33 protein-coding genes and 1 rRNA gene are annotated in these 45,635 nt (G+C 41.3%); 2 read left to right on the top strand and 32 right to left on the bottom strand.

Annotated elements, in window-relative coordinates:
* From GRP75_RS05345 to GRP75_RS05465, 26 genes are all read right to left on the bottom strand, one after another.
* Positions 1-82 (bottom strand): 16S ribosomal RNA (locus GRP75_RS05345); the annotation flags it as partial.
* A 378-nt stretch (positions 83-460) separates the two neighbouring features.
* Entirely contained in the window at positions 461-2,476 is a 2,016-nt protein-coding gene (gene ligA, locus GRP75_RS05350) for an NAD-dependent DNA ligase LigA (protein ID WP_160788774.1), read from the bottom strand.
* Positions 2,477-2,565: 89 nt separating this feature from the next.
* Entirely contained in the window at positions 2,566-4,890 is a 2,325-nt protein-coding gene (gene pcrA, locus GRP75_RS05355) for a DNA helicase PcrA (protein WP_023990577.1), read from the bottom strand.
* Positions 4,891-4,931: 41 nt separating this feature from the next.
* Positions 4,932-5,624 carry a heptaprenylglyceryl phosphate synthase gene (gene pcrB, locus GRP75_RS05360; protein ID WP_481856216.1) on the bottom strand — a complete coding sequence of 231 codons (693 nt, stop codon included), beginning with the start codon at positions 5,622-5,624 and terminating at the stop codon, positions 4,932-4,934.
* A 144-nt stretch (positions 5,625-5,768) separates the two neighbouring features.
* Entirely contained in the window at positions 5,769-6,641 is an 873-nt protein-coding gene (locus GRP75_RS05365) for a phosphatidylinositol-specific phospholipase C/glycerophosphodiester phosphodiesterase family protein (RefSeq protein ID WP_160788775.1), read from the bottom strand.
* 106 nt (positions 6,642-6,747) lie between these two features.
* A complete protein-coding gene (locus GRP75_RS05370) occupies positions 6,748-8,148 on the bottom strand; it encodes an undecaprenyl-phosphate glucose phosphotransferase (protein WP_075154819.1) in 1,401 nt (466 codons plus the stop codon).
* A complete protein-coding gene (locus tag GRP75_RS05375) occupies positions 8,145-9,053 on the bottom strand; it encodes a glycosyltransferase family 2 protein (protein ID WP_160788776.1) in 909 nt (302 codons plus the stop codon). The genes GRP75_RS05370 and GRP75_RS05375 overlap by 4 nt, the downstream gene beginning before the upstream one ends.
* Before the next feature lie 371 nt (positions 9,054-9,424).
* Complete coding sequence (locus GRP75_RS30625; RefSeq protein WP_219727884.1) at positions 9,425-9,517, bottom strand: putative holin-like toxin; 93 nt, start codon at positions 9,515-9,517, stop codon at positions 9,425-9,427.
* 184 nt (positions 9,518-9,701) lie between these two features.
* Positions 9,702-10,613 carry a glycosyltransferase family 2 protein gene (locus tag GRP75_RS05380; RefSeq protein ID WP_160788777.1) on the bottom strand — a complete coding sequence of 304 codons (912 nt, stop codon included), beginning with the start codon at positions 10,611-10,613 and terminating at the stop codon, positions 9,702-9,704.
* A gap of 191 nt (positions 10,614-10,804) precedes the next feature.
* Positions 10,805-11,677, bottom strand: a complete 873-nt coding sequence (gene rfbD / locus GRP75_RS05385) for a dTDP-4-dehydrorhamnose reductase (RefSeq protein WP_160788778.1) — start codon at positions 11,675-11,677, stop codon at positions 10,805-10,807.
* 1 nt (position 11,678) lies between these two features.
* Positions 11,679-12,698: a dTDP-glucose 4,6-dehydratase gene (gene rfbB, locus GRP75_RS05390; protein WP_028542095.1), complete on the bottom strand. Its 1,020-nt coding sequence runs from the start codon at positions 12,696-12,698 to the stop codon at positions 11,679-11,681.
* 27 nt (positions 12,699-12,725) lie between these two features.
* Positions 12,726-13,274, bottom strand: a complete 549-nt coding sequence (gene rfbC, locus GRP75_RS05395) for a dTDP-4-dehydrorhamnose 3,5-epimerase (protein WP_160788779.1) — start codon at positions 13,272-13,274, stop codon at positions 12,726-12,728.
* A 23-nt stretch (positions 13,275-13,297) separates the two neighbouring features.
* The gene (locus GRP75_RS05400; protein ID WP_160788780.1) at positions 13,298-14,041 is read right to left on the bottom strand and encodes a sugar phosphate nucleotidyltransferase; all 744 of its coding nucleotides are present in this window, start codon (positions 14,039-14,041) and stop codon (positions 13,298-13,300) included.
* On the bottom strand, positions 14,038-14,859 hold the full coding sequence (locus tag GRP75_RS05405; RefSeq protein ID WP_025723449.1) for a glycosyltransferase family 2 protein: 822 nt from the start codon (positions 14,857-14,859) through the stop codon (positions 14,038-14,040). Before GRP75_RS05405 ends, GRP75_RS05400 begins: the two co-directional genes overlap by 4 nt.
* A gap of 20 nt (positions 14,860-14,879) precedes the next feature.
* A complete protein-coding gene (locus GRP75_RS05410; RefSeq protein ID WP_160788781.1) occupies positions 14,880-15,695 on the bottom strand; it encodes a sugar phosphate isomerase/epimerase family protein in 816 nt (271 codons plus the stop codon).
* Entirely contained in the window at positions 15,695-16,474 is a 780-nt protein-coding gene (locus tag GRP75_RS05415; protein ID WP_160788782.1) for an NAD-dependent epimerase/dehydratase family protein, read from the bottom strand. The genes GRP75_RS05410 and GRP75_RS05415 overlap by 1 nt, the downstream gene beginning before the upstream one ends.
* A gap of 16 nt (positions 16,475-16,490) precedes the next feature.
* A complete protein-coding gene (locus tag GRP75_RS05420) occupies positions 16,491-17,465 on the bottom strand; it encodes a glycosyltransferase (protein WP_160788783.1) in 975 nt (324 codons plus the stop codon).
* Positions 17,462-18,574, bottom strand: a complete 1,113-nt coding sequence (locus tag GRP75_RS05425; RefSeq protein WP_160788784.1) for an FAD-dependent oxidoreductase — start codon at positions 18,572-18,574, stop codon at positions 17,462-17,464. The genes GRP75_RS05420 and GRP75_RS05425 overlap by 4 nt, the downstream gene beginning before the upstream one ends.
* Before the next feature lie 47 nt (positions 18,575-18,621).
* Positions 18,622-18,972, bottom strand: coding sequence for a DMT family transporter (locus GRP75_RS05430; protein WP_053326203.1), 351 nt, complete (start codon positions 18,970-18,972; stop codon positions 18,622-18,624).
* A gap of 835 nt (positions 18,973-19,807) precedes the next feature.
* Entirely contained in the window at positions 19,808-22,825 is a 3,018-nt protein-coding gene (locus GRP75_RS05435) for a hypothetical protein (protein ID WP_160788785.1), read from the bottom strand.
* Positions 22,797-23,909 carry an acyltransferase family protein gene (locus GRP75_RS05440; protein ID WP_068938847.1) on the bottom strand — a complete coding sequence of 371 codons (1,113 nt, stop codon included), beginning with the start codon at positions 23,907-23,909 and terminating at the stop codon, positions 22,797-22,799. Before GRP75_RS05440 ends, GRP75_RS05435 begins: the two co-directional genes overlap by 29 nt.
* Positions 23,910-24,060: 151 nt before the next feature.
* Positions 24,061-26,400: a glycosyltransferase gene (locus GRP75_RS05445; RefSeq protein WP_068938849.1), complete on the bottom strand. Its 2,340-nt coding sequence runs from the start codon at positions 26,398-26,400 to the stop codon at positions 24,061-24,063.
* 9 nt (positions 26,401-26,409) lie between these two features.
* Positions 26,410-27,906, bottom strand: a complete 1,497-nt coding sequence (locus GRP75_RS05450; RefSeq protein WP_160788786.1) for a hypothetical protein — start codon at positions 27,904-27,906, stop codon at positions 26,410-26,412.
* Entirely contained in the window at positions 27,906-28,895 is a 990-nt protein-coding gene (locus GRP75_RS05455; protein WP_069080808.1) for a class I SAM-dependent methyltransferase, read from the bottom strand. The genes GRP75_RS05450 and GRP75_RS05455 overlap by 1 nt, the downstream gene beginning before the upstream one ends.
* Positions 28,896-28,899: 4 nt before the next feature.
* Positions 28,900-30,204: an ABC transporter ATP-binding protein gene (locus GRP75_RS05460; protein WP_081376926.1), complete on the bottom strand. Its 1,305-nt coding sequence runs from the start codon at positions 30,202-30,204 to the stop codon at positions 28,900-28,902.
* Positions 30,201-31,004, bottom strand: a complete 804-nt coding sequence (locus tag GRP75_RS05465; protein WP_025723433.1) for an ABC transporter permease — start codon at positions 31,002-31,004, stop codon at positions 30,201-30,203. The genes GRP75_RS05460 and GRP75_RS05465 overlap by 4 nt, the downstream gene beginning before the upstream one ends.
* Before the next feature lie 135 nt (positions 31,005-31,139).
* Between GRP75_RS05465 and GRP75_RS05470 the strand changes: the two genes are divergently transcribed.
* Positions 31,140-33,596 carry an O-antigen ligase family protein gene (locus GRP75_RS05470; protein WP_160788787.1) on the top strand — a complete coding sequence of 819 codons (2,457 nt, stop codon included), beginning with the start codon at positions 31,140-31,142 and terminating at the stop codon, positions 33,594-33,596.
* Between the two features lie 83 nt (positions 33,597-33,679).
* Here GRP75_RS05470 and galU read toward each other — a convergent pair whose 3' ends face one another.
* The 4 genes from galU to GRP75_RS05490 all read right to left on the bottom strand — a co-directional run bounded on the left by galU (position 33,680) and on the right by GRP75_RS05490 (position 41,238).
* Positions 33,680-34,561, bottom strand: a complete 882-nt coding sequence (galU, locus tag GRP75_RS05475) for a UTP--glucose-1-phosphate uridylyltransferase GalU (protein ID WP_028542106.1) — start codon at positions 34,559-34,561, stop codon at positions 33,680-33,682.
* A gap of 197 nt (positions 34,562-34,758) precedes the next feature.
* Entirely contained in the window at positions 34,759-37,269 is a 2,511-nt protein-coding gene (locus GRP75_RS05480) for a U32 family peptidase (protein WP_160788788.1), read from the bottom strand.
* A gap of 762 nt (positions 37,270-38,031) precedes the next feature.
* The gene (locus GRP75_RS05485; protein WP_160788789.1) at positions 38,032-39,945 is read right to left on the bottom strand and encodes a stalk domain-containing protein; all 1,914 of its coding nucleotides are present in this window, start codon (positions 39,943-39,945) and stop codon (positions 38,032-38,034) included.
* 48 nt (positions 39,946-39,993) lie between these two features.
* Positions 39,994-41,238 (bottom strand): S1C family serine protease, encoded by a 1,245-nt coding sequence (locus GRP75_RS05490; RefSeq protein WP_023990600.1) that lies wholly within the window; start codon positions 41,236-41,238, stop codon positions 39,994-39,996.
* Positions 41,239-41,597: 359 nt separating this feature from the next.
* On the opposite strand from GRP75_RS05490, the gene GRP75_RS05495 reads away from it, so the two are divergent.
* Positions 41,598-43,223, top strand: coding sequence for a nitrite/sulfite reductase (locus GRP75_RS05495; protein WP_053326214.1), 1,626 nt, complete (start codon positions 41,598-41,600; stop codon positions 43,221-43,223).
* Positions 43,224-43,335: 112 nt separating this feature from the next.
* Here the strand turns inward: GRP75_RS05495 and GRP75_RS05500 are convergent, their stop codons facing one another.
* Both GRP75_RS05500 and GRP75_RS05505 read right to left on the bottom strand, forming a co-directional pair.
* Complete coding sequence (locus tag GRP75_RS05500) at positions 43,336-44,547, bottom strand: hypothetical protein (protein ID WP_160788790.1); 1,212 nt, start codon at positions 44,545-44,547, stop codon at positions 43,336-43,338.
* A gap of 412 nt (positions 44,548-44,959) precedes the next feature.
* The coding region (locus tag GRP75_RS05505) for an ATP-binding cassette domain-containing protein (protein ID WP_337194209.1) at positions 44,960-45,635 on the bottom strand (676 nt) is incomplete at its 5' end.

A 45,635-nucleotide genomic window follows, 5' to 3' on the forward strand; every position in this document is an offset into this window, starting at 1 on the left:
CTTCTAAACAACCCCGCTCGACTTGCATGTATTAGGCACGCCGCCAGCGTTCGTCCTGAGCCAGGATCAAACTCTCCATTAAAGACCAACCGAAGCTGGTTTATAGAAAGAGCGATAAGCTCATTTTTAATGCTAGCGATTCTTCTTATAAAAGAAGAAATCTTTATTTCATCATCCATTTGTTCAGTTTTCAAAGAACTTGTCTGTTCTCGTTCATTCAACGAGCCAGGAGTTAGATCATACCATGTTAGTTGCTTTCTTGTCAAATCTTTTTTTTGATTATCTTTTCAGCAACCTCGCTTCAAGAAATGTTATTCTCAAAGCAACGTCTAATAATATATCATGCCTAAAGTTATTTAGCAAGCATTTATTTATATCTATTTTATTTCCTACTATACAACAGATAATAAGGCAGCCACCCCGCCCCAGAGCGGAATGACTGCACTCATTGCAAAACTATTTATTCTTGTTCCAGCAGTCTGATAAATTCATCCTCATCTTCTATGGTGTCAATTCCGAGCTGTTGGGCCTTAGCTAGCTTACTCCCAGCCTTTTCACCAGCTATGACTAGATCCGTCTTTTTCGATACAGACCCCGCAACTTTGGCTCCCAGCGCCTCCAGCTTGGATACAGCTTCGTCACGCGTAAGCTGATGCAAGGTACCTGTAAGCACGACCGTTTTGCCACTGAAAAAGCTGTCTGTCTTCTTCTCCTGTGGAGCTTCAGGGGCCTGAGCCTTCACCCCTAGAGACAGCATTCTTTCAATTCCTGCCTGAGTAAATGGATCGGCAAAGAAAGCAACAATGCTTTCGGCTACAATTCCGCCTATATCCGGTAGTTCTATCAGTTCTTCCACCGTAGCGGACATCGTCTTGTGCAAATCACGGTAATGTTCAGCCAACATGCGTGTTGTCGCTTTACCGGTATTCGGTATACCCAGAGCATAAAGGAAAGAAGCCAAATCTCTCTCTTTACTCTTTTCTAGTGCCGCTAAGAGGTTACTGGCCTTTTTCTCACCAAACCGCTCTAGCTTCACAAGATCATCATATTCGAGTGTATACAGATCCGCAGGCTCGCGCACTTCCAGTTCGTCATGTAGCTGTATGGCCGTTTTGTCACTGAATGTCTCAATATCCATAGCATCACGTGAAGCAAAATGGGAAATACGAGCCACAATTTGTGGTTTACACCCCAGCTTATTGTCGCAAAACAAATGGGCACCTCGCTGCTGCAATGGAAACCCGCAGGCTGGACAATGATCTGGTACGACAATTTCCTCACCGTCGTTCTCAGACGTTACCTTTCCTAATATCTCCGGAATGACATCGTTTGAGCGACGGATAAACACACGTGCCCCCAAAGCAAACTTCAGGTTTTTGCGCTCAATGTCACCAGCATTGTTCAGTGTACAATTTTGTACAGTGACTCCCGCCAGCTCTACCGGCTCTACCCTTGCAAGTGGGGTGATTTTACCGGTTCGTCCTACATTCCACTCAACCGAGTTAAGCACCGTTGTCGTTTCCTCAGCTTCGAACTTATATGCCACCGCCCAGCGTGGGAATTTATCGGTATACCCGAGAGCCTCACGTGTGCGCATATCTGTAATTTTCAATACTGCCCCATCAATGAGGTAATCCAATCCGGCACGAGATTCTTCAATCTCAATCAGTTGCTCCATTACATCTTCAAAATTATCAAAGTAAGTCAGGTAAGGGTTTACCTTAAAATGATTTTCACGCAGGAAAGTCATCATTTCCTGGTGGCTGTTAAACTGGATACGGTCTGCATATCCCACATTGTAGAAAAATGCATTCAATCGCCGTTCTGCTGTCACTTTGGGATTCAAGTTACGCAAAGCGCCAGCTGCGGCGTTGCGTGCATTTTTAAGAGGGTCCACGGCAGTCTCATTATATTTGGACAGTACAGAGAGATTCATTATCCCTTCTCCCTGTACTTCAATTGTTCCATTTCGAAAAGGAATTGTAAGTGGCACGGATTTAATGGTCTTCACCTGTGCCAATATTCCCTCACCCACCACGCCATTACCGCGGGTAGAAGCCTGTACCAGCTGTCCATCAGTATATGTCAGGTTCAGCGTCAGGCCATCGAATTTAAGTTCTATAGCATAGCCTGGAGATGGCAAAGGTTGCTCCGGGTTCTTGGTATTGTAATCATTGACCAGTTTAACAACACGCGCGTTCCATGCACGCAGCTGTTCCATATTCTGAGCTTTATCAAGGCTCCATAATGGGGCAAGGTGGCGATGCGGTGTGAAACCTTTGAGTAACTCCCCACCCACACGCTGTGTCGGCGAATCCGGCAGCACAAGACCGCTCGTCTGTTCAAGCGCTACCAGCTCGTCATAAAGCACATCATATTCTTTGTCGCTGATCTTGGGTTCATCCAGTGTGTAGTAATGATAGTTATATGTGTTCAGTTCAGCAACAAGCTGCTCCATCCTGTGCATTGGGTTCATGCAGGCGTATCCCTCCGGGAACTTCATCAGGGCAGAGGCCTAAGCCAAGCTGCCACTCATGAGGTTCGAGATTTAATGATGTTTGAGATTTATTCTACTTTTGTAATTGGTGCAAAGCCAGCCAGCAGTCGTTTAACCCCTACTGGAGCCGGGAAAGCAATTTGAAGCTCCATATCATTACCCGTCCCTTTTACAGCGACAATGGTTCCAATCCCCCATTTGCCATGCTGTACCTTGTCTCCAGCCGCAAAAATGGAGGGGCCTCCTGCCGAAGCAGCCGGAGTTGCTTTCGCAGATGAAGATGTCGTTACTGTTACGCGGGGTGACGCGGAAGCGGACGAACCACTGCGGCTCATCGTATCAAACGAGCGTTCTCCACCAAAGTTGCTGCCACTACCTTTATTCAGTCCGCGCCCACCATAAGATCCGCCTACATTGCCTGAACGGCGGTAGCGGTCACGTTTAATGATCGTATCCTCTTTTAACTCGTCCGGAATCTCTTCGAGAAAGCGGGAAGGCGGGTTAGCTGTGGTGCGGCCAAACAGAGTGCGCATCTGTGCGCATGTAAGGAACAGTTGCTCCTCTGCACGGGTAATCCCGACATACGCCAATCTGCGCTCCTCCTCCAGCTCTTCGTTATCCAAAAAGGCACGACTATGAGGGAATACTCCCTCCTCCATACCGACAATAAATACGATAGGAAACTCCAGTCCTTTGGCGCTATGCATGGTCATCAATACAACCGCATCGCTTTGTTCTTCTTCATCGTCATTCATGGAATCAATATCGGCAATCAGAGCAAGGTCGGTCAGGAAGGAGACGAGTGACTTGTCTTCCGCTCCTTTTTCAAATTCCATGGTTACCGACAGGAACTCATCAATATTCTCCAAGCGCGAGCGTGACTCAAGTGTATTCTCGTTTTGCAGCTCCAATCGATATTGGGTGGTTTCCAACATTTTTTCTGTTAACTCGGTAACCGACAGGTAGTCTACCATCCGACTTAAACCTTCGATCATATCGTAAAACTCTACCAACGCATTGCGCGTACGTCCTGCAAAGCCCAAATCGTCTACAACTTGAAGGACACGGAAAATCGAAACTCCACGTTCCGCTGCAGCTGCCTGCAATTTACCGACGGTCGTGTCTCCGATGCTTCGTTTTGGCACATTAATGATTCGGATCAAGCTGATGTCGTCGTCAGGATTGGAGAGTAGGCGAAGATACGCCAGCAAATCCTTAATTTCTTTACGATCATAGAACTTGATACCGCCCACGATCTGGTAAGGAATATCCGATTTAATCAAAATTTCCTCGACAACCCGAGACTGAGCATTCGTACGGTACAAAATGGCATGATGGCTATAGGTTTTGCCCGCATTAATATTCTTATGAATTTCTGAGGCGATAAAGTAGCCCTCATCATGCTCGGAGTCAGCACGGTAAACTTTAATCTTGGCTCCGCCTTCTTTGTCAGTCCATAGTTTCTTCGGCTTGCGGCCTGTATTTTGACCAATAACTTCGTTGGCAGCATTGAGAATATTTGAGGTGGACCGGTAGTTCTGCTCCAGCAAAATGGTGCGCGCTTCCGGGTAGTCCTCTTCAAAATTCAAAATGTTGCTAATATCCGCCCCCCGCCACCGATAGATGGATTGGTCACTGTCACCTACTACGCAAATCCGGTGATGCTTGTCGGCCAGCATTTTGCACAGCATGTACTGCGCACGGTTCGTATCCTGATATTCATCAACATGAATGTATTGAAATTTCTTCTGGTAGAAATCCAGTACCTCAGGTACTTCTTTAAATAGCTGAATCGTTGCCATGATCAAATCATCAAAATCAAGAGAGTTGTTGTTTTTGAGCCGTTGTTGGTACTTGGTATATACCTTCGCCACAATCCCCTCAAAATAGTCGCCAATCTTGCGCTCATACATTTCGGGAGTGACCAGTTCATTTTTAGCCGTACTCATCATAGACTGAACCGCTTTGGGTTCAAACTTTTTGGTGTCTATATTCAGGTCCTTCATGCAGCTCCGAATGACAGACAATTGATCCGTAGAATCCAAAATGCTGAAATTGGAGGTGAAGCCAATCCGCTCGATATCCCGACGCAAAATACGCACACACATCGAGTGGAAGGTGGATACCCACACATCTCTCCCCTGCGGGCCAATCAGCTTGGATACGCGATCTTGCATTTCACGCGCAGCCTTGTTCGTAAAGGTAATCGCCAAAATGCCCCATGGAGCCGTCTTGCGGGTCGCGATGAGGTAAGCTATTCGGTGCGTGAGCACCCGTGTTTTACCACTGCCTGCGCCAGCCATAATCAGCAGCGGACCATCTACCGCCTCCACAGCCTGACGCTGAGGCGGATTAAGGCGAGCTACCGCCTCGTGTATATCTATTGATTGCATGCGTGCATGCTCCTTTCCCTGAGCTTCCATAAATTCACGTTCTATACTTCCAATTTCACAGCTATCGTCTCCAGCGCCTTCGCCAAATCACGATAAATGATGTTACCTACTACAATGGTGTCACAAACAGCAGCCGCTTGTAACGCGGTAGATTTATCCACGATTCCTCCCCCGTATAGGACACGAGAGCGCTCAGTACTGCGATGTATTTTTTGCACCAGCTCCATATCTCCAAAAGCACCGCTATATTCCACATATACAATCGGCAGATGCATGAGCTTGTCAGCAATCTGTGCATATGAGGCGGCAGATGAAGCATCCAGCGAAGCATCTGCTCCGGTAAGCTTAGCGACCGTAGAATCACCGTTCAAAACAATATATCCTTCCGCCACAAGCAAATCCCACGGGATCATATAACCAAACTGTTCAATCGCACGTTGGTGCTGCCCTAGAATCCAATTACTGTCAGTGGTATTCAGTACCATGGGAATCATATATAGATCAAACCCTGGCACTACAGCCTCCAGATCGGACACCTCAAGCACACACGGCACCTCATAACGCCGAACCCGTGACAGCAAATCCACCGTATTTTCATAGGTTACGCCCGATGAACCTCCTACCATAATGGCGTCCGTACCAGACATACACACGGCGTCAAGTGCCTCGTCATCCAGTTCCTTGTCAGGATCAAGCTTAAACACATGCTTCCATGATTGAATTGAATCTGCCAACACACATTCCTCCAGCATCCATTGCTTTTGTTATGATCCAGTCGAGCCGAATTCCAATATCCAAAAGCGTTCTATGCTAAGTCTATGACAGTGCTTAAAAGGTGTCAATGTTCGTATCAAATGGGAACACCCCGTTCAGACAGCTCATGGTCGTAGCGCATACAACCAACTGCGTTTACTAAGTTCTTTTTCCGTTAAAATATCTGTATAGAAACCTCGCACACCCATCTGTTCATACTCAGCCGCATCCTTCAACTCATTAATGGTATTTACGTAGCACACTGCTCCTGCCTGGCGCAAACTTTCCACTAAAGCACCACTCACCCGATTCTCTGGTAAAGTTACTGCCGTTATATCATTTTGCTGTACAAATCGAATGATCTGGTCATCTTTATCCTCTGTGGCGTAGAGCGTATAAATAACGGATGGATAGGGATAAATACTCCGCAACGTTTGCAGCATTTCTTCATTGTAAATTTGAGGAACAATACGGGACAAAAGCTCGGGGTTTTTCTCCTGTGCCTGACGGGTCAGTTGTGCAAACAACTGTTTGATTTGGGCAGGGTCCTGTTCTTTCGTATCGGTCACAATATAAGCATCCGGGTATGTTTCCAATAGATCCAATACATCCTTCCAATCTACTGGAGTATAGGAACCGTGTATGGGTGTGTTTTTAAATTGATGATAGCTCCAAGGTTTTCCGCCCTGTTCTGTAGCAACTGCGTGTTCCTGTTGCATTTGCTCTGTAAAAGATTCTGTCCATTCATGGCGCGCCACCAAATGTCCGTCCGAAGTAAACATCAGGTCGACCTCGAATACGCGGCTGCCTTTTTTATAATTTTCCACAAACGCTTCACGCGCATTAGTATAGGCCAAACCATCAACGGCTCCCATGGCATGCGAAATCACACGGTGCGTGGTAAAGCCAGTATGTTCTTCTGTAGATTGCCCTTTGTAAGCCAGTAAAAATGTGCCGATTAACATTAAAAGAATGACCGTAGCAATCAATCGTTTCATAGGGTGTCACATCCTTTTCGTACAGGTCAATACCCCACATACGCATACTCAAAACAACTGCCAGACGCAAAAACACCCTCCGGCTAAACCGAAGGGTGACTCTGGATTAATACGCGTTCTTGAAACCATTGCGAATCGTACGGAAAATAATTTTAATATCGAATAAGAGCGACCAGTTCTCAATATAGAAAATGTCATGCTTAATCCGTTCCTCAATAGATGTATCTCCACGCAACCCGTTGCTCTGTGCCCAGCCTGTGATTCCAGGACGAACATGATGCTTCACCATGTATTTTGGAATTTCCTCACGGAACTGATCCACATAATAGGGTCGTTCTGGGCGTGGACCAACGACACTCATATCACCCAGCAGGACGTTGAAAAATTGCGGCAACTCGTCGAGACTCGTTTTACGAATAAAAGTACCAAAACGTGTGCGTCTTGGGTCATTAGCAGTCGTCCAGCCCGTATCTTCAGTTCCAGGGGGCAGCACCTTCATCGAACGAAATTTGTACATTCGGAAGGTGCGACGGTTCAAGCCTACCCGCTCCTGCTTAAAAATGATTGGCCCTCTGGATGTAATCATCACACCAATCGCCACCCCTAGCATGATCGGAGAGGTCAGGAGAATCGCGAATAAAGAGAATAAAATATCGAACAGACGCTTAAACAATCGATTCCCCGCCACATCCAGTGGAATATCCCGTACATTGATCATCGGCATACCTGCAAAGTTGTCAAAGTACGGGCGAGCCGGCAAATAATCGAAAAAGTCGGGGATTATAAGCGTGCGCACTCCAGCTTTTTCACACATGTTGATAATCTTGGGGTACTTATCATGAGCATCCAGCGGCAGCGCCAGAATGACCTCGTCAATCATCAGACGCGACAGCGTAGCCTCCAATTGATCTAAGCCTCCAAGAATCGGGCGAAAATGCGCCTCTTCCTCTTCACTCCAATGCCGCTTATCATCCAGAAAACCCACTACCTCGTATCCCAGATCAGGATACTGTCCAAGGTTATGATAAAATCGTTGGCCTAGAGTACCCGCCCCGAGAATAAGCATGAATTGCTTGTTGTACCCTTTTTGACGGAGAGCTTTAAGAACTTGCTTCAAAAAAAATCGGTAAAACAAAATAAGCAGCACGTTTCCAACCATATAGATTGCCAAATAGGACCGCGAAATGTCGATTTGCTTCACGAAGAACATCACACTCAATAGCACGAACAGGCCAACGATATGAATCTGGGTGACGCGGAATACGTCGTCTGCAAACCGTTTTTTGCGTTTGGGCGAATAGAGCGAAAATAACATCCCCAACACTACAGCAATCAGGCCGTAGATTAAGCTCCAGCCTCCATATACTTGAATAGGAAGCGGTTCTTTATAGGTGATCCATTCACTTTCAAATTTGAAAAACCAAGCGATCAGAAAGGACAACTGAATGACCGCGAAATCCGCCACAATATATAATTGGGTTAGAAAACGCTGATTTCTGCGTATCATGCTTTCACCTCAGTACGAGATTGTTCCCCGCCGTCTGGCTTGACCGGTGCGGACAACTTATTTTTTAGAAAGGCCATTCCAAATTTCACGGTAATTCCCGCATATACAGCCATATTGGTGATCCAACTGTATTGCTGTTTATAATGCTTACGATGAAATACCCACATTGCTCTATGAAACTCATAAATAATTTTCAAAGGACGACGGCGCGCGCTGCCCCCTTTGATATGAATAATATATGTGCGCGGGTAGTAGTAAATGCCCCACCCAGCTTGCTTAATCCGGTAACACCAGTCAATATCCTCACCATACATAAAAAAGGTTTCGTCCAAACCCCCGACCTGGTCAATCGTCTCCCGGCGCACCAGCATAAAAGCACCTACCAGTACATCTACAGGATACTCATCGTCCGGGCTTAGATGCCCAAGTTGATATTGATTGTACTTCGGGTTATCCGGGTAACGCTTCGACCAGCCGAAAGCGTAGTAAAAAGAAGCTGACGGCGTTGGAAATCCTCGCTTACAAGCCTTGTCTAATGATCCATCCGGCAAGATGACCTTGCAACCCGATGCCCCCATCTCCGGATGCGTATCCATAAACTGAATCATTGTATCCAGCGTGTCCGGTTGCACCAACGTATCGGAGTTCAATAACAATACATAACGCCCGCTGGCTACTTCCATCCCCTGGTTGTTCGCCTTGGAAAAACCTGTATTATTCTTATTGGCTATCAACGTAATCTCCGGGTATGCAGCACGAATAGCCTCAACAGATCCGTCACTGGAGTGATTATCAATAACAATCACTTCATATCGGTACTGCGACTTTGACGCATACACCGATTGCAAACAATCCAGCGTCAATTGACACGTATTATAGTTGACGACCAGTATGCTTACATCCATATTTAAAACGCTCCTGACAAATTCAGTAATCTATTCTACTATCGCCTATTATAGCATACCGCGCAGACCACGGGGCGCAAAAAAGCACATAACTTGTAACCTTACATAGTTAGTAGAATTTCACAAAATTCGATTCCTGTCGCTCCAAAGTGCAAATATAGACAAACGAAACCATTTCGATCTATATATTGTTCATTGGGAGTCGTTTATTAGATTTTTGTAAAATCCTCGGTTGAGGTCTAAAATTCATCGTGGTAAGATATACATGGAAAAAGGGCTGGTGCCAGCCAGCCCCTGCGCAACCAACGCTCCAAGAGCGGACGGTTTTGGAACAATCAGGCCGAAAATAGACCCTTCCTTGCGGGGGCGGTCTATTTTCGTTTGTTAAACTCTAACAGTGTGACGATTAACGCCCCGAACGTCAGCATTAAACTGAGCGCCTCAAACACTGTCACAGGCTTCACCCCCCTCCTCGGGAGAGTTAGCCGACCGCCCTTGCCAGCTCTATCGGTTGCACGTTTCAATTATACTATATTTTTCCATAAAGGAACACGCATTCGATGGTATTTTATCTAGTATTCATTTGCACCTTTGACTATTTGACGCTCATATATGGAAAAAAGTTTCAATATTTTTCTTTCCATACCTCTATAACTTCCTCATTATGAAAACCAACTTATAAATCCAGTTGTCCAACCGTGACTGCCTATAAAATGGAGACTGCCAAATATATTTCATACGAGAAAATACGCCCTTTTGGTAGCTTTCCAGGAACTGATCCATATCTTTATACATTTGAGGAGACATGTGTTGTCCATAAAGTTGAATAAATTGCTGGGCTTGTTTGCTTAAAATATAGCGATTTTTTCCTTTTATAAATCTAATTAGTCTTTTCCTCCACTTGCTAACCCAGCCATCAGTAGAACCTCCCAACACATTGTTTTGATGCTGCCGATACAAAATGGACGGCTCGGGGTCAAAAACAACCTCACCAAAAGAGGAGGTGCATAAGTAAATCCACCAGTCATGCATAATAATGTTATCCAAAGAAGTCGGAATTCTCTTTTTCACGAGCTCGAGTGTTTCTTTATTGATCACCATGGTACAACCTACACACACATTCTCAATGAGAGCATTATAGAAGGATACAGGTCGTGGGATGTCAGCTGGCCATACTTTGAGTGGTTCCAATGATTGAGAGACCATTTGTGTAGCAGAACAGTACATCAGCGGCCGACTTCCATCCTGATCCCTGAGATGAGACACAGCCTGAGCGAGTTTATTCGGCATCCACACATCATCCTGATCACAAAAAGCGTAATAGTCGAATGTCTCAGACGATCTTTGAATCAAATCAAAAAAGCTTTTAATAACCCCTACATTGCTCTCGAGGCATAAAATAATCTGTTGAGGATAACGTTGCTTCAGCACTCTCAACTTGGCAACCGTATCATCTGTCGAGCCATCATCACGAATTAGAATCTGAACTTCTACGTCTTTTTGATTGATGAGACTTTCTATTTGCTCATCTAAATAAGCTGCTCCATTATATGTAGACAATAAAATTTGTATGTTAGGTCTGTTCAGAGTAATGACCTCCTTCTTTTAGAATGTGTAATAGAGGGACAATAGGTTCCATCTGCTTATACATTATAATGCTCAGCGTCCTTAATCAACATAGGCTTTAATATAATAAAATCTCCCAATCATGAACTGATGGGAGATTGTTGATATTTATAATAAGGTTTTAATTACTCGGATTTACTAAGACATTCCTGCAAAAAATCACGCAATCCCTCACGCCAGTCGCGCAAATCATTTAACCCGTTGGTTCGGATCGCTATATGCTCCATAACAGAGTTGCGTGGCCGCGCTGCCGGTCTGGGGAATTGCTCTGTGCTGCACGGCTCCAATTTCGCTGTGATCTTGGCATCTAATATTTCCGCCGCATCCTGTAAAATAGCTTGCGTAAATTCATACCAGGTACAGGAGCCACTATTGGATGCATGGTATACGCCATACTTCTCCGTTTGAATCAATTCCGCCAAAAAACGTGCCAAATCCACTGTATAGGTAGGTGAACCCTTCTGATCATTCACCACCTGCAGGAGCGGCTTCTCCTGACCAAGCTTCAGCATCGTTTTGACAAAATTGTTCCCGTGCAATCCATAAACCCAAGATGTACGAACAATAAAATACCTAGAGGAAAGTGTTTGGGTCAATACCTCTCCCGCCCGTTTGGACTTTCCGTAGATACTCTGCGGATTGGTATTATCGTACTCATGATATGGCTGCTTTGCCGTTCCATCGAACACATAATCTGTACTGATATAAACCAGCTTGGCTCCAACCTTTTCCGCAGCCAGCGCCATATTACGTGTACCTGCCGCGTTGACTTGATAAGCCCCGTCTACATCGGTCTCCGCTGCATCCACAGCCGTATACGCTGCACAGTGGATTACGGCGTCAGGTTGATATTGTCCTACAATCTTCACCGTCTGCTGCAAATCCGTAATATCTAATTGTTCGCGATCGTAACCCAGGACATCATGTCCTTGCTCCTGAAAAACCTTTACTACGTCTTTACCAAGTTGACCGGATGCTCCAGTAACCAATACCTTCATTCTACTCATCCCCCAAGCGGGAACCGTACTGCTTTGCATAGTATTGTTGATATTCGCCAGATTGAATGCGAGTCCACCATTCTTCATTGTCCAGATACCAGCGAATCGTTTCTTTAATGCCGGTTTCAAAAGAGTGCTTTGGCTTCCAGCCCAACTCATTCATCGTCTTCGTTGGATCAATGCCATAACGGCGGTCATGACCTGGACGATCCTGCACATACGAAATCAGAGATTCTGGCTTGCCCAGCTCCTCCAATACCGTTTTGACGATATGCACATTTGTCCGCTCGTTATTTCCCCCGATATTGTATACTTCACCCAGTTTACCCTGATGAATGACCAGATCAATTGCACTGCAATGATCCTCTACATACAACCAGTCGCGAATGTTCAAGCCATCCCCGTATACAGGTAGCTGTTGATCGCTCAGTGCACGTGAGATCATTAGCGGGATCAATTTTTCAGGAAACTGGTATGGACCATAGTTGTTAGAACAACGCGTGATATTCACTGGTAAACCGAAGGTTTCATGATATGCACGAACTAGCAGATCGCCACCTGCCTTGGATGCAGAATAAGGACTATTAGGCTGCAACGGAGTTTCCTCCGTAAACAATCCTGTTTCTCCCAGAGAACCGTACACCTCATCTGTTGATACCTGTACAAACTTGGTCACGTTATATTTCTTAGCTGCGTCCAGTAGCACTTGCGTACCCAATACGTTTGTTTTCACAAATACTTCCGGTTCCAAAATACTCCGATCCACATGTGACTCCGCTGCAAAATTAACTACCACATCGATTCCCTGCTGCATCAACTGATCAATCGCTTGTGCATCGGTAATATCTATTTTGATGAAGCTATGTTTGGGGTTATTTTCAATGGATTTCAAATTTTCCAGGTTACCTGCATAGGTAAGTGCATCTATATTTACAATTTCGTAATCTGGATGGTGTTTTAACATATACAATACAAAGTTACTGCCTATAAATCCGGCCCCGCCGGTGACAAGAAGTTTCATACAGACCTCCTAAACCTTATTATTCGTCTAATCAAAATTAATGTCTGCGTCAGCCAGTGCTGGATGCTTCTGATCCTTCTCCGAAAGAATAGCATGAGAAGTTGGCCAATCAATCCCTAGTGCAGGATCATTCCACAGAATTCCACGATCATTTTCAGGTGAATAATACTCGTCTACCTTATACAGCACTTGAGTGTTAGGAACAAGCGTACAGAACCCATGAGCAAAACCCTTAGGCACCAGTAGCTGACGTCTATTATGCTCGCTTAAGATGACTCCGACCCATTGACCGAACGTCGGAGAACTTTTACGAATATCCAAAATCACATCGTAGATAGCTCCAGAAAGCACACGAATGAGTTTGGTCTGTGCTTTAGGATTAAGCTGGTAATGCAAGCCACGAATCACACCGGCTTCTGCAGACAAGGATTGGTTATCCTGAATAAAAGCATGGTCTATTCCGTTTTCTTTCATGATCTGTTCATTGTAACTTTCCATAAAAAAACCACGGTGATCACCATGAACCACGGGTTCAATGATTTTTGCATCTTCTAGTTTCAAAGGGATTACCTTCATTTCGTTCTCATCCTCCCTTTATTTTAAATCTTTAGCTTTCCAAACTCTTCACCAAACACGATATCCTTAGCCAATTCATTAGCTCGCGCAAGAGATGGGTGAGTTCCTGCATCTGTCCACCAGCCTTGAAGAACATCGTACGTCAATGTTCCATTAGCAATATATGCATTGTTAACATCAGTGATCTCAAGTTCTCCTCGAGCTGAAGGTTCGAGCGTTTTTACAATTTCAAACACACTATGATCGAACATATAAATGCCTGTTACAGCATAATCACTTTTTGGTTCTTTAGGTTTTTCTTCAATTGACACAATACGCTCCCCTTGAAGCTCGGCCACTCCAAAACGATGTGGATCCTGTACCTGTTGAAGAAGAATTTTTGCACCCGTGGTTTGATTACGAAAATTATCCACGAAAGGTGCAATATCATCTTCAAACACATTATCGCCTAAAATAACAACCATTTGATCATCACCTACAAATTGCTCAGCCAGATCAAGAGCTTGTGCGATCCCGCCTGCCTCATCCTGAACTTTATAGGTGAATGTTACTCCCATTTCACGCCCGCTACCAAGAAGGTTAACGACATCTCCCATATGCTCTTTACCTGTAACGATAAGAATATCTTGTATGTCAGCTTGCTTGAGCTTGGATACGGAGTGGAAAATCATTGGATATTTACCCACAGGCAGCAGATGTTTATTTGTTACTTTGGTTAAGGGGTAGAGGCGAGAGCCTGTACCTCCTGCAAGAATTATACCTTTCATTGCTCCTCCTTAATTACTTTCAGATTATTTTTGGTATCATATTTGCGCAAATATAAGTTTAGCAATATTTTAATAAGTAGTAGATTTCCTCGAAGTGGGCTAATCTTAGTAGGTACTTTCCCCTTTGGATATGAACGTTCAACAGGAATTTCCGTAACTTTATAGCCTAATTTGGGCGCTTTAACTGACAAATAGCCCAACAGCTCATAAGTCTCGAAAACATCTCTAAAGGGATGTAATTCAGGATCTTTTAAAAATCGAGCAGAATGGGCTCTAAATCCATTGGTAGTGTCTGTATAATGATATCCTGCAACTAATGATATAAACGGGGCATGAATAAGTTTAATAGCAAGTTTTCTTGATACAGGAGTATTTATTTCCTTACCTCCTGGTACATATCTTGAACCTTGCACAAAATCATAGCCTTCATCAAGTTTCTTAATGAATTCAGGAATTGATTCAACACTATCTTTATTATTCCCATCCACAGTAATGATGCCCTCATATTGCTCTTGTAATGCGTAAGCGAACCCTATCCGTAATTGTGCACTCAACTTACCCTTATCTTTTTTCACTAGGATAGCTCTTACACGATTATCTAAAAGAAATGATTCATCCAAAGAACCATCGGTGCTCCCACCATCTAAAATGATAATATCAACAGTTTCTGCAAGTGATTTTAACTTGCTAAGCTGCTTTTGAATTTTAATTCCCTCATTAATAACAGGAATACAAACACAGTATTTACTACCTTTTGACTTGAACTCTTTAAGCTCAAAATTAGGTATTGACCAATTTTCATTTTGTATAGCATTCATTGGTAGGATTTTCCCCTTAATTATACATAAATTTCTGAAGCATATTTTAGGGCCCGCTCAACTGTTCCAGCATTCGAATTGTCCCCGTTCTTCATTTCAATAGACACCCAGTTTTTATATTCGTTTTCTTTTAGCACCTCTGCTATTTCCCTATGTGGTGACACACTTCCCTCGCCACCGACCTTATTAAGATAAGGTTCGCTAATATGAAAATGACTCAAATAAGGCATACTTTTTTCAATAGCAGAAGAAATATTTTCGTTATTTAAAGTAAGAGCGCCCGCATCCAGATGCAATTGAAAACCAGCATGGTTTACTTCCTGAACCAATTGTATACCTTCATCACTATTCGTAATGAAATCACAACCATATTGGGATGGATTAGGCTCTATACATAAGGTTACATTTTCTATAACAGCAGCCTCAGCAAGTTCCGCAAAAAATGGAATAGCAATGTCCAGTTGCTCACTCTTAGACAGTCCATTGGAAAGTCGGTTCTTAGGAGATCCAAATACCAGCGCTTTAACTCCTATTTTTCCCGCCAAGTCCATTATACCCAGTACATATTCCTTTAGCTTGTTACGAGATTCAACATTTGAAAACAAATTCAGCCCATGCTGTCCAAATAATAATGATTGCATAGCAATTAGTTGAATATTTCTTTGTTCCCAATATTGCTTAAATTGTAGTAATTCGTTAGGTCCGCAATCTAATGGTCGTTCCCAAAATTTAGTAGGGGCAATTTCTAGTCCACGAATGCCAAGTTTATTAAGCAACAGAATGATCTCTTCATCCTCATTACTATTCCACGCAATATTGGAAATAGAAAGTTTCATTAAAGAGCCCTCTTTTCTTCCTCAATAAATGCTTTAATCTCCTGTAGAACTTCTTTCTTAGATTTCATATATTCTTTATTGTCACGGTCACTGAAAATATGAGAATACAAACTCCTCATATCATATAAAACAGGCTTCTTCTCCGTTTCATTGGAAAAGTTAATATTCAGTCCAGCCCGAGCAATTTCTTTTGCACTCACAGGCTCTGTAGCAAAATTCACTATGCGTAGCGAATTATCAAGTGCGATTTGAATATCATCCCACAAATGGTTCATATTATAAAATTGAAATTCACTTAGGTGATGAGTTAGATGTAAAGCATTGTCGTGAATTAAATCATAAATGAAGTTTTTCTTAAGTCCTTTGCCAAATAGACCAGGGAGACGAATAATCAAATGGTCATGAAAAGTTTTGGTAACGAATTGTTCTAAATAAAAGCGATGTTTTCCGTAAGGTTCTGCTGTTTCTGTTTGTATATTCGCAGACTCATCAACTTTAATAGGAGTACTATATACATCAACTGTAGAGATGAGCACAAACTTTTGAGCCTTGACCTCTTTTAAACAGGAAATAAGTTGATTAATATTAGCGAGATCTTCCTCTGGAGCTTGATTAGCCTTCCATTTCACAGCTGGTGCAGCCGCACATACCACTAAATCATATTCCATGCCTTTAATAGACTCAATATTGGACGAATTATATAACTCATCAAATGTGGTCTGTGCAAGTAAAGTGGAGCCTACATACCCAGTAAACCCTACAAGACAATTTTTCTTCACAACACTCTCTCCTTCCTTATTGACCAGAAGCACTCTCTTTTTCTTTAATTAATTCTAGTCTAGGCTTTTTCTCTTTATACATTTCTACAGACTTGGTACTGTAAAAAGGACGATTTTGGATTTCAATTAATATACGCGAAGTGTACTCCCCAATAATTCCGCCAATAAAAAACAAACCAGCAAAACCAAGAGAGATTAAAATCATAAGTGTAGTCCAACCTTGTACTACTGACTGATTAAAAAAGTAATTATATAAAGCGTACCCTCCCATGAACAAGGAAAATAAGAAAAATACACCTGTAAGAAGATGAGCTGCTCTTAATCCAAAATGAGAAAAGGAGACCAATGCATCTACAGCTAATGAAATATTCTCCCGATTTACTTTCCTACCCGTCAGTCTATTTACGGCCTTGTAGTTAATCAAATTTTTAGAATAACCTGTAAGCTCATAAAGCGCTTTTCTATACCTTACTTTTTCCTTCAAATTTAGCATAGCGTTTAAAGCACGACGCGTTACTAAGCGTGCTGTCTCCGTAGAAAGAGATAAATTCAAGTAAGACACCCTATTCAGTATTCTATAAAACATTCGAGATTTCCAGCCAGCTTGTCCAGAGGTAGCAGCGACTATATCAAACCCTTTTCCGGTTGCCGTTTTAAACATCTCGTAGAGCAGGTCCAAATTAAAATCAATAAATAAAGACTCAATTTCAAACACAAAGTCACCCATTGATTTATTAAGTCCGGCCATCATAGCATGCTCAACACCATGTTTTCTGGACAGATTAATAATCGTAGTGTCCCCATAAATATTTTCCATAGCACTATGTGCGTTCTCCAGCGTCTTATCTTGGCTAAAATCGTTAACCAGTATGATCTCATAGTGTTGAAAATATGTCATCATGGTGCGATCTAATTCAGTTAATGCCTGCACAATTTCGTGCTCATTATTGTGCGCATACAGAACAGTAGAAACAAAAACCTGCTCTTTCATAGTACTTCCTCCAAATCATAGATGGTGTTAAACTTTCCAGAAAAAACAGATACAAATCTCGGGTTTTCTGAAAATTCCTTAATAACGGTAGGTCGAGAATCATCAAGTTCTGAAGCACTAATCAATGCTTTTACAGCAAATAGAGATTTTTTGTAGGTTATTTGAATTTCAGGATTAAGATACTTTTTAGCCAACTGGCTCATTCTTGTCCAAGCTGTGTAAGGTCTAACCGAACAAGTGTTACAATTGCTTAATTGTCTTACATTACAAGCATCATTGTATTTCTGACAAGAGAATTCAGGTAAAGCGTTAAAAGACGACTCATGCGGAGTATGTCCAACAGATGTAAGAGAATGATACCCACTTTCTCCAAAAGGCATCAAAGAAAAAAAAGGCCCATCCATTACAGTAATGCCTACATTTTGAACGTTTTCGGTTACTCCTGTCATAATCACTTCACATATTTCATATTTTGTTGAAAATAACTCATAGTCAAACTTACTTAAAATCTGGTTAATACTCGCATAGGTTGCATTAAGTATGTTGGTAGCTGTACAATCAGATCCATCAGTGAAACGAAGTGCATAGCGTTCCTCTTCAATGCTCACTTTATCAATTAGTTGATTGAAAAACAGCGACACATTTTTAAAACCCTGTAACTTCTCCATATACCAATTACGAATTAAATTAGCATCATAGCTATATTCCATCGTTTCGAATGCTGCTTCCACTGTTCCTGGATTAAAATATACTCTGCTGTTAACCTCTACCGCAGGTACTTCAACATAATCGCAGAAATGTTGAAACTGCTCAGCATTTGTTAAGGAATCATTCGCTGAAATCGCATATATTTTCTTAAATCTATCGTTTATAGCAAAAGAAAAATCACGGACAAACCGTTCGTAATAATGAGCAGATTTTGCAGCAGTAGAAACACTTCTTGGGTAATGATACCCGTTGTGAACTCTCGCTTGGTTAATATAACTCGCACGTTGTAAAGGTTTGTCATCAAATTCAATTACAGCTATTTTCAAATCTTTTTTTGCTAATAAGTGAGCAGCATATAGACCGTATATTCCAGCGCCAAAGATAACATAATCGTAATTCAAAAAAGTCATTCCCCTTTTGTTAGTGCCACTTTTTTATATATTTTTAGCTAATAAAAAATAATAACAGTTCCAACAATCAGTAAGATAATGCCTACAAGTTTAAAAGCGGTTATTGGTTCGTGAAAAATCAAAACAGACACCGCAACAATACCTAGTGTAGTCAATGCCTGCGATACAGGTGAAATCCTCCCCAATTCCCCCCGAGACAAAGCAAAGATATAGAATACAAAGCTAACACCATATAAAATTGCTCCAAACCAAATATAAGGTGAGGTAGACAACTTTATAAGTGACTGCAAGCTAATTCCGGTAAAACTCAATACATTTATTCCATGCTTTAAAGTGATTTGAGCGACAATGTTAAAAAGCATTGCTAAAAAAAGCAACAATAATAGCATTATGATCCCCTAACAGTTTATTTATTGTTTATTCTATCACTTGTAAAAAAAATTTGCATTATGAAGAATTATGTCAAAACATCAAGGCAAAATTGCAAAAGACTCAATTATTTTATGGTAAATAAAAATTTGGAAATTTCAACTTTTGAATATCTTTTTTTAAGATTAAGCTGAATCCAAGGTTCATTAATGGAAAAGTCCAAAATGTTATTTTGGAATAAAATTATTGAGTTATTACGATGAATTCCTGAATGTCAGTTATTATCGCTAAAATCTGCTGCCGTAATATTTCAAAATTTCAAAAGTATATCTAAGAATATTATTAAAGATGAAATTCCGATTGATAATAAGTCTTGAAGTTATTGACGACAATAATGTCTCTAGTTTGAAAGTAAACAACAAATTACTGCCAATTTTTAGAATAGATCCTCAAGGTATTTTCATTTAAATAGTATAATGACCAAAAAAATAGAAAGTAAATTTTAAATTAAGATAAGGAACGATAAAACCAAGTTGAGGAAAAGAAGTATAAAAATAATTTCCCTTTTTATCAGAAACAGTTGCACCCCAAGAAATATACTTGTTCTTCCACTAACCCCAATGAAACAATAGGTAATAACAAGTGGTCTTTGATGGAATTCTCTTTAAGTGCATCAATGGTTAACAGAACATGATAGGAAGCATCAATAATATTTATATTTGAGTATGGTTTTAGATTAGAAGTTCTTACGAATATAGTTTTTTGAATTCTTTGCATTTAGTTCCTCTATTAGTAGCACATAATGAGCATGAAATACATAAAGTATGATGCATGCTCTTATGTGCCCTCTATCAGTCAATTTACTAGCTTAACCAAATTAATAGAGTTAATTTTAACTTTTACATTTGCTTTATCTCCAATGTCGAATCTTAGTTCATTGTGGCTATTTTTTAGCCAGTCAGGATCCGAACCTAAAGGAATTAATAATTGACCACTAACCACATTGAATAAGAAAGAATGATCTTCATCATATTTCTTACTTTTTCTGTTACTACTATTCCAAAATAGTTGGCCTTGGAAGGGTTCCTGAGATCCTATAATATTGAGGTCAATTAATAAAAAGTCAGCATCTTTTCCTTGCATAGAGGAATCAAATTTAAAGCTCACATATGGATCATTACCGTTGGTCACTATACTCCCATCTGCTTCTTTGATAATCTCATTAGATTCTGACAATGACATATAGTCGTCCGGTAAAGATTGAAATCGATCCTTCATTTCTTTAAAGTTTCTTCCCCAAGCAACTGGTAAAGATTGTAAATCCTTTTGATGAAAAACTGCTCTTAATTCGTTTTCATCGGTATCAGTTGTACCATCATAAGCTTTAGTTTCCAACATTCTCTGCTTGCTCACCAAAAATTGAAGAGAATTATATTGATAGTATACGTAGTCTCTTTCTAAAAACCATTTATATAATCTATAGGCACGAATTGAAGCGGGGCCTCCATCATGCCTTATTGCTGGACCAATAAAAACTAATGGCGGTGCTTCTTTATCAAGATTTTTTATCATTTTTTCTTGAATCTCTTTATTGGCAGCAAGATAATCTGCAGAGTAGAAAGTAGGAACCTTTTTGTTAGTTATCTCATAAAAAAGCGTTCGATTTGTTAAATCAGCATAAGTCTCTCCTGTTTTCAACATTTTTGAGAGTACTGTTTTAAAATCCAACATCTCTTGCCATCTTTCCTTAGCAATAAATCCCTCACCAACATCCGGAAGACCCTGTTTTGCACCATTTACAAAAATAGCGTTCTCTGGCACTACCATTGGTTGTACTAGTTTTTCTGTAATTCTAAAAGCCTGCTGCTGTCCGAAAGTTGCCACAGAACCTAACAATATTGCAAATACGATTAAATATATATGATGAACTGCACCATTAAACTTATTTTTAAGAAAAAAGACATACAGAGCTGGTATTAAAAAAGAAAAGCATATAAAAGTAATTGATCCGGAGCGATGCATTGAACCAGAATCTAAACGACCTAAGCTATATCCGGTAATTAATATTAAGAATATAATCGATACAATACAATATAAAATCATGAGATAAGTTTGATTTTCTTTATTGAAAGACACTGCTTTTTTCACATTAAAAATCATTAATCCCACAAAAAGAAGTAGCGTGAATAACCATCCTCCAATTCTAATAGCTTCCCAAAGCAATCTATTCAGTTTATCGTAAGGGAAGGGCTTAGGAAACCATTCTGGAGAAGTTTGGGATTCAGAAAAAAGACTTATCCCGTATGCCAGTGTATTAGCAGAACCATTATCAAGAATAAATTGAATAGTCCCCAATAATGTTGGGAGTAACATTGCTAATATACAAAGTTGAATTACCAATAAAGCACAAAATAATAATTTGTGTTTAAGAAATACCTTACTCCATAACTTAAGCTTTATCGTCCTATATAACATCACACCAAACAGAGGAAAAAAGGCTACTGTTAAAGCCGCACCCATGGATGGATTATACAAACAATGAATTAAAGACATCCAAAAATAAAGAATGACCCACTTTACAGGATTGGAAAGTGTCTTTTTGTGAAAAAGAATTAGCACATAAGGAACAATTAAATAAGTTCTGTTCATACCTGATTCATATAATATCGGTAAAGAAAATACAATAAATAAAAAGGCCCATTTAGAGCCATATAATTTTTTTATAAGCAACACTACCAGGGCACCCATAATTATAGGAAATGCAACAAACGTATAGTTGATACTTGATAGATTTCCATTAAAAACGTAGTCATTAATAAGACTATACATTGGACCCATTATTCCCTGAATTGACATTATATCTACATTGAGCTTCAATCCATAATTCAACATCTGTTGCAAGGGCATGAAAATTTCGCCTAAATGGAAATCATCTGAAACAAAGCCACTATAAACAGGAGTGGAGTACAACATAATGATCGTCATCGGTATTAATGAAGGCCAGAATATGTAATCCCACACATTACTAACTTCACATTTTCTGTGTTTTAAAATCAAAAGAACAGTGTAAATAAACAGTATAATAGCTATAGAAGCCATAATAGCTAATGTATAATTATTTCTATGCAATTCAATTTTATTTCCTGTCTGATATACACCAAACACTAACACTAACGTTATAAAAGGAAGAATTAATTGAGATAAATACATTAAGGTTTTTGTCAGAGTGGTAAGTACGCGCTCTTTATAAAAGTAAATTACAACTTGAATCATCCAAACTAACAGAGTCAGAACTTCCGGGAAAAACTGCGCTAATTTGTAAGAAGAATTCGGGTTAACAAAGCTAAAGACGAAAAGCAGCGTTATAATTGCGAAATAAGTAAAAGTAAGAGATACAATAATACTTGTAAAGACTTGCTCTTTATCTGTTGTATCATTTTTTTTACATTCAACAACAAAATAGGTTATAAACATCAAAATAGAAATATAAATGAAAGAACTATTCCCACTAAAAAAATAAAAACTGACCGCGTAAAATAAGAGAAAGAAGCAGACCAATAAATTTTTGGATACGAAAAGTCCTGCTGGACTCATTTGTAATTCCGTTATATTTTTTTTATTCACAAAATATATTAAGGGAATTAAAAACAAACAGAAGCAGAGAATGAAAAAGTAGATTATCGAATAATCCAAACTCTTAAATTGATCAGACCATACGATGTTGCCTGCAATGATGTCATGATAAACTTGCTTGCCGTTAGCATAAACCTTTAAAAAAAACACGGTTGAAATTAGCGATATAAGTACAGCCAACACACTTGATATTAAAAGGTGCATTGAGGATTTAGGAAGAAAGGACTTCAAATTGCTCATGCTCAGGCTCCCTCTTGTTCTTATGAAGTAATTTTAAACTTAAAAATTTCTTTTCAACTAGATGCCAAGATAAATACGAACAAGCCAAACAAATAATAAAAGAAATAGAAAAATGAAAAAAGGTATTCATTTTGCCACCACCGAAAATCCATATAACAAATTGTTGAACAGGAAATGCGTAAATATACATACCGTAAGTAAAATCACCATACTTATTTATTTTATACATTTTTATTTTCTGAGAATAAGCAAAACAAATAATAAGATAGCTCCCAAAGATCATAAAAACTTCTTTCAAACCACCAAATTTAAAACTTATTAATATAACTATAAAAGAACATAGCATTAGCTTTCTCGAAATAATAATTTGATCTCTATAGCAATACATAACCGTACCTGCCAAGAAATAGCCTAAGAGATAATTTGCGCTACCCATACTTATCCCGTAAAAGTTATAATTATCAAAAATATGAGGAGAGAATATATTTAGATATAAAACCAGTACAAATAAAAGCAATAGGGTTTCGCGAGTTTTATGACTAAACCAGCCAATAGATCCTATAATCAAAACCAATGCATAAAATAGAACCTCATAAGGCAAAGTCCACAATGAGCCATTTACTGAATTGGGATAAATGTTTCCAGTAAAAACACCTGGTAATTCATAGTAAACAGGGAAAAGGAATGAACTCTTTAAATAATCATATGTCTGAGGATTAGTTAAATAATCATTTAAATTATTATTAGTTACAACAGCTCCAATGATGAAAGTTGAAAACAAAACGGCACAAATCAAGCCCGGAAAAACTCTTAATATTCTATTGAAAACAAACCTAAACTTACTATGCGTTTTATTAAAACTCATACTTATTAAAAAGCCACTAATAACAAAAAAAATGGCAACAGATACTCCTCCAAGTGGCCACTGGCCATTTGTTATTTTAGCAAAAAACTCATTTGCATTCCCTGAGATTGGATAAGAATGCGAAAGCAATACCATAACTGCAGCGGCAAGCCTCATAAAATCAAAATTATTCTCTTTACCAATCATTCGATTTTCAAGTAGTGCTGATTTCTGGCTCAAATAATCAACTCTTTCATTAGAATTATTACTCCCAACACAAGTACATCTATAGATAATGTAAAAAAGAAAAAATCCTACATAGGAAAGCAGGATTCATCTGTCCAAATTTGCTAATAGAATATTTATAAAAATATGCTAATTCACATCGAATCTATCTTTTTGAGGCTTTGAACTTAAGAATAAAATAAATTAGCTTCTTTCCCATTTTCAAAGAACCTTTATTATTGTTTCTAAGTTTAGTCAAAACCTTCCATCCAATTGTATTTCTCATGTTCATTAATTCTGTTTCCAATTGGTTAAGTTGGTTATGGTACTCATGTGATGTTATATTACTATCATGAGGGAAATAATATTTTAAGGATACAAGAAGATCAGCATTATCAAATACAGTTATTGTTTTAATCGGCTCTTTAGAACTCTCGAACCTATCGTACAATTCTTTATATTGAGCTACCATCTCTAATTTTGTTTTAAAGTTATACTCACTAATATTAATTTTAATTTTAGCCAGTTCATTTTGCCCATGATCAATAATTTCATCCATTTTCTTCATAACATCGCTTAGTTCAAGAGATTGGGATACCCATCCACCGCCTACCTTATTAACTCTTTCCTTAAGGGCTCCCATAGGAGTAACCAGAACAGGTATATCATGCAACCACGCTTCAGTTAACGTATAAGAAAAAGTCTCTGGCCATGGAGATAACAAACAAATTAAATCCAGATCCAGTTGTTTTATAATATGGCTCAGTTCTTCTCTTTTGTACTCCCCATGCTTATGGAGATTATTTTGATTCAATAAATTTAATTTTTGATCTCCCAGACCACCAACTAAATGCCAATTAATATGATTCCTAGGGTACTTTGTGATCAATTTATAAATCAAATCACTACCTTTATTAGGTGCAAGCCCGCCTAAAAATCCAATATTCCATTCTTTAATTTCTTTTTCCTCTGATTTCACATATGAAATTTCAGAGCCTGTTAAATTATTCTCAATAGTAACTCCATGTTCGATAGCAGAAATCTTGTTTTCTAAAGAAGGAAAGTACTTTATAAATAAATCTTTTGAAAAATCACAAGGTGTAATAAATTGGTCTACTTTACTAGTCATACCTTCAACTTTTTCTCTCCATTTCTTTATAAATGGAGTATGAAATCCATAAGCAGCTCTCAAGGAGGAATTGAATTTTTCTTCTTCATTTCCACTTTCTAAAATGTACTTATTATTCTCATCCAATAAATTCACTTTAGGACTGAATAAATAGTAATCATGTAAAGTGAAAATTACTGGTATATTTAATTTATGAGCAATATGAGGGATATCAAAAGAATGCCTGATCAAATGATGTATATGCACAAGGCTAATCTCAAAAGTCCCCAAGATTTTTTCTACAATTTCACTATATTCTTGATGATGAAAATGTTGTATAGAGATAGAATCACGTAAAGGAAAATGATACTTTGCAATAAAATCACCCTTAAGATACTGCTTTAGCACCAACTCATTTCCATTCGTCACTAATACAAAAGCGTAATAATCTTCTAACTCCGATACAATATCCTTAACATGATACTCCGTCCCACCAATTGGCTGAGTATAGCTCTCGTCAAAGAAATTGTGAAGAACATAAAGTATATTGCCGCGGGTTTTGTAAGAATCAACATAATGTGGTAATCTAATGTTTATATTTTCATGTATACGTTTCAATGGATTTTTAACAATGAAATCATGAACATTTTTATCGTAATAAGGATATCTGGCATTTAAAGTTTTTAAATTTTTATTTAATAAGGCCAGTTTGTCACCTTTAAAAGACATAGATCCTTTATGGTATATAAATGTGTGATCATCAATCACATTTTTATAGCCATGCTCAATAACTCTGCAACAGAAATCATTTTCTTCTGCATACCCTTTACCAAATGTCTCCTGATCGAACAATCCGACTTCATCAATGATCACTCTTTTAATATACATACAAAAACCAACTGCGGTAGGCACTTCAGGATATTCTTTCAGAGAGATATTTTCAATAAAGTGTGCGAAGCTTTCTACTGTATAACCCTCGGGAATTGAGTTATCTTCTAAAAATTTTGGAACAGAGCAAATACTTCCATTGTTTGTTAGTGGTGTGACTGTTGCAATAGATTCATCTAAATATGCAACTTCTTTTAACTTTTCCAACCATCCAGCTGTAACGACCGTGTCACTATTCAACAGTACTACGTCGTCCTGCGAGAAGGACATACCTCTGTTAACTGTACCTACAAAACCTAGATTTTTTTCATTTTGTAGAATAATTAAACCTTCCTGTTTATCTAGGGTAGCGAGATATTCATTCACCTTAGAATCAGGACTGCAATCATTAATAATTACAACTCTATTTTCTTTTAAATTAGTGTAACGAAATAATGACTGTACACATTCTTCTAATTCTTCCGGTGCATTATACACAGGAATAATAATATCACAGGATCGCACTTCCATTTTTAATTCTCACCTTTTTCTAAATTCTTGAAAAGCTCTAACAAATGGATTTTGATTTAGTTTTTCTTGTAAGCTCGTAATAAGCTGTTCATGTTGCACCAACTGCGCTTTCAAGTCTGCAAGTGTTTGTTCTTTTTGTGAGATATTCTCTTGTAAAACCGCTAAATGCTCATCTTTTTCTTTTAAAGAGTCATGGCACAACGAGATATAACGATTATTCTCCTCTAATTGTCCATCTTTCTCAGTAATTGTAGCATGGCACTGTTCAATATATTCAGTGTTTTTCAACAGTTCCTTGTCTTTCTCGGCTACCACCTTATGACAATGCTCTATATATTCGAGGTTTTGTGCCAGTTGTTGATCTTTTTCCTGAATTGCGGCTTCGTAATTTGCAATTACATTTTGGCACTTACCATACTCAATTCTAACCTCTTCATTAGTCATTTCAACTACTTTACTCTCATAAACAGCCAAATTAACTTCATTATTTTGCAAAACATCCAGCGAGATAGTCAACAGATTATTGGTTTGCACAACAAAGTCATCATTAATAAAATCAGTTTCATCTAATTGAAGTTGTAAATTGCTCAACAAAAATAAAGACATATAACTAAAAAACGATTCTTGTCTATACCCTTCAATGGTTGCCTCAAAAAACTCATGAACCATACTCTGTGTGATTTCATTTTCCGCAAAAAAATGATAGAAGCTTGCTTCACATGAAAGGCCACGGAACAAATTCAATTCATAAAGTAAATAAAAATAATAAAAACTAAATCTTAATGGATCTAGAAAATAGCTTTTAGAAGGGATACTGAATTCAAAATCAATAAGGTTGAGTTCCCCTTTATCTACCAATATATTGGATGGGGTTAAATCAAAATGCACCATTTTTGTCGGCTGGTCGGTTTCCTTATCAACCTCAACCAGCTTATTTAATATTTTACGATTGTTATCAGACAAACTTAATAAAGAAGTTAACTCACTATAGTTTTCTAATGCTTTGTGTGCGTAGTTACTATTATCATCTATTTCTAGAATCGGTATCTCTATATTTGCAAAGCGATTCAGTAAGACTCCAGTATTTCGAAAGTCTGAACGAACATGATCAATAACATCTTCTAAATTATTTAAAGAAAGCTTGTTGACTGTCCGCTGCAATCTGGACTTGAGGGAAATGCCTGGCTTAAATTCTTCAAATGAAACATAACGATTGTTGATTCTTAACAAATCAAAAGGTTGAGGAGCTTGACCCCAACCACTTATTTTATCAAGAATTTTATATTCACTAACGATCTTCTCCTGGCGTCCCTTACGATCCCTTAAAAATTTAGCAACTAGGGTAGGCTTGGCTTCGTGGTTTTTAAAAATAAGCACTGTGCATTTTCCATGCGTAATCTTTTTCCCCTGAGGATTAGATAATAAAAGAAATTGAAGTGTCGAAGGCTTAATTTCGAAAAATCGGTTCCAGTTTGTTTCTACATAATTTTTAATCTGAGGTATCATTAGTTCTCCTCCTTACGAGCAAAGATACTATAAGAAGCAGGAAATGGACTTAACTGTTCATATTCGATTAGAAACTTCTCCAAATCATTTACACGTTCACTAATTGAAGAGCTGGATTTTGTGTAACGTAAAAATTCGACTAAATAGCTTGATACGTTTTTTTCGGACAGACTGTACAGAAACTCAATCCTTTTGTAATCTGGATGCGGATAAAAAAAGTCAATGTTACTGAATCCTGAAATCTCCAACAGTTGCTGATAACCCTGCTTTGTGTACGTATAAGTACTATATTCATTTTTATTCCACTTTAAACTTATTTCATTGGCTTCTTCTCTACTCAAATAACTAATATATTTGATCCCCGTATGATCGTCAGGTTCGCCAAGCAAATATTTTAGCCCCAGAGCGTTTTCAATCCCAATGTATAGATAGCCTCCAGGTTTGAGTAAACTGTAAGCTATTCTTAAAGCCTCATTCTGTCTTTCTTGTGGATTCTGGCCCAGATCATTAAGTCCCACCCACTCTAATACCCCATTAAAGGAAACTAAGTCAAAACTCGCTTCTTTAAAAGGATGCTTAAATATGTCCGCGTGAATAACCGTAATATTTTCTATATTCTCTTGCTTTGCTCTGGTAGACAGAAATTGAAGACGGTCTAAGGTTCCATCCAATGCAACAACATGTTTAATATTACGTGCAAGCGGAATGGAAATAGTCCCCCAGCCAGCCCCAATATCCAGTGCTACTGAATCTTCAGTTAACGGCAATAGATACTGCCAATCTGCTCTGGATTCATCTGTAATGATATTGAATAAAAAAGGATTATCATAAAAATTTTCCTTAACAGCCGTTCTCCATCCTTTAGAGATACATTCAGCAACTAGTTTACTCATCCGCTTATTATCTAAGTCAGAATAATAATGTCCACTTTCAGAACATAAATAAATTCCTTCATGTATAGGATAAATTTGTTTGAATAAATCATTCATAAGATCACTCCGAGTTCTCTAAAGTTAAGTTATTCATTACTTTGCTTACGTTTATTTCAACTTTAGGATCTACAAGGCCGGCTGCTTTTTTGGTTTCTGCGACTTTAAAAGTTAAAACATCATATCTTCTGTCCATAACTACGATATTATCATCAACTAATTCAATAAATCCCAAAGATACAACATAATCTCCTGCATTTAATATTGTGTTTTGAGTAAAGACAACATTTAAAATATCATCCTTCTTATAATTTTTTAAATCCAAACCCTCGAAGCTGGTATTCGTTCCGGTTATTTCGACCCCCGAAACAGTTTTAATCGTATAGGCTGCAAGTGAAGAATAAGTGTCCTTATAATACTGAAGTTTGAGGGAAATGGTTATTTTTTCGCCATGCCTGTATATTCTTGATTTATTCCCGTCTTCGCCATCTAACCTAAAGGATATAATCTTCCCTTCCCCATTGCCGTATCTATACTCTGAAGGAGCTTGTTTGCTATCCAACAATTTTGATTCGCCCAAAATCGGGATGTCACTACTTTTTTCTGTTGGCTTAGTGACCTTCACTCCATTTTCCATTTCAGCAATAAGCTTAGTGTAAACATTTATGACGTGATTCGGATGTCCTTGCTCAATAAGTTCCCCTTTATAAATTAAAACTGCTTCATCACAAAATTGCTTAACTAACCCCAAACTGTGAGTTACGAATAATATAGTGACGCCCTTTTCTTTTAGTTCCTCGAACTTTCTAAAGCATTTCCTTTGAAAACTTTCATCTCCTACTGCGAGTGCCTCATCAACAATGAGAATGTCAGGGTCCACATTGATGGCAACCGCAAATGCCAACCTCACATACATACCACTACTGTATGTTTTAACAGATCTATCAATAAAATCGCCAATTTGAGCAAACTCAATTATTTCATCTATCTTTGTTTCAATCTCCTTTTTCTCTACTCCTAGTATGGAAGCATATAAAAATATATTCTCCCTCCCAGTATAATCTGGATTAAAACCCGCACCAAGTTCTAACAGTGCAGATATCCTACCTTTCACGTTAAAATATCCAGATGTAGGTTGCAAAATCCCTGTGAGGATTTGAAGAAGTGTGCTTTTCCCAGAACCATTAGGACCAACTATACCGCATGTTTTCCCTTTTTCCACTTTAAAAGAGATTCCTTTCAAAGCGTTTATTTCAGTATTTTTTTTTCCTAAATTGAAGATCTCAAGCAATTTATGATAAGGCTTATTGTATACTTTATATGTCTTCGTTATATTTCCAATTTCTATTGCCAAGTCGTTTTTCATCATAGTACATCAACAAATCCTTTTTTCGATTTTTGGAATATATATTGCCCCAAACAAAACACTATAATTGAAAAAGTATAAAGATAAATAAGCTCCCTGTCCTCAATGAACTGTAATTTAAACAAAGCATCTCTTATTCCTTGTACCACATGTATTAACGGGTTCCAGAAAAACCAACCTTGGAATTTTTGTGGTACAACATGTATAGGATATATAATTGCACTAGCATAAAAAACAATATTTAAAACTACACTTACAATCTGTCCCAAATCTCTAAAGAAAACATTTAAACTGGCACATAACCAGCAGAATCCAAGAGTAAACAACACCAAAGGGAATATATATACCAATACATACAGTAACGAAAGGCCCGAGACATGTTGACCTAAGAAAAACATTCCGCCAATTAATATTAGAAAACCGATCAGAAAATTCACCGCGTTAGAAAGCAACAAAGAAATCGGCAAAATTTCAGAAGGAAATACTGTTTTCTTAATTAAGTTACTATTATCAAGCACAACTGAGGTAGCGCGGCTAAGAGTTTCCGAAAAGAAAATCCATGGGAGCAACCCTGCGAACATCCACAGTGTAAAATTATTGGTTCCCAGTTCCACACCCACTCTCATTTTTAGCATCCATGAGAAAACAAGTGAGTAGACTGCAAGAGTTGTCAACGGGTGGATGATTGACCACAAGAAACCCATCATGGAACCTTGATAGCGATTTTTCAGATCCTTGACCATAAAATTTTTAATAAGATATTTATGGTTAAAAATACTTTTTAATGTTGTTCTTAAATACATTCTCAATATCTCTTCTTCCTATAATTAAGTTTTTAATTTAAATGAGTTAGCATGTCTTGATATACTGCTAGTTGGTTCCAAAGCGTCATTATGCTAAAATGTTGACGTATCTACAAGAAAAGGAGATTGTAAACCTTGTCGAATCCAGTATACGGGAAACAGGCCAAAACGTCGACCCGTGACGATAAAAGGCCGGCTATGTTTTGGGTGTTAATTGTTGGCATGATTCTGTTTTTAGCTTGGGCTCCCTTCCAGGCTGCACTTTTTAATGGGCAAATGCTCGATTTTGAAAAGCCTCTCTATTGGGCTGTTATCATCGCCTCGATTCTGTTGATCCTGGCAATCGTATCTTATTATAAGAAATTCAAGCTGGAAGAGCAAAGGGATTGGCTGGCTGTATTAGTACTGCTGCTTCCCCTGTCTTATGTGCTTTCACTGACTTCAGCAGCTTCGCATTACCTGGCCATGAATATGGTGGTGGTACAGTGCATATATGCCGCTCTGTTTATCATCTCAATCTATCTACTACAAGATCGCTTAGGCAATAAGATTATTCACAACCTGATTATGACTGTTGCTTATGTCATTGTAGGCTTTGGCTTTATTAACTGGTTTGGACAGTGGGTACTTGCCGGCAAGATGGTAGGCTGGTTTACCCAATATGTGTATCAATATCGTTATACCAATGCAGTTATGACAGATACAAATGGTCTCCGGCTGACATCAGTGTTTCAATATGCGAATACATATGCCGCCTTTCTAATGGCTTTCCTATTCGCTGCCGTTTTTTGTTTAATGAAATCAAAGTCATGGTATGGCAAGGCTACTCATGGTTTCATGTTGGTGCCCATCCTGGTCTCGCTGTTCCTGACCTTGTCACGGGGCGGTCTGGTTATGTTGCCAGTCGTTTTCGTACTGCTTTTGCTCTTCTTTAAACCAGCACGTCAGATTATATGGATTTTGCATTGTGCCATTGCTGGTGTAGCGTCAATATCTATCTTGGCGCCAATTACAAATATGGGTTTACAACTCAACAAGACCTACAACGGCGGAGAGGCTGCGAAGGCTTGGGGGTTACTTATTGGTGTCTCCCTGGCTGTAGCTGTCGTACTGTGGCTTGTTGAACGTTATCTGGCACCGAAGTTGGAAAATGCCCTCAAAGGATGGGCCTCCCGCAAGTTATCCAACCTGTGGCTACCTGTTGGATCAGTTGTGGTGATTGGCTTGCTGGCTTTTCTGTTTATTGGAACTGGCCTGCGCAGCGTACTACCAGAAAACGTCCAGGTCCGGTTTGAAAATATCAATTTCCGGCAGCATAGTGTACTGGAACGTCTTGTATTCTATCAGGATGCTGCCAAATTGATTAAAGATCATCCTGTTATTGGCACCGGCGGCGGCGGTTGGGCTACTTTATACGAGAAATACCAAGATTATCCTTACACAAGCCGTCAGGCCCATAACTTCTTCATGCAGTATCTGGTTGAAGTTGGTATTCTCGGTTTTGTAATTTTCATGTCATTTATCTTATATATTTTCTATAAATATATCCGTAGCTATATGAGACAAGATGATGAAGAACGGGATTCTCACTTCCTGTATCTCATTTTGGCACTCTCAATCTTACTTCATAGCTTGCTAGACTTTAATCTGAGTTACGTGTTCATGGGCATACTGGTATTTGTGAGTCTCGGTGGTATGGCCGCTGCTATGGACAGCAAGCCGCTTAAACGCCTGTCCATGAGTACTTCTGGTTTCCGAATCATGTATAGTGCAGTCATCGGCATTCTAAGCATTGTGGTGCTTTTTGCAGGTCTCCGCTTCGTGCAATCGGCCAATGCTGCCACATCTGCCAAACAGATCATGGCGGTCAGCACATCTTTTGAGGAAATCCAAAGTGCCATTAATAAGGATCTTGAACTTCGTCCTACGCACCCAGATTCGGTTATAAGATTGGCTGCACTGTACAAGAATGTGTATGATCAAACGAAAAAAGAGGAATTTTATAATGCTGCAATAGAGGTACTTAATACGGGCCTGAAGGCAGAACCGTATAATAAAATCATGTATAACTCCAAAGTTAACCTTTTAAAAGCAAAAGGTGAGCATGAGCAAGCCTTCAGTATTTTGGAAAATAACATTTCCAACTTCAAATGGGACAATGACTGGTACAACATGTTGATTACTCAAGCTTACTCTATTGGTGATAAGGCACGTGAACAGAAGGACACCGCCAAGGAGCAGAAATATTTCCAAGCAGGTCTCGCTGCTTATCAGAAGGTTCTGGATGGGGTAGCTCATATTAAGACGGTTCCACCTGAAATTGAGTTGACACGTACTTTTGAAGTAACTCCGGGTATTGCGCTCAGTACTGGAAAAATTGAGTTCATGTCAGGTAAGCCTGCTGAGGCTGCAAGCATCCTCAAAAACGGCTTGAAAGACGACCTGAGCGACGCTACAAATCGTGAGATTGCTCGATATTATATCGTCGCTCTGCAAAAGCAAGGGCAGGATGACAAAGCATTGTACGATAAACTAATAAAAGCTGATCCGAAGGAAAAAGAGCAAATTGCTCAGTTAAAATCGGAGAAATAGCAGAAAAAAAGAGACTATCAGATGATGTTATATCATCCGGTAGTCTCTTTTTTATTTTGATAAGGTGAGGTTAGGTGAGCTGTCTATTTTTGTTGGTCAATCTTTTCAATAACCTGTCTCATATATGCCAGTACTTCATCCTTGATTTCGTTATGCTGCAGAGCATAATGAATAGTAGTTTCAATGAATCCCAATTTCTCGCCAACATCATGGCGATTCCCGTCAAACTCGTAGGCCAGGATCGGATTCTTTTCTCCCAGCTTGGACAATGCGTCCGTCAATTGAATCTCCCCGCCTACTCCCGCAGATTGCTGGCCCAGGATATCAAAAATATCAGGCGTCAAGATATAACGTCCCATAATCGCCAAGTTGGAGGTTGCTTCTTCCTTCTTTGGCTTTTCTACCAATCGTTCCGCCTCAGAGATTTTGGAAGTAAGTGCATGACCTTCAACTATGCCGTAACGATGTACCTCGTTCCAATCCACTTGTTTTACACCTACAACAGAACGCTGATACTCATCGAACACGTCTATCATCTGTTTGAGGCACGGATTCTCAGACTCAACGATGTCATCCCCTAAAAGGACGGCAAAAGGTTCGTCACCGATAAACTTACGTGCACACCAGATAGCGTGTCCCAACCCTTTGGGTTCCTTTTGACGAATATAGTGGATATCTGCCATCTCCGATGGTTTACGCACTTCATTGAGCAGATCCCATTTTTCCTTCGCAGTCAAATTATGCTCCAGCTCAAAGGAGTAGTCAAAATGATCCTCAATCGCCCTTTTGCCTTTACCAGTAACGATAATGATATCCTCTATACCAGATGCAACAGCCTCTTCAATAATATATTGAATTGTTGGTTTGTCTACAATGGGAAGCATCTCTTTAGGCATCGCTTTCGTAGCAGGAAGGAACCGGGTTCCTAATCCCGCAGCAGGAATAATCGCTTTACGGATTTTCATAGGTTATAACTCCTTTTGTCTTCAATATAACGGATAGATATACTGTCTATGATTATAACAGGAAGATAGATGAATTTGATAGGTTAAAGAAGAAGACATCTTCCCTCAAAGAGAACATGTCTTCTAATCACTTGCTTTCTATATTAATATATTATGCTGCCGGAATCTTTCTGGCTCCCGAACAAATATACAGTTATTTACTTCACCAGCTGCCCACGTGTAACACCCAACTGATTCGTCGCTTTCAGCGTTTTCCATACTTGTGTTCCGCTGATTTCTCCGCGCAGGGCACGGTTATAGAGATCAATAACCTCATGCACTTGCTCCGGTGTCTCCTCCAAAAATTCCACGCGGTAACGGGACACGCCCAGCTCCATGAAGTTGGACAGGTATTCCGCGCCGGATTGCTCAATCGCGTTGTATACCGTGTTGCGGCAGCCTTCGTCCACACGGACCGGATGAGACATACCAATTCGATCACGCAGGGATGCGCGATGGTCCTCACACGGACGTCCACAGTTAGTGTAGTCGGTGCCTTCACTCATAAAGGTACAGTATACGCAATGTTCAGTATGGAACATTGGCATATGCTGCTGGATCACAATCTCCAGCTTATCGGTACGCGTACGTCTGAGCATATCGACCATTTGCTGAATGTTCAGATCGTACGAAGGCGTAACCAAGTCGCAGCCGGAATCCAGGAACAGATCAGCCGCTTTATGGTTGGCTATGTTCAGCGAGAAGTCACCAATCAATTGCGGGTGATGTGCTTCCGGGTTCTCCAACCGATGTCGCAAGTAGAAATAGAGTGCCCCTGGATTGCGTACCAACACAGCATCCGGCTTCAGGCGCAGGATGTTGTTGTGGTAGCCATTTTCACCCGGCATGTGGATACGCGGGGTCGCTAGTGCAATTCGGCGGCCTGCAGCATGCACAGCCTCTACGGCTGCCGGGAATTGCTTGATGAACTCGAAATCGGCGTAAATGAATTCCACGCCGGCCTCAAGCGCAGCCTCCACCTGAGGGAGGCTACGGCACAGCGCGGTCAGCTCTGCCTGACCGCGTGCCACAGACGATGCCGGAGTCGATGCATCGTCATACACCTCGACCGTCCGCTTCGTGTACACGGGCGGTTTGGGGCGCTCGCCCGCGAGCAGTTCCACCGCCTGACGGCGGATACCGTTCAGCTCGCGCATCGGCACGATGACGTCCCCATGCAGATGGACGTCCAGCTCTTCCAGCTGGAACACCGTTCCGCCCAGTCGGCCGAACTGCTCTTCGAGCAGTTCGTGCGTCATCGGACGCTTCTGGGCAATCTCCAGTTCCAGCTCGGAGTCCACGCGGACCGTTGTGCCCTTCTGCACGTCGGTCCACCACGTCGACAGCGGTTGCCCCGGGGAGCCGCTGACCCGCACATGTACCGGGAAGACACGGTACGGCTTGTCCGTGTCATATGACTGGCGCAGACGCTTGTCCAGCGCCGGGTCGTTGGTCTTCCAAATGCGGTCGCCCACGTGTACACGGCGCAGATCCACATCGTTGCGTCCCGCTACGATGTCAATGATCCAGCCTTCTCCGGCTTCGCCTTCAATCTTCACGCCCTTGCGACGGATATCGTATACGCGTCCGCCTTCTTCTTTTTGCGTGGGATCTCCCGCATCGAATACAATACCATCGCCACGCTTGAGCGGTGCATCAATACGGCAAACTACGCCATCACGAAGGATTTGTTCCACTCGCCCAAGATACACACCCCGGCTTTTCGGGAACGTACCGTCAACCAGCTTCTTGTTATTGGTTCCTTCGAGAAAACCGTGCGTAAAGCCGCGTGAAAAGCTCTGCTGCAGCTCGCGAATATCTTCTTTGCTGGTCTTGGACGTATCGCCATCAAAATACTTATCAATGGCCTTGCGGTACTTGCTGACCACATTCGCCACATATTCAGGTGTTTTCAGTCGCCCTTCAATTTTAAAAGAAACAACACCCGCGTCGATCAGTTCAGGCATCAAATCGATCGCTGCTAGATCCTTAGGTGAAAGCAGATACGTCACATCTGCCATTGGTTTCTGCTCTCCATCCACCATCAGATCGTAAGGCAAACGACATGCCTGTGCACATTCACCGCGGTTAGCAGAGCGGCCGCCCCACATTTCTGAAGTCAGGCATTGGCCAGAATAAGATACGCATAACGCTCCATGTACGAATACCTCCATTGGAAGTCTCGCCTGATCGCCTATTTTTTGGATCTGTTTCAGGTTGTTTTCGCGTCCAAGCACGACCCGTTCCATATTGTACGGCTTTGTAAACTCTACCGCTTCCGGCGAGGTAATCGTCATTTGGGTAGAACCATGGATCGGGAAATCTGGTGAAATGTCGCGGATCATTTTCACCAAGCCCATATCCTGGACAATTAAGGCATCGACTCCAGCATCAATACAGGCATCGACCAGCTCCTTAGCGTCCTTCAACTCGTTTTCAAATACCAATATATTGAATGTTAAAAAACCTTTAACCCCATAGCTATGCAAAAACGCCATAATTTCAGGCAGTTCCTCCATGCGGAAATTATTCGCCCGTGCCCGTGCGTTGAACTTTTCCACCCCGAAAAAGATCGCATCAGCCCCGTTTGCCACCGCCGCACGCATACAATCCCAGTCACCGGCTGGTGCCAGAAGCTCAACATCTTCTCTTCGTACTACTGATTTCATCTTTGTCCTCCCTATATGGAGAAATAACTAATTAACCCAGAGTTAAACGTTATTTTCCAGAGCAGCGATGCTGCTTATTTTATAGCCCTATGAATTATCATCCTATCCGATCATCCCCACTCTGAACCACTGGCTCGAGGGATAAATGGCATCCAACTCAAAAAATCCGCATCACGAACATTTGCGGCATAATCATTCTTATCTTGTAACTAATCTAGTGTACCAGACTGCGCCCCAAGCTTCTACACTTTCCAAGCGATTCCTCGTAAAAATCTCTTACTAAAACATAAAAAACACCCCCATTCCCGTCAAACGGTACTTTGGAGGTGAAGAATCATATAAAACAAGAGGAACAACGAAGTAAACAGTGCTATTCAGCAGGAAGCCAAATGGAGATGGAGACTAGGCAACTTAGACGCGCTAGTAGGCCTAAGCCTTTTAGAAAAAGGCATCCTTGTGGTGATACCAGCGTACTAGCCATGAATCCGAGAAAAGGCGTTCGCAGGTCTAAGTACCGTAAATAGCTGCCTTCGCTCTTCCCTGCTTACCTCACTCTTTAAAAGGATTGGAAATCTTATGGCGGGCGCCAGCGAAGCGGGCCATTTGAATCCGAAGAAGCGTCAGCGTTCGCCTTTGACCTGGGATTCTTACATATTAGATCACTTATACAATCCAAGAATCCCGGGTCAACAGCGATCGTAGGATCAAATGGCACGCGTAGCCTCTTCCCACCATACCTCGCTAATCTTTTACTTACACCTTCTACTTCACAAAATTAAACGAATTTAACGTCGAATCCAGTGCGTTAGACTGTACAGCCGTGTTGTTCGCATCATTCAATGTCGTTGTCACAGTATACGTTTTTCCGTCACGTTCCAAAACCAATTGGTGGCCTGTGTAGCCAATGCCTTCCTCTATACGATGGAATGTAAAGGAAACTGCCGGAACACCAGCAAACGTTACGTCCTTAACCTCCTCGACTTTGAGGTTTTTGTAGTTCTTTGCTTGCTTATCGTAGAAGTCCTTGAGCTGGGATACCGTTAGTTCAAATGATTGGTCGTTGTCGATTTTGACGGAAAAACGTCCTCCAGTAAACTGGTACTCTACATCGCCCAATTCAAATTGATCGCTAATCGCGGTCCAATATCGTGGGATATTCACCGTATATTCATAGGCTTTTGAAGTCTTTTTGACCGTTTTCGTTTTATCCGTCAAATAGTCGTCTTCTTCCAACTGTCCAAAGTTACTCGCTACGGTTTGAAAATCGATTTGAAGCGAGGAAATGAGCGCGTTGAACTGATCATTTCCTTTGCTTACTTTTTCAGGCACTGCGTATTCAGCCAAATAGCGGTATCCATTTTGCTGAATCAGCACATTGTACTCTTTGACCCATCCATCGCCAAAATTATAGCGGTACTCCTGTACTAACCCTTGAACGCCTGCAACCTCCAGCGGATACGTCTTCTGTGCCTCATAAGCCGTGGACACAAAGGAATCGCTCAGCCATTTTTGCAGCTGCTGGCCCCAGTTCTCCAACTTTCCATCCGCTGGAGCTGAGGTTATTTTCACGCGGAAGCTCGATCCATCATTACTTTCATATTGCATCCGTTGATCGTCCATTTTCCAGCCTGCGGGTATGCTGAGTGACACACCGTAGTCTGGATTCCCGGCCTCGCGTGTGCCTCCTACAACAGTAGACAAGTCTTTAATACTTTTATCCTGCGCATTAAAGGAGGTCTTGAAGGAATTTAAAAGTCCTGCATACTGGGCCAGATCTTTATAATTCGTTGCTTTAGCATCGGAAAAATAAACTACATACAATCGTCCGTTGTCATAGTACTGACGATTTTCCCACAATACGCCGTCCCCATCCTTCGTAATGACACGAGCATAAGGTACCTTCGCTTTCGGGAAGGATTTTCGATCGATCACAGTTTCTCCCGTTTCCTTGGCTGCCTGCACTAATTGTTGCAACAGATCGTCCGCATTCAGTGGAACCGGCTGTGACGCTGTGTGCACCTCCATATAGTAGGCACTGTTCTCATCCATAAAAGTGGAGATACTCTCATCTCCACCTCCCTGACCGATGACGAGCCCTGTTGGATAGTTCATAGACCAGTCATAGTAACTGTTCCCGATCTGCGTCTTGCCCTCATCATTATCAATGTTCGGTGTCTCTTCAGCTACCGTGCCCGCCTCTTCTTGTGCTTCCATCCGAATAATGATTCCGGCACCATTCTTCTCCAACTTACCGCCAAGCCCTTCTGCTACTTGACGCAGAGGCACCATGAGGATACCTGATGACATTTCCGGTGGAGCTGGAAGTGTTACCTTGTGACCTCTCACCCATGCTGTACGGCTACCAATGGTTAGCGAAACAACATGAGTTCCGTTGGTGATTTTAACCACATTATCTTCAGCCAATCGGATTTTGCTGTTAAATGCCTTTTTAAACACACCAGCCGGAACCATCAATGCACCACTTTTGGAATAGGGCTTCGTGATATTTGCATTTTGGCCGTTTACGACGGCTGTATTGCTGCCGCTTTGCAGACGCAATTCCAGCATGTTTTTATCTTGATCTGCTGCAACTGCTGGCAAAGCAGAAAGCAGAAGGGACAATGCGACAGCGCCGACCCCCAGCTTACGCATCATTTTTCTTTGAATATGCTTCACAGTAAATCTCCCTTTAGCTTTATTTTATAGATTCAAGAGCCGTTATTGTCACTTTCCAGTAGTTGCCCCTTGAGCTGGCTCCGATGTTTCCTTAGAAAGCGCTATGCCACCATCTTCAGCGGCTTCCGAACCGTTCGAATCTTCACCATCTTCTCCAGACTGAATGGACTCATAGATTTCACCATTATCCTGTGTCAGTACCAGCTTGCGCTTCACAATATCACCGTCCGACTGCATAAGCACATTCACCGTTTGACCCGGTTGATAGTTTTTAAGCAGCTCATTGACGTCAATGGCCGAAGCTACACGCTTACCGTTAATACTATACAGCTCATCGCCTTCCTTGATTTTGGCCTGAACGGCATTGGCTGAAGTAATTTTCGTAACTTTCAAAGGATCCTCGGTAGGTAATCCGACGATAGCTGACCAGCTCTCTTCCAGCCCTAGACCAAGACTGGCGCGCCGAACCTCTCCGTATTTGAAAAATTGGCCGATGACATATTTCACTGTATCCGACGGAATCGAAAAGCCCATATTTTCAATACCGACCGCCGAGAATTTCATCGTATTGATCCCGATGACCTCACCCTTGAGATTGACCAGCGGACCGCCGCTGTTACCAGGATTGATCGCGGTATCGCTTTGGATCAAACGATAAGCAGCGTTGACACCACGATTCAGCCCGCTAACGACACCCGAGGTTGCCGAATTGCGAAGTGAAAAGGATATAGGCGTACCAATAGCCACTACCTGCTCACCTACCTGTAGACTGTTCGTTGAAGCTGCCAAGGTAGCGGGTTTGAGGCCGCTTGCCTTGATTTTGACTAATGCCAAATCACTGATCGGATCGCTGTAGCTGTCGGTGATTCCGTAAGATTTTCCGTCCGAGGTTACAACCACGGCATCACCTAATCCTTCGATAACATGCGCATTCGTCACAATCCATCCATCTGTACGAATGATGACACCCGTGCCGTGAGCCAGATTGTAGCGATCTCCTCCCGCTACGGTCTCTCCCGTGGCTGAACGGCCAATGATACCGACCACAGAAGGAGATACATTTTTAACAACCTGCGGCACACGATCGGCCGATAACGTATATGTACCATTTGCGCTGTTATATGCGCCGCTGGTTCCTAATGCTTTATTCATATCGCTTACGTTAACATAGACCCCACCATTAATGACTTTGGCCTTTAACGCAGTTCCACTGCTAGCTGCACCTGCCGTTCCAGAAACACATAGAGCGCTGCCCAAAGCCAGAACAACTGCCCTTTTCCCCATCTTACGCATATACTCACCATTTCCTCTCTTACATGACCCTGTTCTATCAGTTAGTCCAAATCTACCATAGAGGGGACACGTATACAATCGCTTTAAGCCCTATCTTTTTCTAAAAGGCTCCGTTTGCTACATCCCTGTCCTCTCATGCTATTTATATTATAAATTTTCCAAATCCTTATATCAAAAAAATAAGCAAAAACGATAAATAATCGTTATACCAATTAGGTCATTCCTTCGTTTACGGGCATAACCAACTATGATACCATCACATTATATCTTAGTTTTATTGTCGGAAATAAAGAATAAAATCATGAGTCCTCTATCCAAAACACTAAAGTATAAATAAACACTTGAAGGAGGTTAAAAGAATGGCCTACGAACCAATCTGGAACGCTCATCCCGATAAGCTTAACAAATTCGAGTTGGTCAAACTGGAAAAGGACGGTCTTGACGTTATCCGTACCATTATCGAAAACTATGCCAACGATGGCTATGACTCGATCTCTGCGGACGATATGGACCGTTTCAAATGGGCTGGGGTATATCAGCAAAAGCCCAAGGATGGTCATTTCATGATGCGGGTCCGCATCAACACAGGGATCATGACTTCAGCACAGGCACATGCATTGGCGGACATATCCGCGCTATATGGACGCGGTCTTGTGGATGTCACCACTCGCCAGGCGATTCAATTTCACTGGCTGACGGTCGAAAGCTTGCCCGATATTTTCGAAAGACTGGAAAAAGTCAATTTGTATTCCTTTGAAGCCTGTGGAGACTGCCCGCGTACCATTGTCGGTAATCCGCTGGCTGGCATCGATCCCAATGAATTGGTGGATACCCAGGAGATTGTAGATGAAGTAAATCGTTTTTTCTTATTAAACCGAGACTTCTCCAATCTGCCGCGTAAGTACAAAATGTCTATCTCCGGTAATACGTACAACAATGCACAGGCTGAAATTAACGACCTGTCCTTCACTCCGGCCACCAAGATCCTCGATGGAAAAGAAGTGATTGGCTTCCATGTGATGGTTGGTGGAGGTTTGTCCGCCAAGCCGCATATGGCACAGTCTCTGGATTTGTTTGTTCGTCCTGAGGAAGTACTGAAGGTTGCTATTGCTGTCACCACCATATTCCGTGATTACGGCTATCGGGAAAAGAGGCACCATGCCCGCCTAAAATTCCTTGTTGCCGATTGGGGCCCAGACAAATTTCTGGCTAAGCTCACCGAGTACATCGGTGAAATGCCCGGCCGAGGCGAGGACAAAACAATTGGCTGGCAAGCCGCCTATTTTGACGGTGTGCATCCTCAAGCCCAAAAAGGCCTGAACTATGTCGGTCTGAACGTGCCTGTCGGTCGCCTTAGTGCTGACGAGTTGCATGAACTGGCCGAACTGGCTGACCGCTATGGCGATGGGCAGATTCGTACCACGATGTCGCAAAATATTTTGCTGAGCGGCGTGCCGAATGAGCAAGTGGATGAACTACTGGAAGCCCCCGTGCTGCAACGCCTGACACCACAGCCCAAGCATTTTATGAGCCGTACGGTATCGTGCACAGGAAATGAGTTTTGCAATCTGGCGATTGTGGAAACCAAAAAACGGGCGGTTGACGTCGCCGAGTATTTGGATCAGCACGTGCAATTGGATGAAAAGGTGCGCATTCATTTTATCGGTTGCCCGAATTCCTGCGGTCAAAAGCATATTGCGGACATTGGTCTGCAAGGCTCGCTCATAAAGACACCGGAAGGCTTGGTCGACGCGTTCGACATCGCTGTCGGCGGAGCGCTTGGAGCAGGCGCCCAGTTTAACAAAGCGCTCAAAGGTCGCGTACGCGGGGATCAGGTTGGACCTGTACTGGCAGAGCTCATTCTGTTCTACAAAGAAAACAGGAGCGCTGGCGAAAGCTTTTACGCATATGTACAGCGTGTAGGGATTCCGACTTTTCAGGAAAAGCTGTCTGCTATTTTACAGTCCAGCCACGTTGCATCCTAAATATAGAGTCTATTAACAGCCTGCTTGTATGACATATACAAGCAGGCTGTTTCTTATCCTCATGGAGCCCCGCAATATTGTTTCCCTCACTTTCATAAAAAAAGACACCGGATTACTCCGGTATCAATATTTTCGCAAAATCGAGTACTGTTGGCTTATGAGCGCCTGTTGTAGATGTCACCACCGCGTAGCCTGAAGGTATCTTATATATCAATCCCGTATCATACCGGATGCCGAAGGAATTATCCTCCTTATAATGAGTCCTCGTTTCCCACACCTTCGTACCGTTTCCTTTCAAGCCTGTAATGGTGATACCATGCATCTTCGTGGTTTTACCCAGTGGATCATATTGATCACTGAACTGGACATACAACTGCTCCTCAGGCAGATACACCCGGTCAGCCGCATAGTCCTCTGTATTACTAAATAATTGCAGACCATTACTTAGCACCTGTGTACGCTTGCTGTTTCCTTTAAGCCCTGTTACAGCAATATGACCGCTCGGCAACTCACGTACTGCGGCAATTTCTTTACCTGATCCTAAGTCCAGATGGATGTCACGAATATCGCGACCATATACATCTGCTTGTACCCCAACGGGACCATCTGAACTGTTCAAAAGCGCATAATATCCATTGTGACTGCCGACCAGCCAACCCGAGGTCACTCCGGCCGTCGTTCGATTCCATTGTATATCGCCAACTTCAGTGTATTTGAGTACAGTGAAGGACTGCTCCGCAAGGTTTAGATAGGAGACCAGGAAACTGCCATCCTCCAGTGGCTCCAAACCAACCTGCGAATCCTGCCCATGAGATATCAAGCCATCTGTGGGTAATGTTTTGGACCACAAGGTGTTTCCATCCTCGTCCAATCGTGAAGCCTGCACATCTCGTATTCCGTTCGGTTTTGTATAATCAATCAGAAACAGCAAGCCCCCATCCGACGTCTCCCGCTGGACTCCACTGCTGCTTGTTCCGGGTTGTACGTTCAGATCCTGTTGATGTTTCCATACAGCCTCCACAGAACTGTCCAGCTTGCCATATGTGACGTGTACTACACTTGCTTCTGTATCGTCCTCGACGTTCAGCATAAAGAACCCACCATTCGCTGCGGGTTGAATGTAATTGTGAGCGTTTCCTAAATCCTTAATACTACCAATTGCCGCACTTGTTTCGATTTCGGCTTGTTTGGGCGCAAACGCCTCGGACACCTCGGAGGCATAGGACGGTGCAGCACTATATCCCATCAAACATGCCGCCAAAGCAGCTCCTGCTGCCCATGTATACACACGTGTACGTAAAACTCTACTTTGCTTAACCTTCAAGCGTTCCAGCTCCCTTCATGACTTCCTCAGAGATGTTGTATGAACCTCTTAGATGTGATAAAACTACAGACGGTTTCGCTTCAACTTGTAATGGTTGTCACGCGGGCACGGAACTTCGTATGATGCTATATAATCATGAGTTATATATTTACCTCTTCAAGCCCGAGCCTAAACATCCAAAACTCCAAAATTTAGAGACCACTCAGAGACTTTCTGTCGATGAATATACGTATATACTTATTATTCCAGCGCTTGGTAAACTATGTGTCACATGCTTTAACGCAGGAATTTGATAAAAGTTTTCTTTTTTTACAAAAAAAATAAAACCCTGCCAAGACGAAGGCATCAATACACTAGTTCGTATTCTGCCTTCCTGCCTGTGCAGGGCTTTTAAAACTATGCTAAACGGTATCTATAGATCGACTGTCTGAAGCGCTTGACTACGCTCTGTATCCCGTTCAAGGATCGGCTTTAAGTATCGACCTGTATAGGATTCTTCGACTTTCACGAGCTGCTCCGGTGTCCCGGTAGCCAAGATCGTTCCACCGCCACTTCCGCCTTCCGGTCCCAAATCAATTAGATAATCGGCTGTTTTAATCACATCCAGATTATGCTCAATGACCAGCACCGTCTCTCCTGAATCAACCAAACGATGCAGCACCGTCAATAATCGGTCAATATCGTGAACATGCAGGCCGGTTGTCGGCTCGTCCAAAATATAAATGGTTTTGCCCGTACTGCGACGATACAATTCGGAGGCTAGCTTCACACGCTGTGCTTCACCGCCAGACAAGGTAGTCGCAGGCTGACCCAGCTTGATATACCCCAAACCTACATCCATCAGTGTCTGGATCTTGCGATGAATCTTCGGAATATTTACAAAAAACTCCGTTGCATCCTCTACCGTCATCTCCAGCACATCGGCAATACTTTTCCCTTTGTATTTAACCTCTAGGGTCTCCCGGTTATAACGCTTGCCTTTACACACTTCGCATGGAACATACACATCCGGCAGAAAATGCATCTCAATCTTGATGATGCCATCGCCTCTACAAGCTTCACAACGACCTCCCTTAACGTTAAAGCTA

This window comes from Paenibacillus sp. OT2-17 (assembly GCF_009827695.1).
In the GTDB taxonomy this organism is placed as follows: domain Bacteria; phylum Bacillota; class Bacilli; order Paenibacillales; family Paenibacillaceae; genus Paenibacillus; species Paenibacillus polymyxa_B.

Bases quoted from the DNA above. Each gene is read 5' to 3' on its own strand.
- ligA (WP_160788774.1), bottom strand. From the start codon at position 2,476: ATGAACCCAATGCACAGGATGGAGCAGCTTGTTGCTGAACTGAACACA.
- pcrA (WP_023990577.1), bottom strand. From the start codon at position 4,890: ATGCAATCAATAGATATACACGAGGCGGTAGCTCGCCTTAATCCGCCT.
- GRP75_RS05365 (WP_160788775.1), bottom strand. From the start codon at position 6,641: ATGAAACGATTGATTGCTACGGTCATTCTTTTAATGTTAATCGGCACA.
- GRP75_RS05370 (WP_075154819.1), bottom strand. From the start codon at position 8,148: ATGATACGCAGAAATCAGCGTTTTCTAACCCAATTATATATTGTGGCG.
- GRP75_RS05375 (WP_160788776.1), bottom strand. From the start codon at position 9,053: ATGGATGTAAGCATACTGGTCGTCAACTATAATACGTGTCAATTGACG.
- rfbD (WP_160788778.1), bottom strand. From the start codon at position 11,677: ATGAAGGTATTGGTTACTGGAGCATCCGGTCAACTTGGTAAAGACGTA.
- rfbB (WP_028542095.1), bottom strand. From the start codon at position 12,698: ATGAAACTTCTTGTCACCGGCGGGGCCGGATTTATAGGCAGTAACTTT.
- rfbC (WP_160788779.1), bottom strand. From the start codon at position 13,274: ATGAAGGTAATCCCTTTGAAACTAGAAGATGCAAAAATCATTGAACCC.
- GRP75_RS05400 (WP_160788780.1), bottom strand. From the start codon at position 14,041: ATGAAAGGTATAATTCTTGCAGGAGGTACAGGCTCTCGCCTCTACCCC.
- GRP75_RS05405 (WP_025723449.1), bottom strand. From the start codon at position 14,859: ATGAATGCTATACAAAATGAAAATTGGTCAATACCTAATTTTGAGCTT.
- GRP75_RS05410 (WP_160788781.1), bottom strand. From the start codon at position 15,695: ATGAAACTTTCTATTTCCAATATTGCGTGGAATAGTAATGAGGATGAA.
- GRP75_RS05420 (WP_160788783.1), bottom strand. From the start codon at position 17,465: ATGAAAGAGCAGGTTTTTGTTTCTACTGTTCTGTATGCGCACAATAAT.
- GRP75_RS05430 (WP_053326203.1), bottom strand. From the start codon at position 18,972: ATGCTATTATTGTTGCTTTTTTTAGCAATGCTTTTTAACATTGTCGCT.
- GRP75_RS05435 (WP_160788785.1), bottom strand. From the start codon at position 22,825: ATGAGCAATTTGAAGTCCTTTCTTCCTAAATCCTCAATGCACCTTTTA.
- GRP75_RS05445 (WP_068938849.1), bottom strand. From the start codon at position 26,400: ATGGAAGTGCGATCCTGTGATATTATTATTCCTGTGTATAATGCACCG.
- GRP75_RS05450 (WP_160788786.1), bottom strand. From the start codon at position 27,906: ATGATACCTCAGATTAAAAATTATGTAGAAACAAACTGGAACCGATTT.
- GRP75_RS05455 (WP_069080808.1), bottom strand. From the start codon at position 28,895: ATGAATGATTTATTCAAACAAATTTATCCTATACATGAAGGAATTTAT.
- GRP75_RS05460 (WP_081376926.1), bottom strand. From the start codon at position 30,204: ATGATGAAAAACGACTTGGCAATAGAAATTGGAAATATAACGAAGACA.
- GRP75_RS05465 (WP_025723433.1), bottom strand. From the start codon at position 31,004: ATGTATTTAAGAACAACATTAAAAAGTATTTTTAACCATAAATATCTT.
- galU (WP_028542106.1), bottom strand. From the start codon at position 34,561: ATGAAAATCCGTAAAGCGATTATTCCTGCTGCGGGATTAGGAACCCGG.
- GRP75_RS05480 (WP_160788788.1), bottom strand. From the start codon at position 37,269: ATGAAATCAGTAGTACGAAGAGAAGATGTTGAGCTTCTGGCACCAGCC.
- GRP75_RS05490 (WP_023990600.1), bottom strand. From the start codon at position 41,238: ATGCGTAAGATGGGGAAAAGGGCAGTTGTTCTGGCTTTGGGCAGCGCT.
- GRP75_RS05495 (WP_053326214.1), top strand. From the start codon at position 41,598: ATGGCCTACGAACCAATCTGGAACGCTCATCCCGATAAGCTTAACAAA.